Source organism: Lysinibacillus sp. CNPSo 3705, from assembly GCF_028674935.1.
Lineage (GTDB): Bacteria > Bacillota > Bacilli > Bacillales_A > Planococcaceae > Lysinibacillus.
In genome coordinates this window covers 1-57,671 of record NZ_JAQZSD010000017.1, presented here as the reverse complement: position 1 = coordinate 57,671, position 57,671 = coordinate 1, and the positions used below count along the sequence as shown (strand labels likewise).

General features: G+C 37.3%; 59 protein-coding genes and 1 riboswitch (1 of these 60 running past the window's edge). Of the genes, 18 read left to right on the top strand and 41 right to left on the bottom strand.

Annotated features, from left to right (window positions below):
* The 4 genes from PVA17_RS09745 to mutY all read right to left on the bottom strand — a co-directional run.
* A protein-coding gene (locus PVA17_RS09745; protein ID WP_132363334.1) for an ABC transporter ATP-binding protein crosses the window boundary here: on the bottom strand, nt 1-574 show its 5' end (the start). The gene continues 1,172 nt to the left of window position 1, outside the view; only the first 574 of its 1,746 coding nucleotides appear in the window; its start codon is at nt 572-574; its stop codon lies off the left edge, out of view.
* Nucleotides 575-774: 200 nt separating this feature from the next.
* A complete protein-coding gene (ntdP, locus tag PVA17_RS09740; protein ID WP_132363336.1) occupies nt 775-1,320 on the bottom strand; it encodes a nucleoside tri-diphosphate phosphatase in 546 nt (181 codons plus the stop codon).
* 332 nt (nt 1,321-1,652) lie between these two features.
* Nucleotides 1,653-1,832, bottom strand: coding sequence for a gamma-type small acid-soluble spore protein (locus PVA17_RS09735; protein WP_132363338.1), 180 nt, complete (start codon nt 1,830-1,832; stop codon nt 1,653-1,655).
* An 85-nt stretch (nt 1,833-1,917) separates the two neighbouring features.
* On the bottom strand, nt 1,918-2,952 hold the full coding sequence (mutY, locus tag PVA17_RS09730) for an A/G-specific adenine glycosylase (protein ID WP_274067573.1): 1,035 nt from the start codon (nt 2,950-2,952) through the stop codon (nt 1,918-1,920).
* Nucleotides 2,953-3,160: 208 nt separating this feature from the next.
* Between mutY and PVA17_RS09725 the strand changes: the two genes are divergently transcribed.
* On the top strand, nt 3,161-4,147 hold the full coding sequence (locus PVA17_RS09725; protein ID WP_132363342.1) for a metal-dependent hydrolase: 987 nt from the start codon (nt 3,161-3,163) through the stop codon (nt 4,145-4,147).
* A gap of 39 nt (nt 4,148-4,186) precedes the next feature.
* Here the strand turns inward: PVA17_RS09725 and PVA17_RS09720 are convergent, their stop codons facing one another.
* From PVA17_RS09720 to recX, 3 genes are read right to left on the bottom strand one after another with little or no spacing between them, the layout of a single operon-like run.
* On the bottom strand, nt 4,187-4,456 hold the full coding sequence (locus PVA17_RS09720; RefSeq protein WP_132363344.1) for a YfhJ family protein: 270 nt from the start codon (nt 4,454-4,456) through the stop codon (nt 4,187-4,189).
* On the bottom strand, nt 4,457-4,786 hold the full coding sequence (locus tag PVA17_RS09715) for a YfhH family protein (RefSeq protein ID WP_053483069.1): 330 nt from the start codon (nt 4,784-4,786) through the stop codon (nt 4,457-4,459).
* The gene (gene recX, locus PVA17_RS09710; protein WP_132363346.1) at nt 4,783-5,586 is read right to left on the bottom strand and encodes a recombination regulator RecX; all 804 of its coding nucleotides are present in this window, start codon (nt 5,584-5,586) and stop codon (nt 4,783-4,785) included. The genes PVA17_RS09715 and recX overlap by 4 nt, the downstream gene beginning before the upstream one ends.
* A gap of 169 nt (nt 5,587-5,755) precedes the next feature.
* On the opposite strand from recX, the gene PVA17_RS09705 reads away from it, so the two are divergent.
* Nucleotides 5,756-6,574 (top strand): polysaccharide deacetylase family protein, encoded by an 819-nt coding sequence (locus PVA17_RS09705; RefSeq protein WP_132363348.1) that lies wholly within the window; start codon nt 5,756-5,758, stop codon nt 6,572-6,574.
* A 44-nt stretch (nt 6,575-6,618) separates the two neighbouring features.
* Complete coding sequence (gene rlmD, locus PVA17_RS09700) at nt 6,619-7,998, top strand: 23S rRNA (uracil(1939)-C(5))-methyltransferase RlmD (protein WP_274067572.1); 1,380 nt, start codon at nt 6,619-6,621, stop codon at nt 7,996-7,998.
* Nucleotides 7,999-8,330: 332 nt separating this feature from the next.
* Here the strand turns inward: rlmD and PVA17_RS09695 are convergent, their stop codons facing one another.
* The gene (locus PVA17_RS09695; RefSeq protein ID WP_274067571.1) at nt 8,331-9,509 is read right to left on the bottom strand and encodes an MFS transporter; all 1,179 of its coding nucleotides are present in this window, start codon (nt 9,507-9,509) and stop codon (nt 8,331-8,333) included.
* Between the two features lie 369 nt (nt 9,510-9,878).
* Between PVA17_RS09695 and PVA17_RS09690 the strand changes: the two genes are divergently transcribed.
* Nucleotides 9,879-10,064, top strand: a complete 186-nt coding sequence (locus PVA17_RS09690) for an SE1561 family protein (RefSeq protein WP_049668848.1) — start codon at nt 9,879-9,881, stop codon at nt 10,062-10,064.
* Nucleotides 10,065-10,253: 189 nt separating this feature from the next.
* Here the strand turns inward: PVA17_RS09690 and PVA17_RS09685 are convergent, their stop codons facing one another.
* Nucleotides 10,254-11,045 (bottom strand): YwqG family protein, encoded by a 792-nt coding sequence (locus PVA17_RS09685; protein ID WP_274067570.1) that lies wholly within the window; start codon nt 11,043-11,045, stop codon nt 10,254-10,256.
* Between the two features lie 236 nt (nt 11,046-11,281).
* On the opposite strand from PVA17_RS09685, the gene PVA17_RS09680 reads away from it, so the two are divergent.
* Both PVA17_RS09680 and PVA17_RS09675 read left to right on the top strand, forming a co-directional pair.
* Complete coding sequence (locus PVA17_RS09680; RefSeq protein ID WP_132363354.1) at nt 11,282-12,820, top strand: fumarate hydratase; 1,539 nt, start codon at nt 11,282-11,284, stop codon at nt 12,818-12,820.
* A 508-nt stretch (nt 12,821-13,328) separates the two neighbouring features.
* Complete coding sequence (locus tag PVA17_RS09675) at nt 13,329-15,233, top strand: heavy metal translocating P-type ATPase (protein ID WP_274067569.1); 1,905 nt, start codon at nt 13,329-13,331, stop codon at nt 15,231-15,233.
* Nucleotides 15,234-15,288: 55 nt separating this feature from the next.
* Here the strand turns inward: PVA17_RS09675 and PVA17_RS09670 are convergent, their stop codons facing one another.
* Both PVA17_RS09670 and PVA17_RS09665 read right to left on the bottom strand, forming a co-directional pair.
* Nucleotides 15,289-16,227, bottom strand: a complete 939-nt coding sequence (locus PVA17_RS09670; RefSeq protein WP_132363358.1) for a YihY/virulence factor BrkB family protein — start codon at nt 16,225-16,227, stop codon at nt 15,289-15,291.
* A gap of 23 nt (nt 16,228-16,250) precedes the next feature.
* Nucleotides 16,251-16,577, bottom strand: a complete 327-nt coding sequence (locus PVA17_RS09665; RefSeq protein WP_132363360.1) for a YtxH domain-containing protein — start codon at nt 16,575-16,577, stop codon at nt 16,251-16,253.
* Between the two features lie 485 nt (nt 16,578-17,062).
* On the opposite strand from PVA17_RS09665, the gene PVA17_RS09660 reads away from it, so the two are divergent.
* Nucleotides 17,063-17,284, top strand: coding sequence for a DUF1128 domain-containing protein (locus tag PVA17_RS09660; RefSeq protein ID WP_049668842.1), 222 nt, complete (start codon nt 17,063-17,065; stop codon nt 17,282-17,284).
* A 67-nt stretch (nt 17,285-17,351) separates the two neighbouring features.
* Here the strand turns inward: PVA17_RS09660 and motB are convergent, their stop codons facing one another.
* Both motB and motA read right to left on the bottom strand, forming a co-directional pair.
* Nucleotides 17,352-18,122 (bottom strand): flagellar motor protein MotB, encoded by a 771-nt coding sequence (motB, locus tag PVA17_RS09655; protein ID WP_132363362.1) that lies wholly within the window; start codon nt 18,120-18,122, stop codon nt 17,352-17,354.
* A complete protein-coding gene (motA, locus tag PVA17_RS09650; protein WP_079562711.1) occupies nt 18,106-18,909 on the bottom strand; it encodes a flagellar motor stator protein MotA in 804 nt (267 codons plus the stop codon). Before motA ends, motB begins: the two co-directional genes overlap by 17 nt.
* 830 nt (nt 18,910-19,739) lie before the next feature.
* Between motA and PVA17_RS09645 the strand changes: the two genes are divergently transcribed.
* The gene (locus PVA17_RS09645) at nt 19,740-19,874 is read left to right on the top strand and encodes a hypothetical protein (RefSeq protein ID WP_256469474.1); all 135 of its coding nucleotides are present in this window, start codon (nt 19,740-19,742) and stop codon (nt 19,872-19,874) included.
* Between the two features lie 203 nt (nt 19,875-20,077).
* Nucleotides 20,078-20,641, top strand: coding sequence for a beta-class carbonic anhydrase (locus tag PVA17_RS09640; protein ID WP_132363364.1), 564 nt, complete (start codon nt 20,078-20,080; stop codon nt 20,639-20,641).
* A gap of 53 nt (nt 20,642-20,694) precedes the next feature.
* Here PVA17_RS09640 and PVA17_RS09635 read toward each other — a convergent pair whose 3' ends face one another.
* Nucleotides 20,695-21,279 (bottom strand): GNAT family N-acetyltransferase, encoded by a 585-nt coding sequence (locus PVA17_RS09635; RefSeq protein WP_274067568.1) that lies wholly within the window; start codon nt 21,277-21,279, stop codon nt 20,695-20,697.
* Nucleotides 21,280-21,441: 162 nt separating this feature from the next.
* Complete coding sequence (locus PVA17_RS09630) at nt 21,442-22,272, bottom strand: polyphosphate kinase 2 family protein (protein ID WP_132363368.1); 831 nt, start codon at nt 22,270-22,272, stop codon at nt 21,442-21,444.
* A gap of 200 nt (nt 22,273-22,472) precedes the next feature.
* On the opposite strand from PVA17_RS09630, the gene PVA17_RS09625 reads away from it, so the two are divergent.
* Entirely contained in the window at nt 22,473-23,186 is a 714-nt protein-coding gene (locus PVA17_RS09625; RefSeq protein WP_274067567.1) for a hypothetical protein, read from the top strand.
* A gap of 29 nt (nt 23,187-23,215) precedes the next feature.
* On the opposite strand, the gene map is transcribed toward PVA17_RS09625, so the two are convergent.
* The 3 genes from map to PVA17_RS09610 form a co-directional block, all read right to left on the bottom strand.
* A complete protein-coding gene (gene map, locus PVA17_RS09620; RefSeq protein WP_132363372.1) occupies nt 23,216-23,971 on the bottom strand; it encodes a type I methionyl aminopeptidase in 756 nt (251 codons plus the stop codon).
* 454 nt (nt 23,972-24,425) lie between these two features.
* The gene (locus tag PVA17_RS09615) at nt 24,426-24,647 is read right to left on the bottom strand and encodes a DUF6440 family protein (protein ID WP_483308015.1); all 222 of its coding nucleotides are present in this window, start codon (nt 24,645-24,647) and stop codon (nt 24,426-24,428) included.
* Between the two features lie 236 nt (nt 24,648-24,883).
* Nucleotides 24,884-25,156, bottom strand: coding sequence for an LCI fold-containing protein (locus tag PVA17_RS09610; RefSeq protein ID WP_132363376.1), 273 nt, complete (start codon nt 25,154-25,156; stop codon nt 24,884-24,886).
* A 398-nt stretch (nt 25,157-25,554) separates the two neighbouring features.
* Here PVA17_RS09610 and PVA17_RS09605 point away from each other — a divergent pair, with 398 nt between their 5' ends.
* Complete coding sequence (locus PVA17_RS09605) at nt 25,555-25,806, top strand: hypothetical protein (protein WP_132363378.1); 252 nt, start codon at nt 25,555-25,557, stop codon at nt 25,804-25,806.
* A 141-nt stretch (nt 25,807-25,947) separates the two neighbouring features.
* Here the strand turns inward: PVA17_RS09605 and PVA17_RS09600 are convergent, their stop codons facing one another.
* The 3 genes from PVA17_RS09600 to thiT all read right to left on the bottom strand — a co-directional run bounded on the left by PVA17_RS09600 (nt 25,948) and on the right by thiT (nt 27,750).
* The gene (locus PVA17_RS09600) at nt 25,948-26,310 is read right to left on the bottom strand and encodes a hypothetical protein (RefSeq protein ID WP_274067566.1); all 363 of its coding nucleotides are present in this window, start codon (nt 26,308-26,310) and stop codon (nt 25,948-25,950) included.
* A gap of 266 nt (nt 26,311-26,576) precedes the next feature.
* Entirely contained in the window at nt 26,577-26,771 is a 195-nt protein-coding gene (locus tag PVA17_RS09595; protein WP_274067565.1) for a hypothetical protein, read from the bottom strand.
* Nucleotides 26,772-27,189: 418 nt separating this feature from the next.
* Nucleotides 27,190-27,750 carry an energy-coupled thiamine transporter ThiT gene (gene thiT, locus PVA17_RS09590; RefSeq protein WP_132363384.1) on the bottom strand — a complete coding sequence of 187 codons (561 nt, stop codon included), beginning with the start codon at nt 27,748-27,750 and terminating at the stop codon, nt 27,190-27,192.
* Nucleotides 27,751-27,876: 126 nt separating this feature from the next.
* A riboswitch (TPP riboswitch) is annotated at nt 27,877-27,985 on the bottom strand.
* 122 nt (nt 27,986-28,107) lie between these two features.
* Here thiT and PVA17_RS09585 point away from each other — a divergent pair.
* On the top strand, nt 28,108-28,443 hold the full coding sequence (locus tag PVA17_RS09585; RefSeq protein WP_274067564.1) for a magnetosome magnetite crystal formation protein family: 336 nt from the start codon (nt 28,108-28,110) through the stop codon (nt 28,441-28,443).
* Nucleotides 28,444-28,657: 214 nt separating this feature from the next.
* On the opposite strand, the gene PVA17_RS09580 is transcribed toward PVA17_RS09585, so the two are convergent.
* From PVA17_RS09580 to PVA17_RS09540, 9 genes are all read right to left on the bottom strand, one after another.
* Nucleotides 28,658-31,738, bottom strand: coding sequence for an AAA family ATPase (locus PVA17_RS09580; RefSeq protein WP_274067563.1), 3,081 nt, complete (start codon nt 31,736-31,738; stop codon nt 28,658-28,660).
* A complete protein-coding gene (locus PVA17_RS09575) occupies nt 31,735-32,892 on the bottom strand; it encodes an exonuclease SbcCD subunit D (RefSeq protein ID WP_274067562.1) in 1,158 nt (385 codons plus the stop codon). The genes PVA17_RS09580 and PVA17_RS09575 overlap by 4 nt, the downstream gene beginning before the upstream one ends.
* Nucleotides 32,893-33,151: 259 nt before the next feature.
* Nucleotides 33,152-34,090: an SGNH/GDSL hydrolase family protein gene (locus tag PVA17_RS09570; RefSeq protein ID WP_274067561.1), complete on the bottom strand. Its 939-nt coding sequence runs from the start codon at nt 34,088-34,090 to the stop codon at nt 33,152-33,154.
* A 30-nt stretch (nt 34,091-34,120) separates the two neighbouring features.
* Nucleotides 34,121-35,350, bottom strand: a complete 1,230-nt coding sequence (locus PVA17_RS09565) for an aminopeptidase (protein ID WP_274067560.1) — start codon at nt 35,348-35,350, stop codon at nt 34,121-34,123.
* A gap of 1 nt (nt 35,351) precedes the next feature.
* A complete protein-coding gene (locus tag PVA17_RS09560; protein ID WP_132363398.1) occupies nt 35,352-36,500 on the bottom strand; it encodes a DEAD/DEAH box helicase in 1,149 nt (382 codons plus the stop codon).
* Nucleotides 36,501-36,749: 249 nt separating this feature from the next.
* Nucleotides 36,750-37,451, bottom strand: coding sequence for a cysteate racemase (gene cuyB / locus PVA17_RS09555; RefSeq protein WP_274067559.1), 702 nt, complete (start codon nt 37,449-37,451; stop codon nt 36,750-36,752).
* A complete protein-coding gene (locus PVA17_RS09550) occupies nt 37,451-38,680 on the bottom strand; it encodes a carboxylate--amine ligase (RefSeq protein WP_274067558.1) in 1,230 nt (409 codons plus the stop codon). The genes cuyB and PVA17_RS09550 overlap by 1 nt, the downstream gene beginning before the upstream one ends.
* Before the next feature lie 120 nt (nt 38,681-38,800).
* Complete coding sequence (locus tag PVA17_RS09545) at nt 38,801-39,790, bottom strand: C39 family peptidase (protein ID WP_274067557.1); 990 nt, start codon at nt 39,788-39,790, stop codon at nt 38,801-38,803.
* Nucleotides 39,791-40,187: 397 nt separating this feature from the next.
* The gene (locus PVA17_RS09540) at nt 40,188-41,684 is read right to left on the bottom strand and encodes a class I adenylate-forming enzyme family protein (protein WP_274067577.1); all 1,497 of its coding nucleotides are present in this window, start codon (nt 41,682-41,684) and stop codon (nt 40,188-40,190) included.
* A gap of 560 nt (nt 41,685-42,244) precedes the next feature.
* On the opposite strand from PVA17_RS09540, the gene PVA17_RS09535 reads away from it, so the two are divergent.
* A complete protein-coding gene (locus tag PVA17_RS09535; protein ID WP_132363406.1) occupies nt 42,245-42,841 on the top strand; it encodes a metallophosphoesterase family protein in 597 nt (198 codons plus the stop codon).
* A gap of 110 nt (nt 42,842-42,951) precedes the next feature.
* Here the strand turns inward: PVA17_RS09535 and PVA17_RS09530 are convergent, their stop codons facing one another.
* The 5 genes from PVA17_RS09530 to PVA17_RS09510 form a co-directional block, all read right to left on the bottom strand.
* Nucleotides 42,952-43,533 (bottom strand): DUF305 domain-containing protein, encoded by a 582-nt coding sequence (locus tag PVA17_RS09530; RefSeq protein WP_132363408.1) that lies wholly within the window; start codon nt 43,531-43,533, stop codon nt 42,952-42,954.
* A 295-nt stretch (nt 43,534-43,828) separates the two neighbouring features.
* Nucleotides 43,829-43,999: a cysteine-rich CWC family protein gene (locus PVA17_RS09525; RefSeq protein ID WP_274067556.1), complete on the bottom strand. Its 171-nt coding sequence runs from the start codon at nt 43,997-43,999 to the stop codon at nt 43,829-43,831.
* Between the two features lie 120 nt (nt 44,000-44,119).
* Complete coding sequence (locus PVA17_RS09520) at nt 44,120-44,317, bottom strand: gamma-type small acid-soluble spore protein (RefSeq protein ID WP_132363412.1); 198 nt, start codon at nt 44,315-44,317, stop codon at nt 44,120-44,122.
* Nucleotides 44,318-44,332: 15 nt separating this feature from the next.
* Nucleotides 44,333-44,545: a hypothetical protein gene (locus tag PVA17_RS09515; RefSeq protein WP_132363508.1), complete on the bottom strand. Its 213-nt coding sequence runs from the start codon at nt 44,543-44,545 to the stop codon at nt 44,333-44,335.
* A gap of 44 nt (nt 44,546-44,589) precedes the next feature.
* On the bottom strand, nt 44,590-44,823 hold the full coding sequence (locus PVA17_RS09510; RefSeq protein WP_274067555.1) for a hypothetical protein: 234 nt from the start codon (nt 44,821-44,823) through the stop codon (nt 44,590-44,592).
* A 148-nt stretch (nt 44,824-44,971) separates the two neighbouring features.
* Here PVA17_RS09510 and PVA17_RS09505 point away from each other — a divergent pair, with 148 nt between their 5' ends.
* A complete protein-coding gene (locus tag PVA17_RS09505) occupies nt 44,972-45,466 on the top strand; it encodes a L,D-transpeptidase family protein (RefSeq protein WP_132363416.1) in 495 nt (164 codons plus the stop codon).
* A 238-nt stretch (nt 45,467-45,704) separates the two neighbouring features.
* Here PVA17_RS09505 and PVA17_RS09500 read toward each other — a convergent pair whose 3' ends face one another.
* Nucleotides 45,705-46,469, bottom strand: a complete 765-nt coding sequence (locus tag PVA17_RS09500) for a DUF2935 domain-containing protein (protein ID WP_132363418.1) — start codon at nt 46,467-46,469, stop codon at nt 45,705-45,707.
* 170 nt (nt 46,470-46,639) lie between these two features.
* Here PVA17_RS09500 and PVA17_RS09495 point away from each other — a divergent pair, with 170 nt between their 5' ends.
* Nucleotides 46,640-48,313, top strand: coding sequence for a ribonuclease J (locus tag PVA17_RS09495; protein WP_274067554.1), 1,674 nt, complete (start codon nt 46,640-46,642; stop codon nt 48,311-48,313).
* Between the two features lie 171 nt (nt 48,314-48,484).
* On the opposite strand, the gene PVA17_RS09490 is transcribed toward PVA17_RS09495, so the two are convergent.
* Nucleotides 48,485-49,117, bottom strand: coding sequence for a restriction endonuclease subunit S (locus PVA17_RS09490; RefSeq protein WP_274067553.1), 633 nt, complete (start codon nt 49,115-49,117; stop codon nt 48,485-48,487).
* Between the two features lie 193 nt (nt 49,118-49,310).
* Between PVA17_RS09490 and PVA17_RS09485 the strand changes: the two genes are divergently transcribed.
* Nucleotides 49,311-49,700, top strand: a complete 390-nt coding sequence (locus PVA17_RS09485) for a helix-turn-helix domain-containing protein (RefSeq protein WP_132363424.1) — start codon at nt 49,311-49,313, stop codon at nt 49,698-49,700.
* Nucleotides 49,701-49,818: 118 nt separating this feature from the next.
* Here PVA17_RS09485 and PVA17_RS09480 read toward each other — a convergent pair whose 3' ends face one another.
* Nucleotides 49,819-50,694 (bottom strand): radical SAM/SPASM domain-containing protein, encoded by an 876-nt coding sequence (locus tag PVA17_RS09480; protein WP_132363425.1) that lies wholly within the window; start codon nt 50,692-50,694, stop codon nt 49,819-49,821.
* A 186-nt stretch (nt 50,695-50,880) separates the two neighbouring features.
* Here PVA17_RS09480 and PVA17_RS09475 point away from each other — a divergent pair, with 186 nt between their 5' ends.
* The gene (locus tag PVA17_RS09475) at nt 50,881-51,045 is read left to right on the top strand and encodes a hypothetical protein (RefSeq protein WP_274067552.1); all 165 of its coding nucleotides are present in this window, start codon (nt 50,881-50,883) and stop codon (nt 51,043-51,045) included.
* Between the two features lie 302 nt (nt 51,046-51,347).
* Here PVA17_RS09475 and PVA17_RS09470 read toward each other — a convergent pair whose 3' ends face one another.
* From PVA17_RS09470 to PVA17_RS09460, 3 genes are all read right to left on the bottom strand, one after another.
* Nucleotides 51,348-52,745, bottom strand: a complete 1,398-nt coding sequence (locus PVA17_RS09470) for a SpoVR family protein (protein WP_132363510.1) — start codon at nt 52,743-52,745, stop codon at nt 51,348-51,350.
* Nucleotides 52,746-52,776: 31 nt separating this feature from the next.
* Nucleotides 52,777-53,934, bottom strand: a complete 1,158-nt coding sequence (yhbH, locus tag PVA17_RS09465; RefSeq protein WP_274067550.1) for a sporulation protein YhbH — start codon at nt 53,932-53,934, stop codon at nt 52,777-52,779.
* 157 nt (nt 53,935-54,091) lie between these two features.
* On the bottom strand, nt 54,092-55,987 hold the full coding sequence (locus tag PVA17_RS09460) for a PrkA family serine protein kinase (protein WP_132363512.1): 1,896 nt from the start codon (nt 55,985-55,987) through the stop codon (nt 54,092-54,094).
* A 501-nt stretch (nt 55,988-56,488) separates the two neighbouring features.
* On the opposite strand from PVA17_RS09460, the gene PVA17_RS09455 reads away from it, so the two are divergent.
* Nucleotides 56,489-57,487 (top strand): M23 family metallopeptidase, encoded by a 999-nt coding sequence (locus PVA17_RS09455; RefSeq protein WP_274067548.1) that lies wholly within the window; start codon nt 56,489-56,491, stop codon nt 57,485-57,487.
* Nucleotides 57,488-57,671 lie beyond the last annotated feature (184 nt).

Genomic DNA, 57,671 nt, shown 5'->3' with positions numbered 1-57,671 from the left:
GTGTTAAAGATCGAAGTTTACCAAAGAAGTACTTCACACTAAATGCATAAAATGGGAACGCAACTAATGCTACTAGCGTAAGCTTAACATCCATGGCAAACATAATACCGATAGCAATAACAATTGTCGCAAGGTCTAGCCAAACATTCATCAAGCCTGTCATGATAAAGTTTTTTGTTTGCTCCACATCATTAATCACTCTTGAAATAACATCGCCAGCTCTTGTATTAGCATAGTATCTTAAACTTAATCGCTGTAAATGTGCATATATTTGTTTTCGAATATCGAAAAGCACTTTGTTACTGACATTTTGAGCGAAATATTGACGGTAATACTCAATCGGTGGTCGAATAATAAAGAATACAATGATAGTACCACCTAACCAATAAAACAATTCCTTTGTCTTCTCTGCATCCGTTAGACTTTTTGCATCGATAATATCATCTAACACAATTTTTATAAGTAATGGAATAAATAACGGAATCGCAAATTTCACTATACCAATTAGAATCGTTAAAATAATTTCCCATGTATACGGTTTTACAAATTTCATATAACGCTTAATACTACCCAATTTATTATCACATCCTTATTAATAACCCTCTTATGTAAATAGCACATAAAAAGAAACAGACATCCACAAATTGAATGTCCAAACGTATTATAGCAATATTTTGCTTTAAGTACATTTAATTTAGCTTTAGCACTAACTATTTTGCAATCCGATTGTTTAAGGCATAAAAAAACACCCATTAGTAAAACTAATAGGTGCAACTAATCATCTGCTTGCATATCGAGCTGAAACTTATAACGACTTGTCCAGGCATCGATGAAATCAGGTGCAAAGGGTCCTCTTTTTTGTTGAATCCAGCTAATTAATTTATCGACATTGCGCTTTAAAATTTTATCTATGACATCTGGATAAGACATTTCCTTACGATGTAGCTCATATTCATCCTCATCTAAGAGTGAATAAGACATATCAGGGAAAACTTTAATATCTAAATCATAGTCAATATATTTAATGGCATTATTATCGAAAACAAATGGTGAGCTTAGATTACAATAATAATACACACCGTCCTCACGTAGCATGCAAATGATATTAAACCAGTGCTCCGCATGGAAATAACAAATAGAAGGCTCTCTCGTTAGCCAAGTACGACCATCGGATTCTGTCACAAGTGTCCGTTCATTCGCACCGATAATTATATTTTTCGTCCCTTTTAAAACCGTTGTTTCTTGCCAAACACGGTGGATACGGCCATTGTGCTTATAACTATGTATTTGTATCGTTTCTCCTTCTACCGGTATTGCCATTTTTGAAGCCCACCTTTTCGTCTATATGCTACCTAAATCTAGCAGTCTCTAGTATATTATAGCAATGTGTACGCGAAAGGTGTAGTTAGAAAACCACAAATTTCCCTGCGCTCTTTTAAATTTGTACGAAATTCCGTTAATTTGAAGCGAATTTTATCATAACAACAATCCAATTGAAGTTTTTTGCTTGTGTTTATATACAAATTGGATTTTTTTCTGAATCAAAGCCTTTCTTCCTCGCTTCCGAAAAATTAAAAAGGAGCTGCCTTTATTAATCTTTTCGATTTTAGACAGCTCCTAAGAGGTAAATGCAATTATGCAATTACAAAGTTTTATTCACCAAGATCTTGGTTAGTTTTATTGAAGTTACCTGAAGCTTGAGCTTTTTTTTGCTCTGCTTTAGCATTTTGCTTTTGCACTTCATTAACGTCTGTTTCATAACCAAATTCTTGACTTTGACGTTGCATGTTTTTATTCGGTTGTAAATTTTGGTTGTTATTTTGCTTTTTCATTATTCATTCACCTCCACGCTCATTATTGTGTACCGAGGTGAATGCTTTTATGCTCATTAATTTTTATAAAATTTTATTTTCTTGATTAACCCTTAATTTCTTGCCAAATTTTCAGCATTGGAACGGGCATTGGTAATAATTCAATTTGCTCTCGAGTCAGCCATTCGCCCTTAACTGCTGAATTGCATTTCATAAAATAGCTATTTATATGCCATGTTAAATGTGAAAAAACATGTTTAAATGCTAATAAATCTTCTTGCGATTGAACATTCATAGCATAATCATTTATAAATGTCTCTATTGAATCTTTACCGTGCTCAAGCATTGGAAACTGCCATAGGTTAGCAAGTAAACCTTCTGCTGCTCGCTGTTCTAATAAAAATCGACCTTCGTCATCTTGGCATACAAGCACATCGTATGAGATATGCTTCATCTTTACTTTTTTAGATTTGATCGGTAATTTTTCTGGCTCACCTTCATTATAAGCGGTACAGTATTCGCGAACTGGACACAATAAACACTTTGGTGAGGTTGGCGTACAAATAAGTGCACCCAGCTCCATTAAGCCTTGATTGAAGGACGATGCATTTTCGGGATCTATCAATTCTTCAACAGCCGCTTCAAAAACCTTTTTAGTCTTTGGAACTGCTATATCATCATGAATAGAAAGCACACGACTTAAAACGCGCATAACATTGCCATCTACTGCATGTTCGGGCTTATTATAGGCAATACTTAAAATAGCGCCAGCTGTATATGGGCCTACGCCTTTTAATGTTGAAATCTCGTGGCGATTATCGGGTACTATCCCACCGTAATTTTCTAATACCTCACGGACCCCCGCTTGTAAGTTACGTGCACGGGAGTAATAGCCAAGGCCTTCCCAATGCTTCAATAAGTATTCTTGCGGAGCTTCCGCGAGTAATTCTAATGTTGGAAAACTTTCCATGAAACGATTGTAATAAGGAATAACTGTGTCGACACGTGTTTGCTGGAGCATCACTTCCGATACCCAGATTTTATAAGGGTCCGTAGTATGTCTCCAAGGTAAATCACGTTTCTCAACATTAAACCATTCAACTAAAGATTGTCGAAATTCTGTTACATATGGATAATTCACAGTGACCTCCTGCGTCTTTACGATTTTATTTATGGTAAAAAGAGTATACAATTAAGAAAAGATTATCTGTCAAAAACGACAAAAAACGTCATAATTCTTCATGCTTTAAAACAACTTTCTTAATTGTAAATATCACGTATTACGGATGATTGAAATATACATGTATGTAATTGTACTCTTTTTTGTTGCATACAAGGAGTGGATATTTTTGGATTCAGGCACACATTTCGTTATGGGTATTGCCCTCGGAGGTCTTGCATTAGTCGACCCCGTTGTAGCAGATCATTCAATGACCTTTACCGCAGTAATGGCAGGTACAATTATTGGCTCACAGGCACCTGATGTCGATACAGTGTTAAAACTACGCAACAATGCCGTTTATATTCGACATCATCGAGGAATTACACATTCACTACCAGCAGTAGCTCTTTGGCCCATATTAATTACAGCGGTTTTAGCACTTATTATTCAAGACGCAAATGTGTTTCATTTATGGCTTTGGACATTTTTAGCTGTAGCACTTCATGTCTTTGTTGATATTTTCAACGCTTATGGTACACAAGCACTTCGACCATTCTCTAGAAGATGGGTTGCACTTGGTGTTATTAATACGTTTGATCCAATTATTTTTACACTACATTGCCTTGGCATTTTACTTTGGGCATTTGGTGCAAATCCGGTTTGGACATTTAGTATTATGTATCTCATTATTATCGTTTACTATCTTTTACGCTTTACAGTCCAAAAAGCTGTAAAGAACGCTGTGCATAAAACCATACAGGATGAAGAGTATGTCATTGTAGCCCCTACAATGCGATTCTTCCACTGGCGAATTGCAGCAAAATCCAAAACGCATTATTACGTTGGGCGCGCTTATGGGCGAACTGTTAATATTTATGATAAATTCGAAATAAAACCTTTACCGAAAACGCCTCTTATCGAAATAGCATTGAAAGATCGCAATCTCGCTGCTTTCGTGTCATTCTCACCATTGTATCGCTGGGAAATTTCAGAACTCGATAATGGCTTAACCGAAGTAAGATTAATTGATCTGCGTTACCGTAGTGATAATCGCTATCCGTTCGTTGCTGTCGCTCATTTAAACGATGACAATGAGATTATCACTTCATACACAGGCTGGATTTTTACCGAAGATAAACTTCAAAAAAAATTACAGGTTGGTGCAAGTAATTAAACATCAGCAAACCCTGACCAAATATTGGTCAGGGTTTTGTTATTGTACTATATCATCACTAGCATCGAGTAAATGTGCGTATTTAGGATTGCGTCCTGCAAATGCATGAAGTTTATCGCCGTAGCTATTAATTAATTGCCGCACTAAATTTTCAGTGTAATCAGCACCACGATAGGAGTAGCCTGCTTTTGCAGAAGTCGATTCAAAATCACTCCATAAAAGCTCAATCCATACTCGTGCACGTCCTACTGACATTTGCGGGTTTTTTGTAAGTAATTCAGCAGTTAGTTTTTCAATTTTTTCTTCCATTTATTTGCCCACCTTTACAGGAGATAGCATGGAAACAGGTAAAGCCTCTTGATATTTTTCGCCCCCTAAGCGATGTCCCCAAGCAAAGCGACCTTTTAAATAATCCACTTGAAAAAATTCATTTTCAGAGCCGTCAATACGATACATTTCTCCAGGAATTATTGTATCCAAATCTACTAAATAAGCAGCCGCCATTAATGCCTTACGCTCATATACTGCGAATTCATTAATGATACCTAGCTGTTCCGCCTTACGTGCCTTTTCCTTTATCATTGCTATTTCCTCACGTAATTCGTGCTCTGACATTGCAGCATAATTTTTTTCGTTCATTCCTCATTCTCCTTCTCTTCTATAAAACGATCTATTACCTCTATAGGAAACCCCTTTTGATAGAGAGCCTGCTTTATTTTCATTTTTAATTCATAGCCAGTATACTTCGATGAATACTTTTTCCAAACTTTTTCGCCTTGTCCATCAAGTAGCTGTTGCCATTCATCTTCATCTTGCTCAATCTCTATTTGACTGAGCACATCATCTACAACACTAAAAGAATAACCTTTTCGCATTAAAAAATCTTGAATTTTAGCTTTTATTTGTGTTGGTGTTTTCTTTTTTTCCGATCGAATGACCTTCTCAGCCAATTGTGTGGCAAGCTTTACCTGTTCCGCATGACTGTACGTAGCAAGAACCTCATCCTGTAAGCTTTTATCAATTCCTTTTTTCATAAGGTCTTGCCTAATTGCCTTAGGACCCTTTTTCATCGTAGCTTTTTTCGTATCGAGTAACGCCTTCGAGTAAGTTTCATCATTTAAAAAGCCGTATGATTTAAGCTTTTGAATAGCTTCTAAAATAACCGCTTCCCCAAATTCTAACGAGAGAAGCTTTTTCTTGACCTCATGCTCACTACGCATTTGATAAGACAAAAAATTTAACCCTTTATTAAAGGCTTTTCGAATCTCATCCTCATAGGCAATTTCCTGAATATCAAATTCCTCAAGTACTTTTCCCTTCGTTAATCCAAATTGAATGAGAATTGCCTCATCTACAGGAAAAGCGTATTCTTCGTTCAAATATATATTATAACGTTCTGGGTTGTTTTTTTGACGTGCAATTTTCGTAATAATACGCATTTCAAACACCTCACTACTGACCATTATAACATTTTTCGAAGGTATTGCTCTGTGGGTATGCTCCAGTTTTGCATCGGTATTTCCTCTTCAATATTTATCGCATTAAATAAAATAGGATAATTTTTTTAAAAATACGCATTCTAATGAAAAAGAAAGGATGCGTTTTTATATGTGGAAACAGCATATTGTAGGTGCGGTCATCGCTACTTTTATTATTGCCGCAGCGATTAGCTTTAATCCATTTTCAGCTTCTGGCTCCGATGAATACCATTGGGGATTAAAGAAAGCAAAAAACGGTGAACCAGCTGAGGCTGGCGCACAGCTTGATCAGCTACTTGAGAAATATGGTGCTATTTATAAAGGTAAGCCTGATAAAAAAGTTGCGTATTTAACCTTTGATAACGGATATGAAAATGGGTTTACAGAAAGCATTTTGGATACATTGAAGAAGGAAAAAGCACCAGCCACCTTCTTTTTAACTGGTCATTATTTAGAAAGTGCCCCCGATATAGTGAAACGCATGATTAAAGATGGCCACACAATCGGCAACCATTCATATGGACATCCAAATATGGCGAGATTAACGCCAGATGCTATGCGTACAGAATGGAAAAAATTTGACGATAAACTCCGGGGATTGACTGGTATAAAGCGTACAACATACTTCCGACCACCTGAAGGTACATTTAATGCGAAATTATTAGAGGTAGCAAATACTGAGGGCTACCGTCATATTTTCTGGTCTGTTGCCTTTAAGGATTGGGAAAGGGATGTCCGTCGTGGTGCAGATTATGCGTATAATGCATTAATGGAACAGCTTCACCCTGGCGCTGTTATTTTAATGCATACAGTTGCACAAGATAATGCAGAAGCTCTCCCAAGGTTTATTGCCGATGCAAAAAAACAAGGCTATACATTTTTATCCATTGACGATTTAGTTTTAGAATATGAAGATTCCCCTGTCGCTTTGCAATCGTCTACTCCTTAGTTATAATGGGGAGATGATATTAAAAGAACAGGGACGTGGATCGCTTGACGCAGCAAACAACAATGGAAGTAGGACAAAAATTTCCGCTAACAATAAAAAGACTTGGTATTAACGGTGAAGGAGTAGGCTTTTATAAGCGTAATGTTGTATTCGTAAAAGGCGCTATTCCTGGTGAAGAAATTACAGCACAAGTAACTAAAACACAGCGAAACTTTGCCGAAGCAGAAATAGTTACTATTCGCAAAGCTTCAAAACATCGCCAGGAAGCACCATGCCCAGTTTATAACGAATGTGGCGGCTGCCAGCTTCAGCATATGACATATAAAAAACAGCTAATCGAAAAGCGGGATATCGTTATTCAAGCATTAGAACGTTACGCTAAACCTTTAGCCAATACAGTTGAAGTTCGCAAAACTTTAGGGATGGATAATCCATGGAATTATCGTAACAAAAGTCAGTATCAAGTACGTAAAGAGGGTAAACGTGTCTATGCGGGGTTATTTGCAGAAGGTAGTAACAAGTTATTGAACATCAATGATTGCCTTGTTCAGCATCCGATTACATCTAAAATCACAGTGGCAACGCGTAAAATTTTACAAAAACTAAATATTACTATTTATGATGGTCGTACACTCGATGGCTTAGTACGTACGATTGTTGTACGTACAGGAATTCGTACTGGTGAAACACAAGTCGTGCTCGTTACAACGCGCAAGGAAATTCCACATCAAGCTGAACTCATTGCACGTATTAAAAAAATCGACCCAAGTATTGTTTCGATTGCCCAAAATATTAACCGTGAGAAAACATCGTTAATTTTTGGCGATGAAACAATTGTCCTTGACGGCAAGGAAACAATTCATGAGGAGCTTGGAGAATTAGCCTTTGATTTATCAGCTCGCGCCTTTTTCCAACTGAATCCAACACAAACGGTTCATCTTTATGATGAAATAAAAAAAGCAGCCGCATTAACAGGCAAAGAAACAGTTGTTGATGCTTACTGCGGTGTCGGAACAATCGGCTTATGGCTGGCTGACAAAGCAAAAGAAGTTCGCGGGATGGATGTTATTCCAGAAAGCATTCAGGATGCACGTAAAAATGCCCGAAACCATGGCTTCAAGCATACAAAATACGCAGTCGGCACAGCAGAAAGTGTCCTAGCAAAATGGCGCAGAGAAGGGTTTACACCAGACGTTATTACAGTTGACCCACCTCGCACAGGTCTAGCACCAGAATTCATCCGCACGGTGTTGAAGATAAAACCGAAACGCTTCGTCTATACATCGTGTAATCCATCAACTTTAGCGAAGGATTTAAACGAATTATCGAAGTTTTATGATGTGGAGTATATTCAGCCAGTGGATATGTTTGCACAAACTGCACAGGTGGAGTGCGTGGCGAAGCTTGTGTTGAAAAATAAGTAATGAAAACGGGCGTCCTCAAAAAATGAGTGACGCCCTTTAACATACAGCTGCACGGTGGATCGATAACTTTTATATTGAGTTAGTGTTATCTACAAATATTATTTGATTTTATGTTAACTTGTCTGTATAATATCATTCTAGGTGCCAAACCTATGTGACTTGGACGGAACATCCTTGTCACGCAAAGAACGCCATAACAGCACGGATTTGCTGGGCGTTTTTTTGTTTTATGAGCGGGAAGATGAGCCCCGCTCTTTTATTTTGTCTAAATTATACTACTCAAAAGTCTCCGGGCTGCTTACTTTTTTCCGCTTCAAGGAAAAACGATCCCCCTACATTGACACTGGTCGCTTATTTTTATTTCGCCCAAATACTAATAAAACAATGGCTATAGCTAGCAAAAGCATCGCCACTAATAAAAGGAAGCTGTAATTTACATATTCTAAATAAATGCCTCCTAAAAATGGTCCTGTTAAACTACCGATACTTAGAGCAATACCGCAAAACAGATTTCCTGTTGGTAGTAACTCCTTTGGTGTTAAGTCAGCCATAAAAGTAATACCTAATGAAAACATCGAACCGACTAATGTACCTGTAAAGAAAAATGCTACAGCTACTGCGATTTGTGAATGCTCTACAAAACTTGCAATGCCAAAAATAACAGCCCCTCCAAATGAACCTATCAGCAAGACATTGCGTCGTCCTACTTTATCCCCTATAGCTCCAAGTGGTACTTGTGTCAAAATCCCACCAAATGTAAAGACTGATAAAATAATAGGAATCATATCCACGTCGAAACCTTTTCGTAACGCATAAACTGGGAACAAGGCATTTAAAGAAGATTCTAAAAACCCATAAACAAATGGCCCTAAAAATGCAAGCCACGCGAATGCAATAGCCATTTTATAACGATGCCACCCCCTTGCATGCAAGTCTCCCGTTAATCTCTCTGGTTTTTCATTTTGTAAAAGGAAGACAAAAGCCCATGCTAATAAGCACATAATCGAGGACACAATAAACGGTAATGCTTCTGAAACTTGTATAAGCTTCACCATCAAAGGACCAACCGCAAAACCTGTACTAAAGGACAAGCCGTAAATGGCCATACCTTTTCCTAAGCTTTTATGATCTGTAGTGCTTGTAATCCACGTCTGTGTTGCAAAATGTAATGCATGATCCCCAATCCCAATGAGTAAGCGGAGGGTAAACCAAAAAGTCACACTCTTCCATAAGGGAAATGCGAGCAGTGAAGTGAAGACAAGTGCACCGCCTATTAAAATAATGGTTTTGTAGCCCCATTTTCGTAATGGCTGCTCGATAAACGGTGAGATTAATAAAGTTCCTATGTATAGACCTGTTGCGTTCAATCCATTCAACGCAGAGGATACTCCATCACGTTCAAAAATAATTGAAATTAGCGGTAATAGCATCCCTTGTGAAAAGCCAGAAATAGATACAATTAACACTAGAATGGCAAACCTTTTTTTGCTGTAATCTGAGAAGTATGTCATCGTTTCCTCCAACATCAAGTCATTTTTCCAAATAACGGCATAGCAAAAAGCCTTAGCGCTCACCACATGTGATTTTACGCTAAGGCCTAACTAACACGTATCTCCATTTAATTGTATAAACACGAATTTCGGCTTTTACATCGGCCGAGTACTTGTTTAAACTCCCTCCTTTTCGAGTTAGAGTTTTTTTGATTTTTGAAATCAGCTCCTTTACTTTTTCTTAATATTAATTTAACACACGCCTTCAGTATTGTAAATATTCAGTCTATTGGTTTTCGCAAAATAATCGCTAAGTCCTAGGTGTTTACCTAAACATTGAAATTTAGTCCCAAATCAGCTAAGATGAAGGGGATGAAATGAGGTGTATGTATGTCAAATCCAATCACTGATAAAAAACAGCAAATGAACTACTTAAAAGAGCGTCTTGAAATGTTTTTAGAAGTTTTAGATGCAATAGATCCTGAAACAACTGAATTAGAGGATATCGATCGTTTAATTCAAATGATGGATGATTTAGAAGACAAAATGGAGCAATTTAATGCTCGTGAACAATAACAACTAATCAATTTCAACTTGGCGTAATTGCGTCCGATTATCAAAATCCGTGACATCCGCCGATAGCTTAACATCAGAAAGTCTTTTATAACTAACTCTTCACTTTCATACAGAAAAAGAATTGCAAAAAAGACAATAAAAGCAAGCGGATGTGCTATATCCACTTGCTTTTTTCTGTTCCATTTCCGGTTAATAGCAATCCCAATTATATAGAACTTTACTAAAATCCTTTCGTTTAAGGTCATCTTCAGTGATGAAGAAATTTCCAACCCCGTCATCCCCCCACACAATATGTTCGCCTACACTATCAATCTGAAGCAACAAAATTGTTGAATCTTTATAGTCGCCATATGCTCTTGGATCTTCTTGGGTAAAGAATGGGTATCCACCAATTTTATGACCCGTACTATTCAATGTGTCAAAAAATGAGTCTACTAAATTATCATTGTCTTCTATATTAGTAAGTATCTTTGCATAGAGTTTTTCACTTCTAAAATCGTTTGCCGATAATGGTTCATAGCCCGCTTTAAAGGACAATGCCATTTCTTTTTCCACTGGAAAGTATAATTCTTCCTCTTTCACTTCAACAAATGAGAAGTCTTGTACTAACTGTGACTCATCACTGACAATATGTTCGTGGAAAATGACACGGAAGCCCTCCTGATTTTGGCCATTGTCAAAGTCCATCCCTAATACATCATCATAGCCATCAATAAAAAACTGTAAAATCCCCTCTTCAGGGAAATTCGGTAAATGCTTAGATACATTTGCAAAATTAATTTGTGCTAGTAATTTTAATGGTTGCCCCTCAGGACTTTTCGGATATTCCATTGAAAGAGGAAAATACGGATCCCCCGCGAACTTACTTTCAAATAAAGATGTTTTTCGTTCTTCCGTGTCAATAAATACAGTAGGCTGTAGTGTTTCTTCTATTATTGTCCGATATTGTTCAAATACTTCAGGTAAATTAAGTAACTTCATAATATTACCTCCTAAAGGAAATTTTAAATTCATTATAGAACGAACGTTCTTTATTAACAATCTTTATGGGGATTTGATCAGCACAGCATAGATACATAATTTCACATTTAAATTACCTCTTTTTGAGAATAGACCTTTAATTCCGACCACAATGAGTTGAACTCTTTTTTTCATTAGTTGAAAAGAGTATAATGTATCGTGGAAATAATCAAATTTTCTATGGGGGGCAACACTAAATGAATATCCAAAATTTGGAGAAAAGTCTTTACGATTTAATTACTGAAACATCTACTAATCTACCAAAAGACGTACGTCGTGCAATTAAGAAAGCTAAAGAAGCTGAGAATGCTGGTACTCGTGCTGCAATGAGCTTAGACACAATCTCAAATAATATTATTATGGCAGAAGATAATGTATCACCAATCTGTCAAGATACTGGTCTACCAACATTCAAAATTTATACGCCTGTTGGTGTAAACCAATTAGAAATTAAAGAAGCTATTAAAAAAGCTATTAATGATACTACTGCAGATGCAAAATTACGTCCAAATGCGGTTGATTCATTAACAGGCGCAAACAGCGGTAATAACCTTGGTGATGGTCTTCCTGTTATGAAATTTGAACAATGGGAAAAAGACTATATTACAATTAAGTTAATCCTTAAAGGTGGCGGCTGTGAAAACAAAAACATTCAATACAGCCTACCATGTGAGCTTGAAGGTCTTGGCCGCGCTGGTCGTGATTTAGATGGTATCCGTAAATGTATTATTCACTCAGTATACCAAGCACAAGGACAAGGCTGTTCAGCTGGCTTCATCGGTGTAGGTATCGGCGGCGACCGCTCTTCTGGCTACGACTTAGCAAAAGAACAGTTATTCCGTCATGTAGAAGATACAAATCCAAATCCTGATCTTGCTAAATTAGAAGAATATGTAGTGAAAACTGCGAACACATTCGGTATCGGTACAATGGGCTTCGGTGGTGAAGCAACATTACTTGGCTGTAAAATTGGTGTCATGCACCGTATCCCTGCATCATTCTACGTATCTGTAGCTTATAACTGCTGGGCATACCGTCGTATGGCTGTGGACATCAATCCTCAAACTGGTGAAATTATTAACTGGCATTACCAAGAAGGCGAAAAAATTACTTTTAAAGAAGATGAAGTTGCAGCAACAACAGAAGATACTACTACAGATGTAGTAGAACTTACTGCACCAATTACTGAAGAACAAATTCGAGCTCTAAAAGTTGGTGACGTTGTTTCAATTACGGGTCGTATGTATACTGGCCGTGACGCAATTCACCATCACTTAATGAGCCATGATGCTCCAGTTGATCTAAATGGACAAGTTATTTATCACTGTGGCCCTGTAATGGCAAAAGACGAAGAAGGCAACTGGACAGTTAAAGCAGCTGGTCCAACTACTTCTATTCGTGAGGAGCCATACCAAGGTGACATCATGAAAAAATTCGGTATCCGCGCTGTAATTGGTAAAGGCGGTATGGGACCAAAAACACTTGCTGCCTTAGAAGAGCACGGTGGCGTTTACTTAAATGCAATCGGTGGTGCTGCACAATACTACGCAGACTGCATTAAAGGTGTTGAAGGCGTTGACCTAATGGAATTCGGTATCCCAGAAGCAATGTGGCATTTAAACGTTGAGAAGTTCACGGCTGTTGTAACAATGGACTCTCACGGTAACTCATTACACGCAGATGTAGACAAATCATCCCTAGAAAAACTTGCCCTACACGCAGAACGAGTATTCTAATTGCGTTGAATAGTAACCATAGTTTTTAAGCTGTGGTGTACACATAGCATCAGCTATACTGCAAAAACGATTTATAACTTAATAATTTATGGCTCATCACCAAAAGTTAGGTATGACATTGATTAAAACGTATGTCAGTTGATTGAAGTGAAGACTAGACGCTCTTAGGAAAGCGCATAGCCAGACCGGAAATCTGCCCCACTTTATAGTGATAAGCCTGCACAAGTTTGAGAAGCACAGAATATTCCTATGAATAACTGTGCTTTTCTTATGTTCAAAAATTATTTTAAAAACCCTCAAAGTGTCTCCATCTCAATCCCGGCCTGCTTTTTTCCCTACTCTTTAAAAGTCCCTTCAAATTTCTTACTTTCTTTTTCCAAATACCTTTGTTATAATAATTCTAAATTAAGAAGGAGCTAATCGAAAGCGATTTTCAATTAGATATTGTTTATATACATTGATTTATATGGGTTTTGATATTGATTTTCATTATCAAGGGGGAATAAAAGTGGAACACTCTAAACGAGAAAATTATAATTTAATTGAGAAAACAAAAGAGCATGCGGAATTAATTGCAGCCCTTATAGCAGGTCTCTTTATTTTACTTGCATGGCGTTTAGATACTAGCGGGCAAACGACAGCTTCTATTATTTTATATATAGTTGCATTTTGTGTCGGCGGATTTGCTAAAGCAAAAGAAGGCATCGAGGAAACCATTGAAAATAAAGAGCTTAATGTTGAGCTATTAATGGTATTAGCTGCAATTGGCTCAGCTGCAATCGGTTATTGGACAGAGGGCGCTATTCTAATTTTCATTTTTGCCGTAAGTGGCGCTCTGGAAACATACGCAATGAATAAAAGTCATCGTGAAATTTCTGCACTCATGAACTTACAACCCGAAGAAGCTTGGCTCGTACGAGGGAACTTCGAACCAATGAAAGTTTCTATCTCTACATTACAAATTGGAGATCACCTACTCGTAAAACCTGGTGAACGTATTCCAGCAGACGGCATGATCTTCAAAGGACAGTCTTCTATCGATGAATCCGCAATAAGCGGTGAACCACTCCCAGTGGCAAAACGTGAAGGCGACGAGGTATTCGCAGGTACCGTAAACTTAAATGGCGCCATTACGATGGAAATGACAAAACCAAATTCAGAAACACTTTTCCAAAAAATTATCCAACTTGTACAAAATGCTCAGAGTGAAAAATCTCCATCTCAACAGTTTATAGAAAAATTCGAAGGTACTTATGTGAAAATTGCGTTACTCGCCGTCGCCATTATGATGTTTCTACCTCACTTCGTTCTCGGTTGGGACTGGACAACAACTTTCTATCGTGCAATGGTACTCCTAGTAGTTGCTTCTCCATGCGCACTTGTGGCATCCATTATGCCGGCAACACTTGCAGCAATTTCAAATGGTGCTAAACACGGTGTATTATTCAAGGGTGGCTTACATTTAGAGCATTTAGGTGTATTACGTGCATTAGCAGTAGATAAAACAGGTACTTTAACACAAGGTAAACCAACCGTTACTGATTTTATCGTTCGAGAAGGATTAGACCGTGAGCATGCAATAACAATCCTTGCAGGTATTGAAGCACAATCGAACCACCCACTCGCACAAGCAATTACTTTATTCGCAAGAAAAGAAGGTATCACACAGTTTCCTCAAGCGACGATTGAAGATATTCCAGGTTGGGGTATCAAAGGTAACGTTAATGAGGTCGAATATCTTGTTGGGAAACCAGACTTTGTGGGTCTAGATGAGGCAATCGAATTTGCAAATGGCGCGGCAGAAAGCCTTGCCTCAGAAGGAAAAAGTGTTATTTTCATTCGTGACAAAGATGGCATTGTCGCATTAGCAGCCCTAAAAGATACAGTTCGTAGTGAAGCAAAAAAAGCAATAGCATTACTAAAAGAGCTAGGCATTGATGTTGTCATGCTAACGGGCGACAACGAGAAGACTGCAAAGGTAATCGCCAAAGAAGCAGGCGTGACAGAATACGTTGCAGAATGTCTCCCTGAAACAAAAGTGACTGAGATGAAACGACTCCTTTCTGAACATAAATTTGTAGGGATGGTCGGTGACGGTATTAATGATGCACCTGCATTAGCAACTGCAACTACCGGAATTGCGATGGGCGAAGGAACAGATGTTGCTTTAGAAACAGCAGATGTCGTTTTAATGAAAAATGACTTATCAAAAATTGCCTATGCTGTACGTTTATCACGTAAAATGCAACGCATCATCAAACAAAACATTTTCTTCTCTATAGGCGTTATCGTTTTATTAATTGCTTCAAACTTTTTACAGGTCGTCGATTTACCTCTTGGCGTAATCGGACATGAAGGAAGCACTATTTTAGTTATTTTAAACGGCTTACGTATGCTTAATAAAAACGCCTAAAACACAAACAGCCTCGTATCACAAAGCGTGATACGAGGCTGTTCTTGTCATATTCCTACCTATTTGCTAGTGTCTTCTGCTTCATACGTTCTTTTTGCAATACTTTTTTCTGCATCGTCGCATTTAAAATGCCACCAAAAATTAAAATAATTCCCGTGAAATATAACCAAAGCATTAAAATAATAACGCCACCAATACTGCCATATGTAGCGGAATAATTCGCGAAATTATTAATATAAAAGGAGAAAGCATATGTTACTGCCACCCAGGAAATAGTTGAAAATAATGCACCTGGCCAAACTCCCTTTAACTTCAAACGAGGAATTGTATTTGGAATAAATCTATATATCCCCATTAAAACTATAAAAATAAGTAGAGGTGGTATTGACCAGCGCGTTCTATGCCAGATTATTTCAAACTGCTCCTCAATGCCAACGATCGAAAATAAGAAATGCCCCACCTGTTGCCCAAAAACCGGTAACAGTAGAACGACAGCAATAACAACGACAAATACTAAGGTGAAAACAAGGGATAACCCTCGATCTAATAGACTCGCCCTAGTTTCTGTATCATAAGCCTTATTCAAGGCTCTAATCAATGCATTAATTCCTTTAGAGGCAGACCAAATTGTACCGAGTACCCCGACAGATAATAAACTACTATTTCGGCTTGTTAAAATTTCATCTAATGTACTTTCAATAAGCCTATATACTTCGTCCGGCATTATATTCACTAGAAATGAATACACTTGCGTCGACTTTAAATTCAAATATGGTAGTAATGTAACTAGAAAAATTAGTAACGGGAAAAAAGACAGTAAAAAGAAATAAGCCAATTGCGCTGCAAGAGCTGATATTTCTGCTCGTCGTAAGCGTAGTATTAAATCTTGCATAAAGCCTCTTGATGTCATCACATCTACAGTATCTTCGTCTGGTGAGACAAATGATTTCACCACACCGACAGCTGAATGTATCGAAGCTTTTTTCTTCTCCATACAAATTCCCTCCTGTACGACAACTATTCTTTATTAGGTAAAGAAAAGGCTGATTTCGTGTCTTTAATCATGCCTTCGATCGTGGAAGGTAATTCTTTAAACTCATCAACTTTATCAATAATTGAGTTGACATTTTCTGAAACACTTTCACATAGCACTTTAGTGGCCAATACTTTTTCCTCAACTAGAACTTGTAATTCCTCTCGGTTGGTTGCATAATACGATATTGCTTCTTTCATCTTTTTCGTTGAAGCTATTGTTTTTTCACGCGTTGTACGGTCCAACATACTTAACGCAGCACCAACTGTGGCACCAACTACGATAGATGCTAATAATTTACTTTGTCCCATATTAAATACCCCCTGCTTTAGTAATTGTATTTGTTTTTTAGAATAATAAATCAATTATGCCTCGGCATAATTACGTCCAAAGGCTTTTGGCCAGCAGATGTTTTTTTGCGCGAAAGCGTAGCCGCAGCGCAGATGTTTTTTTGCAAAAGCGTTACGGCAGCAGCAGATGTTTTTTTGCCCGAAAGCGTAGCGGCAGAGCGTAGCGACAACTATAGTATGATGTTGGTCACTCGGTCGCGTGTTTTGTTGTTGTTGCGGTCGCTTCACTTTCGCACAGATAAATTGTCACTGGACGCGGCGTTCTTAGACTGAGCTCCTCTATTTAAGCGGATGTTTGAACACCTGCCGACAGAAGTTAAACTACTCACTGCCCTTATTCTACCCAATAACAGTCTATTTTTAAAGCAATGACGAAATACAGTGTTGACATTTTTTTTATTCAATGAAATGATATTTTCGAGGATTACGAAAGGTAGGTTTAAATAATGGATTTATCAGTACCGTCAAAAGAAAACGTTATTTATATGATTGATCAAATGAAAGACAAGCTTCGCATGGTTAATGTTGATGCGATGAAATCGGAAAATTTCGATGAAGCTAATTACGAAGACCTAGTCTATTTATACGAAATGATCATGAAGCGTGATACATTTAGTCCGAGCGAGATGCAAGCTATCGTTGCTGAATTAGGCGCTTTACGCAAATAAGTAGAGGTTTGTAAACAAAAAGCTATTAGCAATAAAGGCACCAAAGCCGTTTGCTAATAGCTTTTTTCTATTTTGTACTTTTTACGGCAGAACCATCCTCAGTTACAAGTGGTTGTATTAACACTTCTACACGACGATTTTTCGCACGTCCTTCTTTAGTATCATTTGGTGCAACGGCACGGTTCTCACCGAAACCTTGTGTACTAAAGTTTCGACCATCTAACTTCGAGTTACTCTGCAATAAAATTTCTGCGAAGTTCACTGCACGTAACGCCGAGAGCTGTAAGTTAGAAGAGAAGTTTGGTCCAGCTGGAACATTATCCGTATGACCAGTAATAACAATACTACGTGGTGGATTAGATACCAACACATTTGCAAGCTCTTTTGCTATTGTCTTATACTCTGGTTTAATGTCCGCTTTTCCAGAATCAAACAGGATACTATCACGAATTGTAACAAGTAACCCTTCATCAGTCATCGCTGTTGCGAATTGACCTTCCATCTCATGAACAGCAATGAAATTATCAACACTATCTTTAATTTGAGCTAACTCCTGCTGATCCTTCAAGTAAGCTGAATTTTGTTGCGTTTGTGGTGTTTGGTCACTATCCGCATTTGGACTTTGTATCGGTGAAGGCTGATCTAAAAAGCTTGTTCCACCATCAAATACTTGATTAAACACCGCTGACATTCTCTCTAGCTTTTCTTGGTCTACTGAACTGGATGCAAACAATATGATAAATACAGCTAAGAGCAGCGTTAAAATATCTGCATATGGAACTAGCCAAGACTCATCGATATGTTCATCATGCTTTTTTTTCTTAGCTTTCTTTGCCAAGGCCGCCCGCCCCGCTTTCATCAGAAATTTGACGACGTTCTTCCATTGTTAAGTAAGAAGATAATTTTTGTTCAATAACACGTGGAGCCTCCCCCTCTAAGACAGAAAGGATGCCTTCAATCATCATTCTTTTTTGCTTAACTTCGATAGCTGATTTACGTTTTAATTTATTCGCAAACGGATGCCATAAAACATAACCTGTAAAAATACCTAATAATGTAGCCATGAAAGCAGCTGAAATAGCATGTCCTAGCTTTTCTATGTCATTCATATCTGCTAATGCGGCGATTAACCCTACTACCGCACCAAGTACCCCTAAAGTCGGGGCATATGTACCAGCTTGTGTAAAGATTGCAGAACCACTAGCATGACGTTCTTCCATCGCTTCGACTTCTTCCGTTAGGACATCACGAATATAGTCAGCATTCTGACCATCAATTGCTAATGTAAGTCCATTTTTCAAAAATGGGTCTTCAATCTCAGAAGCTTTACTTTCAAGCGCTAATAGACCTTCACGGCGAGCTAAATCAGCCCATTGTGAGAACATCTTAATAATCTCAATATCATCCGCTAATTTTGTTTCTTTAAATAGAATTTTAAATAGCTTTGGTACACGCTTTAACTCCTTCATGGGGAAGGCAATTGTTACCGCGGAAATTGTACCGAAGATGATAATTAAAATGGCAGCCGGGTTATAAAACGCACTTAAACTTACACCCTTTAGCACCATTCCTGTTAATAGCGCTACTAGCGCAAGTATTAACCCTACAATCGACGATATATCCATTCTAGAACCTCCAAATCTCCTATTAAGCTTTATTTCGTCCTTTTTTCCATAATTTTAATATAGTATAAATGTATTTCACATTTTTTTCGATGAAATAAATACTTTTTATTCACCTTTCGACCATATTTGATTATATCGAATTAAGAATAATACACTAAATTGTCTTTATTTGAAAAAAGTTAAGAATTTGTTATTATTCTTCGACACAAAATTACTAAAAAACGCTTGATTAGTCATAAAATCAGGATTAAATATCCAAAAAAATCTACACATTCATATAAGTAATTCGACTGAACATGAAAAACCACCTCAAATAATTACTAAAATATAACATAAAAATGGTATAAAACAATTTAACGTTGATTTATCCGACAAAATTCTTTTTTCGCACCCGCTATGAAAACGCTCCGAAAGACTCATTTGATTTCTTCCCATATGCAATCAATTATGCCTTGGCATAATTGCATCACTCGGCTTTGTGCTGGCACAAAGAACTTCTTTCACCAACTGAAGATGGAGACTTCTATACCTGCCGCTACGCTTTCGGTACAAAAAACGTCGTGGCTAAGCACGGACAAGGTAATTTTAAATTAATTATTTCAGCAGACGATATGCACAAAGCTCAGTACATCACACCACTACTATTAGGTAAAAATAATCACTTTTCCATATTACCAACTGGACAATTCAAGTAATTTATCCCTACTAATATTAGTCTTAACTAGGTATGTTGTGGATGTCATAAATTCTCCTTAGATTTTCCTAGTAACCTATTGTATAATTACTTTAGATAATATTGTAGATTATTTTAGTAGAGAGGGGCTTTTATTATGTTCGTAACGACTGTACTAGGCTTTAGTGCCGTTTTATTAATCTCTTTGGCATTCTTCATCCACTACCTACAAGTTGGTTTAGATTCTAAGTCTTCAGTAACTGTAGATCCAAAACCAAACGAAAAATTTTAATTTTGTTGAAAAACAGCTACAGTAAGTAGCTGTTTTTTATTATTTTCCGGCGGATTTTACGGATATTTAATTATTTCGATTCGCTAAATAAATTACTAAACTTCTTTTTTTTTCGCAAAAAATTGCGTGAATATTGTCATTATTATTTGCATATTTATAGTTTTGCTCTAAAATAATTCCTGTAAGGGAGGGAGCAATCTTTCATGACAATGTTACAAGATATTCTTAAGTTTAATGAAGATTTCGTTCAAGAAAAGAAATATGAGCCTTTTATTACAACAAAGTATCCTGATAAGCGCATCGTTGTGTTATCTTGTATGGATACACGACTTGTAGAGCTGTTACCTAAAGCTATGAATTTGCGTAATGGCGACGTAAAGATCGTTAAAAGTGCTGGGGCATTAGTTAGTCACCCTTTTGGTGCAATTATGCGTAGTTTACTTGTAGCTGTTTATGAACTACAAGCAGATGAGGTGTATGTTGTTGGACATTACGACTGTGGTATGAGTGCAGTTGACCCAGAAGCCATGTTAAATAAAATGGTTGCTAGAGGGATTACCCCTGAAACTATCGACACGATCGAATATTCAGGTTTTGATTTAAAAGAGTTTTTACGTGGCTTTGGTGACGTAGCAACAAGTGTAAAGAAAAGCGTGGATACAATTCGCAATCACCCGTTAATGGTTAAAGACGTACCTGTTCATGGATTAGTGATTGATCCAAATACAGGCCGCCTTGATTTAATCATGGACGGTAGCAAACAATAATAAAAAAAGAAGCGTCTATCCTTCAAACACTAAAAGATAGACGCTTCTTTTTATTAACCCTCTAAACGTGCATACATATAATGATCCACCCATTTTCCATTAATATACAGCAGCTTTCTCAAAAGACCCTCACGCTGGAATCCAGCCTTTTCTAAGACTCGGATAGAAGGATTATTTTGTGTTGAAACATAAGCCTCTACTCGATGTAACCCTACTTGCTCGAACGCAAATTGCACGACCATATTAACTGCTTCGGTAACGATCCCTTTTCCAATATAAATTTCATCCATCGCATAACCAACAAACGCACTAGAATACGGTAAACGTTTTACTGCATAAAGAGCAATATGTCCTATTAAATTATTTGTACCCGGCTCAAAAATACCAAAGGAAAATTCCCTCTTTGAGTCCATTAAGTATAAGCATTCTTGAATTTTTTTATATTGAGCATTAATAGTATAATATTCAGGTCGTTGTAACGGCTCATGTGTAGACCAAAAGTATTTATTGCGACTTACGAGATCGGTTAAACTTTGTGCATCTTTTTCATAAAATGTGCGAATGTAGCATTTCCCTCCTTGAATTGATACCACATTTTCACCCTTTTTCCTTAATAATCTCCAAATTTTAAGCACCATTTCTCCACACTAACCTTCCGATAATTGTCAATACGTTTTAATGCCTGCGTTCATTTACCAATGGAAGAAACACCCACTAATTGCAGTTTTACTTTATTGTATGTAAAAAAAGATGCTGCTACAACTAAAACATCTCGTCTTGTTGTTACAGCATCTATAACATTATTTCACTTTTTGCTTTTGTTTTTTAGGCTTCTCCTCTAGCAGTTCAAGGCTAGACGATTCCGTATCTTCTAACTGTGCTGTGTCTAATACATTCGTTAAATGTAAGCCACGTTTTTTTGCTTCACTTTCGATATGTGCTAGTGTTTCTTGTAGCACTTGTACACGAGCATATTTTTTATCATCTCCTGGTATTAGAACCCACGGAGCACTTTTCTTATCGGTCTTCGCAAACATGTCATTTGCAGCTTCTATATATTGAGGTGTTTTTTCGCGATTTCGCCAGTCTTCATCAGTTAGCTTCCAAGACTTATATGGATCCTCTTCACGTTCTCTAAAACGGTTAAGCTGCTCCTCATCAGATACATGAAGCCAAAACTTAATAACAATATAATCTCCTGCTGTTAAAATTTTTTCAAAGTTATTAATTTCTTCGTATGCACGAGACCACTCTTCATTTGTTGCAAATCCTTCAATACGCTCAACTAATACACGACCATACCATGAGCGATCAAAAATAGCGATTTGTCCATGTTGTGGCAGCTTTCGCCAAAAACGTTGTAAATAATTGTAGCGCAGTTCATGAGGCTGAGGTGCTGCAATTGGGTGCACGACATAGCCACGCGGATCAGCACGTTCAATGAGACGCTTAATAGCGCCACCCTTACCAGCAGCATCCATACCTTCAAACACTAGAATTAAGCCAATTTTATTTTTTAATAAAAACTGTTGGGCATTTAACATTTCATATTGGAGTACTTTTAATTTCTTTTTATACATTTTCTTATCCAGTTTAACTGATAAATCTAGATCATTTAAATTTTGAGTCATTAAAACTTCACTCCTTACATTCGAATATTTTCATTGTACTAAAGAAGTATATGAATAACTACGCAAATGGTAAATTGTAGATATTTTTAACGAAACACGCGATACATTGTTGGAAATTTCCGTTATAATGAAAATATAATGTTCAGTCCTATACTTATTTGTCTTTTCCCTATACAATTTAACACGAAGGGAGAGAAACCATGCCTCGATTTTTTTTGATGACAATCACTTTTATTGTCTCACTCATCCTAACCTTTTCATCCTATTTTATGAAAATAAACGATCATTCTTTTTTAGAGATCTTAAATCGTTTTCCAGTAATATTTGCACCATTTAATGTTAGTTATATCATTTGGATTGTGGTTTACATGTTACTTGGTTATTGGTTAGTCATGAACCTAAAAAAGACATCTTTTAAACAGACTGTTCTCTTTAGTAGCATATGTATCATGCAGACGTTAGCAATTGTTGTTTGGCATCACGAACTATTTATCATGTCAATTATCAGTACGTTTGTTTTAGTACTGTATTTATTTAAGTTGTACAAAACGTACCCTCTTAGCAATAATTCACTAACCGGGCGTATACCCTTCTCGATTTATTTAGCATGGATTACATTTAGCCTAATGACAAATATAAGCTTCATGCTAACATCTTATCAATGGAATGGTCTTGGCCTTAGTGATCCACTTTGGGCAGTTATTTTACTGACCATTGGAGCAGCAATAGCGCTACATATTCGATTCCATTATTTTGATATTATCTACCCAAGTGTATTTATCTGGTCCTATATCGGGGTCGCATTACATAATGGTTTCGATGAGCTACTTGTGACAACTGCAGCCTTGTTTTTATGCGGAGTGCTACTTGTCGGTATATTATTTATTAAAAAAAATCCTGCCTACCAAAAATAAATTGGTTAGCAGGATTTTTAGCTTTTTTATTATTGTTCGTCTAGAGAAGTTAAAATAATTGGTTTGTCTTTAGTAACGATAATTGAATGCTCAATTTGAGCGACTAATGATTTGTCTGGCGTAATGAATGTCCAGCCATCACCAGATTCTACAATATGCTCCGCTTTCGCTGAGATAAATGGCTCGACTGCGAGCACCATGCCTTCTTTCATAATTGTTGAATCCCAAGCATCATAGTAGTTTAAAATATGATTTGGCTCATCATGTAAAGAACGACCTAAACCATGACCTGTTAAGTTCATAATCACTGTTAAATCATTGGCATATGCTTCACGCTCAACAGCTTTACCGATTTGGTTTAATTTTGATCCAGCTTTTACTTTTGTCATTGCACGATCGAAAGCACTTTTAGCTACGCGACATAGCTTTTCTTTATCCTCATAGCCTTCGCCAACTACAAATGAAATGCCCGTATCAGCAAAGTAGCCATTTAGTGAACCAGATACGTCTATATTTACGATATCTCCCTCGTTAATCACTCGTTTACCAGGAATACCATGTGCGACTTCCTCATTCACACTAATACATGTGTAGCCTGGGAAATCATACTCCCCTTTAGGTCCAGAAATTGCACCTGCTTCAGCAAACATACGACCTGCAATTTCATCTAATTCAAGTGTTGTTACACCTGGTTTTGTAGCAGCCTTCATTGCCTCACGAATTTCAGCACAAATACGGCCGATTTTTTTAAATGCTTCAATCTCTTCTTGCGTTTTTACAATCATTTTTAACGTCCCTTTCATCTAATGTCTACAACTTAATATAACATAACTTTCTTTGCATAAAACGCTAAACGCTTTAAATATTATATGTCATCATAAATTGTAAAGTGCCGACATCTCCATAACGTGAAGTTGATTTCCGTTCCGGCTGAGCGCTTTGTTGCTGCCGCTCCGCTTTCGCACAGATTAAAACATTTGCCGCTGACGCTTCGCTTTCGCGCAGAGCTTCCTGGGGGGCGTCCGATGAGCCGCTTCACTCGCGATGCTCGCTGCATGGTCTCATCTGTGACGCTAATCCCCGAGGAGTCCACTCCAATCAACAATGTATACTTTTCAAAAAATTCATCCCTTGCTAGCTAGATTGTTGCTGTTAAAATATAAAAACAGAAATAATCTACAAAATGTGTAGAATCAACTCTGTTTTTATGTTTAAATCGGATATTTAACTAAAGCCCTGTTATTCATTATTTGATTCTATTATTGGTTTTCCGTCCTTATCCAACAACGGGGTGATTCCCCCTGCATATCCACCCCAACTAAATAAATAATGAACTCCTGTTTCATTATCTACTATATATTCTGTTCCCGTTAGCCACACCAGTTTCTGAAAGGATTTCTTCAAATCTCTTCTTTGATCCTTTATTCTTATCTGAGTTAGTAACCATTTTTTCGCCCCCATATTGGTTTATATGTTAATGCTATTAATGAAATTCAAAATAACATTTTTTATACTACGTTCTTGCCTAGTGATTATTACAAAAATAGTAATAAGGCAACAATGTTAATAGCAACAATCTTTTCGAAAACAGCCAAAATTAAAAAGCCCTATCATTAAGGTAACGGGGCAAAGTTAAATAAAAAAAAGAGCGACGTCTATCATCGCTCTTAAAACATTTCAAAATGTACTTTTTTATGTTAAACGTTAGCTTCATAGTGGCCGATGTACCAGCCACCTGAATAGGTGATACCTTTTAAATACCAAGTAACGCCGTTTTCAGTAAAAGAGTTTGCAAAAGTATTTTCTTTTTTAGGGATATCCCTAGTAATGATCCCTCGAGTTGAGGCATCAGATTGAGTTGAAGAACTTACAGTGTTTTCTGTACTTGCAAAAGCTGGAGAAGCAGACACAACAGGCACCAATAAGGACAGAGAGAGAGCAGAACTGATTAGAATTTTTTTACCATTCATTTAACAACACTCCTTCAAATATAATTTTTTTATGGTACATCTATATTAATTCGACATAAGGGATAATTTCCCTTTTATTTTACATATATTTTTAATTTTTATTTTATTTACCATTTTATAGTACTGGTATAGATTAACCCATATAACAAATACACCTGTAAAAAGCATAGCAGAACAAATGTGCATACACGGAATTAACAATAAGGATATCCTCAAAAATTTATCACCAAATTTTCGCCGGGGTGTTGGAATTTACAGTACTTTTACCGTGGAAATATAAAAAACACACCAGTGATTAAACGAACACAAGCTGGAGAATGTGAGCGAATTTCTTTAACTTGTATATGAAGTAATCGTTACATTGGCCTATGCATTATAGCAAAGCGAGAGCTTGCGCTTTGATTTTAGAGGAATGTTTGTATGAAGCTACATTTGTTAACCAGTATGTAGAAAATTATTTGGAGGAAAGTGTGGATCCGCAAAAAATGCGTGAATTGCGGAAGTTCATGCAGCAGATAAATAAAAATTCTGTTGAAAAACACTCTTGGACTGAACTGCTTTCGTACATTGTAGATGAAATCAAGACTCCCCTTGTTTCTACACAGGAAATGGTATCTGACTTCGTTATAAATTTTTGGGAACTTTCATAAAAGAATGTTATTCAATAATATTGCCCGATTGTTGAACAACAAGTTAAACAACACTCTTCAACTAAACTGCTCCGTTAGCAAAAGAAGCGATTGCTCTAATCGAACAATCACCTCTAATCTTACATATATGTATTGACAAAATTAAACACCATAATGAATCAACCAACTATCTCCTTTTATTGCTTCAGCTATTTTTCTCATCAATTCTTCAAGTTCCTCTGATTTGTACTCATCGTTTACTTCACTAACCATATTTAAAAATTGTTTATGAGAACTCGGCGGTATCAATGTTATTCCAAAATAGGCGAGGCTTTTATAAGGTCTATTTGTGTTATGTGCGAATGTTTCCAGATGATTCATTTTTTCACCAAAATCCTTAGACATAAGTTCATCAAAAAGGTCCCCATCTACACCTATGCAATGATATTTTTCAGGTTCATAACTAGCATACTCTTTATTTTTTTCAATACATTCAACTATTCCAAACTCGTGAATATAAGCCAAATTAACACATCTCCTAAGTCTTCAGTATCTCACTTTATTTTACAACATATTGGTGATAGATGAATGTGTGAGCTTATAAAGCAAGTTATAATGAGATTGCGGTAGCACATCTTTTTGTTTGATTGGTGCTACAGAGCCATGTGTATACCTATAGGAGTGATAGAGAAAGCATAACAAAAGGACTTGCAGTAGTATTACGCACAAGTCCCTAAGATTTAAGCGTGGTGGCTATTGGTTTGATTGTTAAAAGGAGATTATAGTCCTTGTTAACGTTTTAATTTTTCATTGATTTCTTCCAATAATAAAGATTGCCTTTTTAATTGCTTAGTTGTACTGATAGCAAACCAAAGGAAAATAATAAATGGAATAAGAGAAAATAATAACCCGAAAATCGAGAAAGCACTAAATAAAATATCTCCTGAATTAAAACCGTTCATATCTTCTGTATAATAACTATTCAAAACTCAAATCCTCCCATTTTTTTCACTAACTTTAAATTTTTTCTATATCGAAATTGTAACATAGCAGAGTTTGGGTTGGTAGAGGAATGGTAAATGTGCAAAAAATGAAATTGACAGCTACTAGAACTGAGTAACAAGTACCTAAGCTGAGTTAAACGAGCCTTTAACGAACCTGTGAGTGTAGTTAGTGGAGCAGTGGGAAACAGTACCATCTACAATTATCTCTTTAGTTCTTTTGTAGAATACCTTCCCCATTAGCCCCTCCTGAATACGGCATTTTTTCAAGCATGACGAGTCATACTATTACTTTAAATGTATAGCACACATTGGAAGTAAACTGCTCCGTTCGTTGAATAGCAACAATCTTTTCGAAAACAGCCAAAACAAAAACCCTTCACTCATGTGAAGGGCATAATAGTTATGATTTTCGCTGCATTAATTGAGGTGCTGCCGTAAATAGCAGAACACCGGCAATTGCTGTTAAAATCGTTGCTGGTAGCATATATGTTCCATTATAGATGATTGAATAAATCCACGCATTTTGATCGCCTGCATACTCTGCGAAAAATACAGCGCCACCAATGGTATGTGCTGCATAGCGTAAAAAACCTGCTAATACAGTTCCTACAATAATATAAAGCGCCATTTTCTTTTTGTTTAAATTTTTTGCAGCCTCAAGCACCGGTCGACGTACAACGGCCGCTAAGCCCACTACTGTAAAGGCAACACCATAATCAAGTGTTCCTTGTAGCCAATGCACAATTGTAGCACCAAACATTGTTTGCATTACACCAATGAGTAAACCAGTTGTCATGCCTGGAATAAGGCCCCAGCGGAATGCTATTAAAATTATTGGTACCATCACTAGACTAACAGAGCCACCTTGTGCCCATACTTTAAAGGAAACCTGATCGAGCACAAGGCCAATCGCTGCGAATATCGCAATCTCCACAAGCATTAACAATTTTTTATTGTCCATAATATTCTCTCCTTTGTTCCGATGTAGGATACAAGAGCAGGAATAGAAATCAGTTGGCAAATATGTCCCTATCCGGCATCAAAAGATAAAAAACGATGCCAGGACAGAGCCTCACATCGTAAAAGTGTCGGTTTCTATCCACAATCCCTACGCAAGTGTTAACTTACAGGTTCGAAGAGTCAAGGCATTACGTGCCCAGTCTCAGCTGACATCATCAGCTCCCCTTGTGGTCGTACATCTTAATTTAATTGAACAACCTCATTGTACGCAAACACTGTTATGATTACAACCTCTTCCACATTTTTTTTGAAACTTTATCGTTTTTCATGCGTAAATATTAAAAAAGGAGGTACTACTATGGAGAACCAAAAAATATTATCTGCCTTTAGTTATCTCAGTATTTTATTTGCACCCTTTATTGTGCCATTAGTTGTTTACTTTGTGACAAAAGATAGCGACGTAAAGAGGCACTCTATTCGAGCACTAATATCACATTTAATCCCAGTCGCATTCGGTATAATTCTCTTTGCAGTCTTTATTTTCTCAACTTTATCATTCAACACCAATTTTGATCTAAATTCAGATAGTAATAATTTTCTTATCATTTGGTTTGTTTCATTCGCAATTTATATTCTCGTTTCATTAGGAGTCGTTATTTGGAATATTATTCAAGCTGTTCGGGTGGTCCGATAAGGTTTCATCTTAACTTCTCCTTGAACACATAGTACTTAAGGAGCTGTTATTTTGTGAAAGTATCTAAAGTTGTTAAAACCGCTGTAAAATTAGCACCTATCGTCATCCCCATTGTCAAAAAAGTAATCGCTGCAAAAAAAGGAACAAATCCTAACGTAACTAAAAAAAAATAACAACAAGGCGTATTTCCAACAAACGGAGATACGCCTCTTTGTTATTTTACTTCAAAATATGTTTGACTATGACCGTTCATTGCTTTTTCAACATGCAACACAGCAGGCATTGTAGCTTTTAACTCCGCAACGTGAGAAATGACGCCAATCATACGTCCGGAATCTTGTAAATCAATAAGCGTATCAATCGCCTTATTTAATGCTTCTTCATCGAGAGAACCGAAGCCCTCATCAATAAACATCGTTTCAATACGGATATTACCTTGAAAGCTTTGAATGACATCTGCCATCCCAAGGGCAAGACTTAAAGACGCATTAAACTTTTCTCCCCCTGATAATGTTTTGACATCTCGTAATTGATCTGTATAAGCATCATACACATCGAGTCCTAGCCCACTTTGCTTGGCATGCTTTTCTAAACGATCTGAACGTCGTAGCTCAAATTGACCGTTGGATAAATGATAAAGTCGAACATTTGCCGCCTCTGTAATTTTATCTAAATAATTGATTTGAATATAACGCTCAAAAGACAGCTTTTTCACATTCTGTCCATTTAACATTGCATAGAGCTCCTTTACTCGCCCCGCTTCTTTCTCAAGTAAATGAATCTCCTGTTCGGTCTCCTCAACCTTTTTGATAAAGTTTGCACACGCCTTCGCAAATCCTTCCATTTGTTGCAATACTTTAAAAGCTTCCTCATATGTGACACGAAGCATCTCTAACTTTTCTTCCATGGTCGTTAAATCTTGCTTCTCTTGCCCTTTAAGATGCTTCTCTCCCTCAGTAATTTGCACCTGTAATGTGTGGATTTGTAGTGCATATTCATGGCAAGATTTCCGTAATGCTTCTATTTGCAACGTGCTACGCTTCCCAGCAGCAAATTCATCATAGCTTTCAAAGCCTGCTTCCTTCATACTCACTGAAAATTGCTCGCGCTTTTCATCCATTTTCAGCTTTAATTCCTCAAAAGCCTGTTTCGCTATTTCTGCAGTCATTCTAGCATTATGTGCGGCTTCCTTGGCAGATTGCAAACTTTGCTGACTACTATTCCACGCAGTTTGTAATGCAAGCTTTTGTGATCCTATATGAGCGATGGCCTGTTGCAATGCTTGTAGCGTCGTAAGATTTTCCGGAATATGCTTTTGCTGCTCTTCCACAATTGCTTGTTGTTTCGTCAATTCCTTTGTCTTCTCAACTAAATATTGCTCAAGTTTTATTTGCTTTTCTTGTAGCTGCTCCATTCGCGCACGATGATCCTTTTGTTGCATACGTACATCAGATAATTGATGGCTCACTACTTTTAAGATTGTTATTTGTTGCTCTACGTTTTGCAACGAAGCTACAATTTGTGCTTGATTCGATTGATTAATCGCATTCGTCTCTAACTGTTCTAGCGCCTCTTGTAGAAGATGCTTTGTAGAATTCAATAAAGCTTCTTTCTCTAAAAACTTGCGCTCATCAGTACTAGCCTTTCCTCGTAAAGCCTCCACCTCTGCTAATTCAATCATCTCTAATCGCTCACGATGTGTTTCAAGATGTGTTGTACTACCACACACTGGACAAGGCTCTCCGTCCTTAAGTTGCTGTGCTAAAATACTTGCTTGACTCGCAATCCATTGTTGTTCCAGTTTTTGAAGAGCCTGCTTACTTTCTTGATAATGGTCATTAGCAGTGGCTACATCCTGCTCCGCCGTTGCAACAGCTCTTGTGTATTTTTCAACTTGCGCTAGTAATGATACATGCTCTTTTAACTTAGGTAGCTGTTCTAAATAACTTTCATACGGCTCCAGTTGTTTTTCATATTGTTCAATTGTTTTTGTTAACTGCTGAACTTGCATTTGTTCTGTTTCTACAATTTTACTATTATCGTCTACTGCTAGCTTGGCTGTTGCAACATATTGTTCAGCTATTTGCAGTTGCTGCAGATTATTCTCATACGTCTCGAACGTCGGTAATAATGCCTGTAGCTGTAATTCCTGTTGTAAAACGAGTTGACGCTCAGGTTCTTTCGCCTCTTCAACGTTAAACTTTTCCTGCGCTATTTTTAACTGAGCTTCTGTATTTTTCTGCTCTGTCATTGCTTGCTGATAGGATTGTTCTTTACGATTTTGCTCAGCACGTAAATCGATACATTGTTGCTCAAGTATGACTAGACGCTCAGCTTTTTCTGCTAATGCAATTTCGCGTTCTTTTGCGCTATATATATCTTGTTCTTGTAGCAATGCTTGTAGGCGATTTTGACGATTAGATTGCTCATCAAATTGCTCATTCAATGTTTTCGCTCTGCTGTAAAATTCCTGCTCTTTTTGATGATGCGCATAAGCCTCTTTATAGCGTTGCAGTTCCAATTGTATACATTCCGTATAATAGGTTTGCTCCTCTTCCAGAGCCTTCTTCAGCTGATGCATATTGTCAGTATTAGTAGTAATGCAAGTAAATAAAGATGACGAACGCTGTGGTAAAGCACCTGCAATTTGGCCAAGAAGATGCTCCTTTAATTGTTGAGCATGCAGTAAATCACTTTCCGCCTCTTTTCGTTTCGCATCAAGTCTTTTTGTCATCGCACCAAAGCGATCTGTTTTAAAAATTTTACGTAAAATAACTTCTTTATTCGTAGAATCTGAGGTTAACAGCTTGCGAAATTCACCTTGTGGTAGCATAACAATTTGACTAAACTGATCCTTTGTGAGGCCGATTATATCCTGTAGCTTTTTATCTACCTCAAGCGTTTGCTGCTTTTCTACAATATTATAATCAAGCGTGTTTCCTTTGATTTCAGCCAGTTCAATTTTCCTGCCAGTGACACTTTTGTTCGTTGCTTTAATATGACCAGGCTGACGTAAAATTTGATAGACTCTATCATGCATTTCAAAAACGAGCTCCACGGCAGTATACACATCATCATCCGCAAACCCACTTCGAAGCATAGCAGTATCCTGACGATCTTCACCGCTACCCGATCCGTAAAGTGCATAGCATATCGCATCAAAAATCGTCGTTTTCCCTGCGCCTGTTTTTCCGGAAATCGCAAATAGACGATGTTCACCAAGCTGTTGAAAATCAATAACCTCTGTATTTTTATATGGACCGAATGCAGTAATCGTTAACTTTAAAGGCTTCATTTTACTGTCTCCCGCTCCTCATCTAATAATTCTTGTAGCATCTCTGTAAATAGACGTTCTGTATCTTGATCTGGCTGTACGCCAATTATATCTGTAAAAAATGATCGGAATAAATCGATGTCTTCTATTTTCTCTGTCTCGATCGTCTGAATTTCATGTGATACGTCTTGACGTGCTACTTTGCGCTCAACATGCATCGCATGAGGAAACACCGTACGGATACGTTCCATCGGCGAAGTTACTGACGTAGCATCTGTTAAACGTACAAATACATAATCATCACTAGGTGGTAATTGTAATAAATCATCCATTAAGCCCTCTACCACACGTAAATCCCGTCTCGCTATAAACTTACGTTTTGTGACAGTGACTTCCCCTTGTGCATCTAGCTCCACTATTAAAAAGCCCTTCTCATGTAAGTGCTCAGATAATGAATACTTCAAAGGAGAACCGGCATAGCGAATCGTTTCATTCAACACAAAATGTGCTTTATGCAAATGGCCAAGTGCTGTGTAATGAAAAGGCTTAAACAACGCTGCATTTATGCAATCCGAGCCTCCTATTGATAAAGGACGCTCAGAATCACTCGTGTTCGCTTCCTCTTCCCCATACTTCGTCACAAAGGCATGTCCTACAAAAACATTACGTTTTGTTGGATCTAAACTTTGCCCAATATGGTCGATAATTTTTTCCATCGCCTCTTGATGAGATCGAATGGAATCATCCTCTAAAATAGTCCGTACTGAAGCCGGCTCTGCATATGGTACGAGGTGAAAATGTACTTCACCATACTCATCATGGAGAACGATCGGCGCATGATCTTTCGTAAATTGGCCTTTAATATGTAATCCACTATCACTCATTAAACTACTGCCAAAGTTCAATCGACCTGCACTATCATGGTTCCCCGCAACCGCTAACACAGGGATTTTTTTATCAAGTACAATTTCCGCCAAAATATCATTTAGTAAATTCACTGCCTCAATAGGAGGCATCGAACGGTCATATAAATCACCTGCTATAACGATAACATCCGGTTTTTCCTCATCAATCGCTAGCATAAATTGCTGTAAAATATAATGTTGATCCTCCGTCATATAGACGCCTTGTACAAGCTTTCCTAAATGCCAATCTGCTGTATGAAATATTTTCATTCTTTGCGCCTCCTGTTTTTTTATTTTATCACGGCTGATGGATTGATTGTTTTTCCTTTTATTAGTTTGATATAGGTTCCTCATCATAACGTGGGGAACTAAGGGAGCTGGTTATCCGTCGCCCTGAGGGTTTCTTCCATCGATTCAGTGATTCTTTCCGTCACTACGACAATTCTTTCCGTCGCTCCGACTGTTCTTTCCGTCACTTATAATTTTATAAATATTTAACATAAAAAAGAGCATCACTGTCGATGCCCTGTTACAAATAGTTATGATTAAAACGTGTTGCTCTTACCTTCTCCATAAAAGCAGCGTATCCTGTAAAACCTTGAATGGCACGCGCAGTAGGTTTTGGCTTTTCATTTTCTTGCTCTTTTGCTTTTTGTTTCTGCTCTGCCTTTGCTAGTTGTTCTAATATGTGCTCAAATGACATAGGGTTCGGCTTTGGCAGTTCTCTTGAAGCAATGGCTAGTGCTTTATTTCCGCTATATTCATGTAAAAAAGCATTTGCCATTTGGCGATAGCCTTCAAAATTTGGATGGACGTCAGAGATATTGGGTAAAAAGTTTCTAGCGTTTATCCCAAAAGCATTATAGACGTCTACATAAACTGCTCCAGCATGCTCTGCCTGTTGCTGTAAAATCTTATTTAGCTTTACAAGCTGTGCATTTGTGCCTTCTTTTTGCGTAGCATGAGCGTTTGGATAAGCAAAATAATAGCCCATTACATAGACCTTTGCTTTAGGTGCTCGTACTTTTAACTCTTCTAAAATCTCCGCCATGTTTTTTCTGGCAATGTTTAATGCATAATCCGTTTGTAGCTGTGCAAAAGCTAACGTACCTGCTGTTGGATTGACCTGCACTAGACGCAGTAAATCGTTGGCACCTGCCGAAACAGTAATAAGTGTTGCATTAGCTAGTAAATCACTTGCTTCTTCTGATTGTACTCGTTTCAAGACATCAGTTGTTGTAAAGCCTGGGAAAGCGAGCTCCTTCGTATAGAAATGTAATTGCCCAGTCATTCCTAACTTCATGGCGATTAAATCACTGTAGCCTGTATCAATTTGTTGGTAAGGCGTTTGACCAGCCGCCAAGGAATCTCCAATTGATAGGTAGTTTTCAGTCTGAGCAAAAGCAGATGAAACACCTAATGCCATTATGAGTATAGCTGCACCAATTATGCTTAGTAATCGTTTCATCTGCTCAGCTCCTTTCTTCAAATGAAGAACTTAAAATGCCCAGCTACCTTTACGGAAAATCGGCTCTACAGTTCCATCTGGTAAAATACCGTCAATGTCCATCTCACCGCTGCCAATCATAAAGTCCTCATGTGTTACTGAAATATTGGCACCTAACGCTTCAAGCTGTCCTTTTTCTAAATCTCTTCCACCTTCTAAGCAAGTTGGATAAGCTTCGCCAATCGCTAAATGGTTCGATGCATTTTCGTCAAACAATGTATTAAAATATAAAATCTCCGATGCTGAAATTGGTGATTCATGCGGTACAAGTGCTACCTCACCTAAATAGCAAGAGCCTTCATCTACATTCATAAGCTCTTGTAATAAATCATGGCCTTCCTGTGCTTCAGCCTTAACAATTTTTCCTTCTTCAAATGTAAGTTTAAAGCCATCGATAATATTCCCTTGATAAACTAATGGTTTCGTATTGCTGACATAGCCATTTACACCTTGTTTCATTGGTAAAGTATAAACCTCTTCTGTTGGCATATTAGCAATAAAGATAGTATCATCCGGCGTTTTACTACCTCCAGTAAGCCATTTATGCTGTGGCGCTAAGGCAATTGTTAAGTCAGTACCTGGTGCTGTATAGTGAAGTTTCGCATATTTTTTATTGTTCAGTAGGGCCGCGCGAGATTCTAAATTTGTTACATGTTCACGCCATTTTTCCACAGCATTGCCTTCACCGATACGAACAGTTTTAAAAATAGCTTCCCATAATGCTGGTACTTGTTCCTTAGCCGCTAAGTTTGGGAATACCTTCGATGCCCACTTTGGTGAAGGGACAGCAACGATCGACCAAGCTATTAAATCCTTCATTACGGCGTTACGATAGTTTTTCAGAGCAGCTCCCGATACCTTTTGATGAGTGGCTAGGCGATCTGCTGAAATACCTGCTAATTTATCAGGGTCTGCAGCATCAATCAATAAGAATGCCCCTTTACGTTCGATTACTTCATCACGCATTTTAACTACCCATTCTGGGAAACGATTAAATTCTTCTTCTGAAGCATGCTCAAAGTAAGCACGATCCATTTCATCATCTGAAAAATTAACATGAACACGTCCTGCACCAGCTTTATAAGCCTCTTTTACGACTAAACGAGCGAAATCTAATGCTTCCACGGAAGTATTAACTAATAAGTATTGCCCAGGTTGAATATTGACACCGACTTTTACCGCAAGTTCTGCATATGCTTGTAATTTTTCTTCAAACGTCATATTATTTACCTCGCTTCTGTCCAATTGTTTTTGAATTACCCTCCACTAGCTTGCCTTCATGCCATATTTTCTGTACAGGTTTCGCAGAAATTTCTCTTGTCCATTTTTTGTACGTTTTCTCATCACGATAAGATAATAACGTTAATACTTCACCATCTGCTCCAGCACGACCTGTACGTCCAGAACGATGCAAATACTGCTCAATTGTTCTCGGTACATCAACATGAATAACATGTGTTAAACCTTCAATATCTAAACCGCGTGCAGCAATATCTGTAGCGATTAAAATACGCGCGTCACCTTTACGGAATGCATCTAACGCCTTTTTACGTTCTTCTTTCTTCATGTCAGAATGTAATGTCACAATCGGTGCCGAACGATATTGTAATTTCGTTTCTTTCATTAGCAATTGATCGATATTGTTGACGAAAGCAAGTGCACGTAATCCTTCTGTATGTGATAGTCGACGTAGGAAATCAGTTTTATCTCGTTCCTCTACTTTCACGAAAGAGTGTACAACTTTACCAACCTTTAACATATCCTCAGGTTTAATTTTAAAGCGTACTGGCTCAAACATCATACGACTAGCCACTAATTCAATTTCCTCCGTAATTGTTGCTGAAACAACAACTATTTGTCGCCCATATGCTGACCCTTCGATAAAGGATTTTACGACAACACGATATTCACGACTTAGTAACTGATCGCACTCGTCTAAAATAACTGTTTCAATTTCTTTTAACTTTAGTTTTCCAGCACGCGCTAATTCATTTAATCGGCCAGGTGTACCTACAACGATCGTCGGTTTTTTCTTTAACTTTTCTATTTGACGTGCAGAGTTCGCACCACCAATTAGTTGTTGAACCGTAATATCAGAACCTGCTGTCCATTCACGGATAACCTCTACAATTTGCATTGCTAGCTCCTGTGATGGCGCTACGATAAGTCCTTGTGTTTGTTTTTTTGAACCGTTTACTTTATTTAATAAAGGAAGTACATAAGCTAAAGTCTTCCCCGACCCTGTCGGTGACTCGGCTACAATATCTTTGCCCTCAAGCATTGCTGGAATCATTTCCTCTTGAATTTTCATCGGCTCTTCAAACTTCCATTTTGCTTGTAAATCTTCATTTAATAAATTTATTACTGACATGTAATTTCCCACCTTCTATCTGCTTGACACTAGTTTAACACACTAATCATTTTCCTACTTCATATGTACGTAAACCTTTATATAATCGTTTCAAAAATGGGGCATTCTTAATCTCCCTACAGATAAAAAAATCTGCACGACTCATCACGGGGTTTGCCAGCCTTCAAGCACTTTATATACTTGAGATTTTTTGAAGGTTTACAACTTACCTGCGAAAAGCGTGCAGATTTTATTTGGTTAATACGCTTGTTAATCTACAATTTCATAGCCACATGCTAATATAGCACGTTCTGCTAAAACAATTAATGAGTCGATATATTTGTCACTTAGTTTTAAATCTCGATTGACGATGGATAATTCAGTACATCCCAATACAATACGATCACAGTTAAGGGCAAGCATTGCTTCTTCTATCTGCTGCCAATCCTCCCAAGAGACATCTTTTCCAGCCTTTACATAATCGTAAATAATAGACATGACTTTCTCTTTCATCACATCATCTGGAACAACAGGTGTTATACCAAATTCCTCTAACGCATCTTGATACATGCGTGAGGTTAATGTACCCGTTGTCGCTAAAATCCCTACACGCTCTGCCCCTAAGTCAGAAGCGCGCTTTGCTGTTTCCCTTATCATATGTAAGACGGGAACTGGAGAACCTTCAACTATCTCATCATAAAAGGTATGTGCCGTATTACATGGAATAGCAATCACATTTGCTCCAACAGAAGCAAGCTTTTTAGCATCTGCGACTATTACTGGTACGGGATTTTCTTTCGTACTATCTAAAATAAAGGCTGTACGATCAGGAATATTCGTATCATTATCAATGATTGTATGTAAATGCTCCTGATCTTTCGTTGCCTTCGTACGTCTTACAATCATTTCACCGATAAACATCGTTGCTAGTGGACCAACGCCACCAATTATACCTAAAGTTTGTTTTTTCATTAGTTCGACAGACCTTTGTTGTTAAAATATTTCTTATATTGGCGATAAAAGCTTAAATTATCTAGCGTTATATTTAACCAACGCTTCGCATTCATATCCTTATAATTAAAGATGGAATCCGTAGCCATCCCTTGGCGAATAAGACTTTTTGCTTCAATTACAAGCTGTTCATTTTGTACATATTTAAAGAGAACACCGTTCGGCACAATTGTCCAAAGATGCTTGTTCTGAACATATGTTAGCTGTTTTTTACTTCCGCGGATAAAATCATCCGCAACATATTGCATTAAATTATAGCCACTTGCTGTCACATAATAATTTGAAAGTTCATTATGTAATTCAATACTTAATAACTTATATTGACCGTCACGTTCATCGTACTTCATATCAAATGTGGCAAAGCCTTGGAATTGTATTTCCTCTAGAAACAATTTTACGCGGTCCATTAAGTCTTTATCGTATGCTGTCATGATGGCTACATAGCGACCAATCCCCTCTGGGGAGTGCTCCTCTAAAATTGGGTTACCTACAGATAATAGCTGTACCTTACTATCTTGCCCAACATAAGCATTTACGACGTACATATGAGCATCTTCGCCAGGAATATATTGCTGTACCATTAAATCATCTCGGTATGCCGATTCCTTATAAATGGCATGGAAAATAGCATCCTTTTCGTCGTTATCTTTGGCAATATACACTTTTTTCTTGCCTGGAAAAATACATGTAGCATACTTTGTCATATTCAAAGGTTTAATGACCACTGGATATTCAAAAGGGATAACAAACTCCTCGTAATCATTGACGGTGCAAACATGCATTGCCGGATAGTGGAAGCCGAACTTCGCACAAAGTTCATACATGCTCTCACGCGTTAATAGCTCGTTAGCAAGATTTGCATCCACATAAGGAATTACAAAATACTCTGCTAGCTCCGCTTTATGTTGTACGATTTTTTTTACGTAAAATTCATCGCAGGCTAATAACAGCAATTTTTTACCTGCAAATTCCTCTGCAATTGCCTTTAACGCAATGACAAAACGTTCTTCAACATGGAGTCTTGGAACTTCACGAAATATTAATAAATCACTCTGCTGTATTTTCTCCATATTCGTATGATTTAATGCAAGTGGTTTAACGCCATAGGACTCGTAAAATGCTCTTGCCATGCCGTAAGCATTCATTTCATCTCCTAATAAAACCGGTAAAAAAGCGTGCTCAATGGCCATTCTACTCAACTCACTTTAGCTTTTATTAGGCTCTCACATAACGTGGGGGCATCCCCAGTAACAAGCCTTTTTTACAAGTGTAACATACTTTCCTTGTACGCCTTATAACTCTTCTTTGAATCATTTATGAACGGCTACAGCTTGTTCACCTAACTCTTTATAGCTTTTAAAAAACTGATCCACATTATAAGTGACAAAGCCTTTTAATGGGTCCATAACAACTACTTTATCACCTAAATGCCCAGTTAAAACAACAGCATGCAAGTTCATATACGCGGCATGCGGCACTTTTTCACCTTCATAGATCCAGCCCTTAGCTAGATTTCTTTTTGGCTCTGATAAATCCAATGTCACCCATGTCACAACAGGGACTCCCTCTCGAACAAGCTGTAAAATTTCGTCCTGCGTGGCACCACTCTTATTTGTCACTCGTAAATCTGCTTGTTTATCTGCTATTACTGCCTCTGCGGCTTTGACAATCGGAGCTGCAAAGACATACATACCATGTGCTTTATCACGAGGATTCCCTGCAAAAGCCTGTGTGGGATTTGGACCAAATCGTTGTCCGTCTATAGTTCTAATTTTTTGCTTTGGTAAATAGTTATCAGCCATTTCCAGCTTCGTAACGTCTAGCCCATAATAATTTAATACAGCCGTTAATGATGTTATTTCACAGCCATGTGGTAGTTCAGGTTTTTGCATAACAACTGGTACATCCAGCTCTTGCTCGTCCCTTGAAAAATGTGTCTCCAATCGATAATACGGCTTTGTCGCATCATATGTTAAATTTTCAATTGTCGTATAGCCATCATTTTTCGTACTATTTTCAAGCGTAGTTGCAGCTATAGCATATTTCCGCCCCGCTATTAGCTTCGAAAATAGTGCTTCACCCTCTTCAGAGCCAACTGCATCCTCTACTACCTCACCTGACTCTACATCTGTAGCAGTTATATAAAGGTTAGGTATGGGTGCACCACTATTAAACTCTACCGTTAACACCGTTAATCCTTTGTTTTGTCTTTCCTGCTGCGAAAACGAATGGCAACCCGAAAGCAGTAGCATGATTATCATTAAACCTATTAGTAAAAGGCGTTTATCCCCCGTCCACAAGACAAATTCCGCTCCTATCTTGTTTGAAGACAATTACTTCAATTCTATTATTTCAATTTGTCGCAGACTCTATTATACGCTAATTTCATAGACGTTCCTATTTTTAACTTCTATTAGCGGTTGTCCAAACAATCTAAGAACGTCACGTCCTGTAGTAATTTATCTGTGCGAATGCAAAGCGACAGCAACAACAACGAATGAGTAACCAATTTCATGCAGCCGCCGCTACGATAGCACTACGCTTTGTGCCATAAACATCTGTTGACCTAAAGCCTTGAACACAATTGTGCACCAGGCCTAACCTATTTCCTCTACACAAAAGCATCTCTATATTGTGTGTCTGATTAAGGTATTACTTCGTTTGTTATTTTCATATTTTATCAAACTGTTTTACACGTTATGGCGTACTTACTCTTGGTCGTAATGTATGCTTCAAAACTTTCCCAGAAGCATTACGTGGTAATTCAGTTAAAAATTCAATTTCATGTGGCACTTTATACTTCGCGAGCTGAGTCCGACAATAGGCCAATATCGCCTCTTCATCGGAAGACTTTCCTTCTTTCAATACGACAAATGCTTTCGGAACTTCGCCATATACTTCATGTGGAAAACCGACAACGGCTGCTTCTAAAATTTCTGGCAGTTGATATAAAACCTCTTCAACCTCGATAGGATAAATATTTTCGCCACCTCGAATGATCATATCTTTTTTACGATCAACAATATAGAGATAACCGTCTTCATCAAAACGCCCTAAATCTCCTGAATAGAGCCAACCATCTTTAATGGCTCTAGCTGTTTCTTCAGGATTACGTAAATAACCTTTCATAACTTGTGGTCCTTTGACACAAATTTCTCCTACCTCACCCGCTGGCACCGTTTCACCAAAGCTATCAACAACACGGACGTCCGTTTGGGCTAATGGTTTTCCCACTGATCCAATCTTTGTCAATGCATCAGCATCTAAAAGAGAAGTGGTGGCAGGAGTATTTTCAGTTTGTCCGTACAGGTTTTGTACTTTCACATTAGGAAATGCCTCCTTCACTTGCTTAACAAGCTCATAAGGCATCGGTGCCGCTCCGTAACATAATAAACGTAAATTTTTAAATGTATGTTCCTTAAAGTTAGGTGTATTTAAAATAATTGTATACATTGACGGAACACCAAAGAAAATTGTTGAATCTGTAACGACTAACTGTTCTAATGTGTTAGTCGAAGAAAAAGCCTCTTCTATAACTATTGTACCGCCTTTATAAAACATCGGCATCGCAAATACATGAAGACCTGCACAATGAAATAAAGGCGTACAAATAAACATTCTATCCTCATTGGTCATATCCATTGAGGACGACCATATGTCCGCAGTTGATACAATATTTTGATGAGTTAGCATTACTCCTTTCGGTTTACCCGTCGTCCCAGAAGTATACATAACAACACTAGTATCATGAGGCTCCAATTTGATAGCTTTTCTTTGACCGGGATAGTTTGTAATGACGTCTTTCATTACATCGAGCCCTACAATATGTTGAAACGGATAGCCGATAGTTGCAAGTACATCCTCTAACCTTTCATCATAAATAAGTCCTTTAGCTTCTGAATAATTAAAAATAAATTCGACCTCTGGAGCTGCTAGTTTTGTATTAATGGGCATGACAACATAGCCTGCTAACTGAACACCTATATAAGCGATTAAAAATAAATCTGAGTTGAGCGTATATAATGCAATTACATCATCTTTTTTAAAACCTTGCTCTTGTAAGTATGCAGCGAATGTTTCGGCACTTTTATAAAACTCACTATAGGATAGCTTTGTCCCATCGTAAACTGTTGCAATCCCATTTGGTTGCTGCATAGCATATTTTTGTAGCATATCTGTCATTAACATCGTCATCATAAGCCCCCCATTCATGTCCTTCATAACATGTATAACCGTCTTGAAGATTCAGAAAATTACAATTATATTTTATCAATCTATGAAATTGTTGGCAATTTTTCTACACTTATTAAGGCTCATTTTGTTAAATGCGGAAAAGTTGAATCGAGGGAGACAAATGACTCTTTGAGATTAGCAATTGAGGAATGCAGGCTAAATACATCGCGTCCTATGATAACGCCTTTGTGACCAATAGCTATTGCCCTAAGCGGCTCATCGGACATTCTAGGAAAGCATACAGCTTAGAACGGGAAATCAACTCAACGTTATGGTCATGTACCACATATAATCCATATGTAACTAAATATATTTATACATTTTACTTTTCTATCAATTTCTGTTAGGTGTATGATATTTGTATAATGATTAACTTCTTTCAACAAGTGTCTTTTGAGCGAAAGTGTAGCTTCGAGAGATTACTTGTCAGTAGGTGTCCACATATTTGCTGAAAGAAGTTAAAGCCCGGCAGATGTCACACAATTATGCCGAGGCATAATTAATGAAAGGCATGATTTAAAATGCTGTACGCACTTTTAGGAGATTTACATTCTAATATAGAAGATACTAAGGCGGTTTTAGCCCATATTCAGCAAACTGCGGAAGATGCAAAGGTATTGGGATTAGGTGATTTATACGAATGTACTGTAAGTAAGAAAAAGGCTCAAACAATGTCGGGACTACCCCTACAAAAAGCTGCAATAGTAGAAAATGATTTTGAAAATTTACTAACATTCCCCTCTATTCGTGGCAATCAGGAAGAGCGTATTACACGTGTAACTGGCATTGAACGATTTACACAGTTACCTGAAACTATGGAGATTGATGGTGCAACACTTATGCATGGACATCAATTTAAATGGAGTGTTACTTGGCAACCAACATTTCCGCCATTTACAAAATCGCTTCTTTTCTTCGGGCATAGTCATGAATCAGGTCTTTATCATCGCAATAAAAAGCTACCTATTCGTATTCGCTATGGCCAACCAATCGCATTACAAGAAAAACAATACGGTATCAATGTTGGATCGGTTGTTGATCATCGAGAGTGGTGTCTTTACGATAGTAACAAACGAACAGTAACATTTATGCGCGCACCTTCTGTTGAGAATGCTTGATTATTTTTCATCAAGCGTTTGAGTTTTACTAAAAATACATCGTAGTCATAAAAAAACGCTAAAATCCTTCGACTCTAGCGTTTTTTCACTTTGTAAATGTTCCGTTCAAACTAGCAATTCTCGCAATCCTTTAAAGCATCTAGTAATTTTTCCATTTCGCAAATACGATCGCACATAGTTTGAATCATATTTCGAAGGATTGGTATTAATTCTTGGCAAATACAGAACCTTAAAACATTTTGCGCTAGTCGAACGCCCGCCTGATGGTGAACAATCATTGCTCGCAGGAAGTTTATATTAATATTATTGGAAACTGGCGGTAAACTCATTGCTTGGAACATAGCCGCAGTAATTTCCTTAAAAGCACACATATAATCGTACAATTCACATTCCGAATTTTGTACGATACAGCATCTATTTTGTATCGCTTCGAGGCATTCAACAGTCTCCGTACTTGTTGCTATTATTTCTAACGCGAGATTTTGTACAAGTATATTTGTCGTGTATCGCAAAACATTTTCCGACAATCTAATAGCAGCTACTTGATGCGGTAATATTTGCTTAATAAAATTATCTGAAATACTACATGTAATTGTCACATAGGTCATGCCCTGCATCATTTTATCGAGGATCCTTTGGTTTTCCTCTAAATAAACCTTTGTTACATTACTGAGTAAAACTGTTTTAGTCATTAGACACACTCCTTTCAGAGTAATATATGTCCGATAGGTTGTTGTGCGGTAGACAATTGTACCAACTGATCTCTATTGTTTTGTAACAGCATTAAAATATTTTTAACTTCTTTCTGCGAGTGTTTTCTGTAGTGACAGCAGCATTGTTTATCTTCTGCGCGATAGCGAAGCGGTAGCGGCATTGTTTACCTGCGCGATAGCGAAGCGGCAGCGCAATTATGTCGAGGCGAGGCATAATTGCTTGCACGAAGAACCAACAGAATCGTGGATAGAACTAATAAAATCGTGGATATGTTTAATCTTTTTTGTATGTATCCAAGCACTTTTGACAAATACATTGCTCTTTAGGTACTGCTTGAAGGATTTCTTTAGGGAAACTCTTTGTCATACACCAGCAATCCTTTTGCCCATTTACTACTCCACAATGATTATCTTGTCCACATAACGGGCAACGTTTTTCCTCCATTCGGACACCTCCATACATTTACTTTTCATTGTAAAGTAAAGTGAAGTTTTAATCAGCGATTTTTTCATCCTTACAAAATAAAAAAAGAAGAGTACTTTTTCATACTCCTCCTCAATTAGCTTATTGTTTTTTCCCATGAATCTGTTGCTTTACTTCTTCGACATCTGTATCACTATATATTTCCGTACCAGTCCCACCTCTTTGGGCTAGCAGCTTTTTCACTTCATTATAAGATAATCCACCTTCTGCATTCTTTCTTTTTACTTCATTAATATTTGTTCCAGCAGAAGTAAACTGAGCTTCATTATGATCAGCCATACAAATCCCTACCTTCTATAATTCATCCGGCTGCAATTCAATTAATTCATCGCCTTCTCGTTCTACTCTTTTATTGAGCTCTCTAACCGGTATAGGATCAACCGTTTGCATATCTTCGTGTAAATCGAAAAGACTTATATTATCAGAATCTACCATGTCTGGCTTATCCTTACTCGATAAGTTCATAAACATCTTTTTTTCATGTGGTATGTTTTTTTCTATGTCCATCATTACTCACTCCTTTACTTATAGCATGTGCAGTGTTGGACAAATTATGTGTCTTGCGTTTTCGAGCTTTTATCGATGCGATGATATTCAGATATTTGAATGACCCGAACATGTCTTGTATGCAGCTCATGATACATCCCTCTACTATCTGTAAAGGATATATATTGATCTCGTTCACTGCGAACTAATGCCTCTGCCTTTTCCTGTGATTCTATATGAATAAATCTCCTTACATAATGCAGTTCATCAAAAAAATAAGTAATTTTAAATTCTTTCATCTAAATCTCCTCGATTACTGGATATGGTTTGTTACTGCTTATCATATCCAACTAACTGTAGTTGCTATCCTTATAAAAATATAAAGGTATTTTCTATTTCTTCGGCATAACCTGTATTAAAGCAACCACTTTATAGGAGGTGATGATTTTGATCCATACAGTTAGAGCAGGCGAAACCTTGTCCCAAATAGCGAGAAATTATCGTACGCCATTAGCGTCCATAATGGCTGCTAACCCAGGGCTAGATCCGAATGTACTTTATATAGGACAACAAATTGTTATACCTGGATTTCCTAATCCAAATACTATCCCTTATAGAATAGATATTTCTACTGAAAATCGATGGCTACGGTTATATAAGGATAATGTTCTTCAAAAGCAATACCCTATAGCAGTCGGTAGGATGTTACATGATACACCTACTGGCCATTTTATAATCATTAATAAGGATCCAAATCCTGGTGGTCCGTTTGGGACAATGTGGATGAGTTTATCTAAAGAACATTACGGAATTCACGGAACTAATAATCCTAGCTCAATCGGTCATGCCGTTTCACGTGGCTGTATCCGCATGCATAATAAGGATGTCGAAGAGCTCGCCAGCATCGTTCCAATCGGTACTGGAGTTTTTATTCATCCATAAAAATCTGCCAGACTAAAAACATTCCTAGATTTATCGGAATGTTTTTTAGTTTTATCGGTACATTATGCTGATTTATCGGAATAAAAAAAGCAACCTGAAACCTTCAGATTGCCATCATTTTATCAGCGATTTTTTGATGTTTATCAGCGATTTACCCGGTTTTATCAGCGATTCTTTGGTGTTTATCAGCGATTTACTTAGTTTTATCAGCGATTCATCTGGCATCATTTTGTGCAAATTAACCTTCACCTCTAGATTGTGCAAGCTTCGATAAATAGTATTGCTCCTCTCTTAGCATATGATCTGCCATTAGAGCTGTAAATGTACCTAATACTTCTGCACTTAACTCCATCTCCTCTAACTCCCGTAAAAAAGTTTTGAATAATCCCATTTCAATATCCACATCATGATTAAAGCGAGTTAATGCGGGGAATGAGTCTATATTTGAACGCAAATATCCTGTAAGCTCCACTGCCTTCAAATAAAATTGTTCAAAATGTTGAGCAAAGGTAGTACTTTTTTGCCTCAACCTTCTTTCTACACCATCCAGATCGTCATGAATGATACCTGCATGTCCTGATGCATCTAACAGCCAGAGTAAATGATGATGTAGCTCATGAAAGATTGGCGGGACTTCCCCCTTCTTCAGATAGCTAAGGACATTTTGATACTCCTCTAATTCATTCACCATATGATTAATAAAAGTAGGTGGTAGATGGATATTAATATTTCCCGTTAATTGCTTTCTAAGCAAATAAAATTTAAATTGCTTTAGTTGTTCTACAGCTTCATCGACTGTAAGTGAGAAGGACACCGCATTATTGGCATCTATCGAATTAACATAAGCAAGAAGCTGAGAAAATTTGAGAATAAATGCGCTCGCTCTTTTAATATCCTCTGTTTCCGATGGATACAAGGAATCATGAATAAATTGAGAATGATCTTTCAATATCCTTAACCAAAACCTATGTTCAAACACCGCATGTTGTAAGTAGTTCGACAACCAGTCATCCCCTTTATTCTTTACGTTCTTCTATTCTATTCTTCATGAAAATCTAATATTAATGCTAAACCTAAAATGGTCTTTTCGTATAGGATGAAACGCTTAAAGCTATACTACTAATGCTGAATTTTCATTAAAGGAACATACTGAAAAATTAGGAGGGGATATGCTTGTCCACAAAAGACAATACATTATCGATTTTCGCCTTAGGAGGCATTAATGAGATTGGCAAAAATATGTATGTAGTACAGTACGGGAATGATATGTTAATTATCGACTGCGGCGCTAAATTTCCAGACGAAAGCCTACTAGGTATCGATTTAATAATTCCTGATATTACGTACTTACTGGAAAATAAAGAGAAAATCAAAGCATTAATTGTAACTCATGGACATGAGGATCATATCGGCGGTATCCCTTATCTGTTAAAAAAAATAAATGTCCCTATTTATGCAACACGTTTTACTCTTGGTTTAATCGAGCTAAAGCTGAAAGAACATAAGCTTTTAAGAGAGACTGAATTAATAGAAATTAACTCCGATTCATCATTAAATTTCGGACAAGTTGGTGTTGATTTCTTTAGAACAAACCATAGTATACCTGATTGCTTAGGTATCGTTATAAATACACCTGAAGGAAATGTCGTACACACTGGAGATTTTAAATTTGATTTAACGCCTGTCAACAATCAGTTTGCAGATATTCATAAAATGTCCGAGATAGGATCAGAAGGCGTGCTAGTACTTATTTCTGAAAGTACGAATGCTGAACGACCTGGTTTAACTCCTTCAGAGAAGCTTGTCGGTGGTCATATAGAAGATGCATTTTTACATGCCGAGCGTAAAATTGTTATCTCTACTTTCGCTTCTAATGTTAATCGCATACAGCAAATTGTAGATGCAACGATTACGACAAATAGAAAGCTTGCATTACTTGGTCGGAGTATGGTGAATGTTGTAGATGTTGCGCTTGAGCGAGGCTATTTAAACATTCCAGAGGATATGCTAATAGATGCTCGTGAGGTGAAATATCTTCCACCCGAAGAAGTTGTTGTATTATGTACGGGTAGTCAAGGTGAACCATTAGCTGCACTCTCTCGCTTAGCAAATGGAAATCATCGTGAAGTGAAAATTTTACCTGATGACACAGTTATTTTAGCTTCATCCCCTATTCCAGGGAATGAAAAGGGTGTTTCACGAATTGTTGATAATTTGTTCCAGCTAGGTGCGAAAGTTATTTATGGTTCGGCTAGTCATACAGGTATGCACGTTTCAGGTCATGGCTACCAGGAAGATTTAAAACTAATGCTGACGCTAATGAAGCCCAAATTTTTTATTCCGATTCATGGTGAATTCCGTATGTTACATCAGCACCGCTTGTTAGCTGAGTCCGTTGGTGTCAAAAGAGGGCATACGTTTATTATGAAAAACGGGGATGTTGTGGATATTGAACATGCAATGGCTAGGCAAACACGTAAAATCCCTTCAGGTGATACGTATGTCGACGGTATCGGTATTGGTGAAGTCGAAGGAATTGTTTTACGAGATCGCAAACAGCTATCAGAAGACGGCATGCTCGTTATCGTTATAACACTTAATAAAATAGATGGCACCTTCATTTCAGAACCAGATACAATTTCACGAGGCTTTGTTTATGCCAAAGACTTTGAGGAGCTGTTAATGAAAGTAAATGTTCTCGTCAAAGAAACGGTCAATGAGCTGCAGGAAGAAACTAAGCAGCCAATCCATGTCTTAAAAAGAGAAATGAAAAGAGCTGTCGGTCAATATCTATTTACACAAACAAAAAGAAAACCAATGATTTTACCAATAATTATCGAAATTTAACTCAGGCATATGTTTTATGATGTCTTTTGTATTAAAAGCATAGACAGGTACAATTATGCCCCGACATAATTATTGATGAAAGTCGGTGTGAAAGATGTTGTCCTTTACACCGACTAAATTTATTTTATCTAATTCTAGTGGAGATAAAGAACTGATTATTGTGCAATTTTATTAAAGCTCACCCTTAAAAATTTTATGTAGCATAACATCATAATGATGCTGAGCCTGATTAAACCCATGATGTAAACTTTTTGAGTGATTTTCTATTTGCATCGAGAAATTGTGAAAATTCTGTGGTAACACTTCTACAGCTGTCATTAAAGACTCTTTATTTTTTAATAAAAACTGAATCTTATTTAAAATTTGCACCATTTTTTGTTGGACAGCTAACATCGGGATATCTATAGGTATATCATACAAATGATGCCATTCTTTATGAATTTGATACCATTTGAGAAAGTGTAATAAATAATCACTTAAAATAATTGTTTCATTTGGAATAATAGCGACGATATCATTTGCAATACACATTTCAGTTTCGCATTGATAAATATATTTATTTGCTTCCTTCAAATTAGCTTTCGTAAAAATGATGGTTTTAGCTGGTACTAGTGTACACTTTAAATGTTCTTTCAATGTAATATTAACTTTTGGTAATTGTTCAATATTACCATTTAGCATTAACTTTTTTAAATTTTCTGCTGTAATTAGGGGGACTCCGACGTTTGTAAAATACTTGTTCGTCGGTACTATTTTCCCCTCTTCTATTTTAGCAACTTCATCTAATCGATAACGCTTTACCATGCATGAATCCTCCAATCTCTAAAACAAGCTTCTAAGAATAAATCAACACCGTTTTACACATGGCTTTTCTCCCAATAAAAACTTACCATCAATAATTGTACCATTTTATTAGAACATTATCTCTATTATACCACTATAATGGTATAGGCATTTTTAATGTTTTTCACTAGCTTTTTACATAGAGGTGAATCATATGTCAGACTTTTTAAAGCTAGTAGGCGAACAACTCCGTATTATTAGGGTATCTAAAGGGCTTAGTCAGGAAGAAGTAGCAGAAAAAACGGGGAAACTAGGTTTTAGTAAAGGACGAATCTCAAACATTGAACACGGACAGTCTAATATCACATTAAGCACTTTAGAAACGCTAATGAAAGCATTAGATATTGCCCCTGAGGAGCTTTTTAATTTTCAAAAATTATCCGGTGTTACTGATATTGAAGAAAAAAATCTTATGCTTGATATACATCGATCAGTATTAAGGGAGCGCAATTTAGACGAAGTGAAATACGTAGTACGCATTACGAAGGATTTTTTAGATACTATTGATTCACAATCAAAGAAAAACAGCTCCAATAATCAATAACGTTGGAGCTGTTTGACGGTTAGCCAAAAATTATTTTTAACCAATATCATCCATTGGTGATGAGCCTGTTTTAACCATATAAAAGATCCATTTAGTCTACAACCAAATGGATCTTTTTTTACATTCCAAACTTTTGACGATAGCCACATTTTCTGCATAGCTCTTCTACAGCTTCTCTACGTGAAAATCCGTCGACAATATTATTTGCCCGTTGTCCTTGAACAATGTCTGTAAAGGATTGCTCATTCACATTTCCCAAATTTATAACGCCCTCACCATCAAGACAGCAAGGCACTACTGTACCGTCCACTAAAATAGCGGCTTGGCTTCGTAGTGCATGGCAAAAGCCTTTGCCTTCATCCTCCGCTTCCAGTAAGCTTGGCCACTTGAATTCATGATCCTGATTTAAATAAATATTATTAGCAATCTTTACCCCTTTACCAGGCTGCACTTTTTCTTCGATGCGATAATCAAGATTATATTCATTTTCTAGAATTTCAAGCGTTTCACGATTTCTCCGTGCCGCAATATCTGTTACATGATCCTTTTGTAAATTCCATAATCGATATGAAATAATCGTATTATAGTCTTTCGAAGCACGCACAAAATCTAATATATCCCCTAAATATTTCTCACGATTTTCCGATCCCTCATGACCGTCGAAACTATGCAAAGAAAAATTGATTTGGCGTAAGGCTGGTTTCCCTAGTATCTTTTCACGATTCTTTTTAATCAGTGTACCGTTCGTTGTAATGTTAACTTTAAAACCTTTCTCATGTGCTGCGTCAAGTAGCTGATCAATACGTGGGTGTAATAGTGGCTCTCCTTTTACATGCAAATAAATATATTTCGTATGAGGCCGTATTTCATCCAATATTTTATTAAATTGTTCTACTTTAATAAGTCCTTTTGCACGAGCAGTTGGTGGACAAAAGCTACATGCTAAATTACAGACACTCGTTATTTCTATATAAACCTTTTTAAATGTTCTCAACGTTATTTCACCGTTCCAGTTCTTCTTATATTCAAATCCTATTCATTTTATCAAATTTTACGATAAGGAACAGTTTTTCAGTCTCCATCCCCTCACATTATTTATACTTTTTAGGGCTACATGAACAAGTAAGCTAGAGAAAGATTAATAACATAATAGTAATGCTAAAATAAGGAGGTGAAAATTATGCCTAATAATGAACAATCAAAAGATCCATCTAAAAATCATATTACCATCCATCTTACTATTAATATTGGCAATAAAGAAATCCATTTTGAAAGAGCTGAAGGTGGAGGACAAATAAATAAGGATGTCGGTACTAAGGCCAACGAAGGCGGTCAAAATGCATAAATGGCAGTACTAGAAATACAAACCCCAAATTTGCTGATGGCTTCAGCTAAAGCGTTATTGCTGGTGACAATAACGATGAAGCTGGCGTACAACAAGGCATAAAAGTAAGAGACAGTAGAGTGCATCATAGTGAAAGTAGTGAAGATGAAAATAAACAACGGAATAAAGTTTACCGCGCTCATCGAACGCCCCTAGGAAAACGCCCTGGCGGAACATAGGCGATGAACCTTGATTCTGGACTGGAAAAAACTTCTATCTGCAGGGATATTTCATACCACAGATAGAAGTTTTTTCGTAATACCTCACACATTGCGTTTATAATTTTTTGTCCCATCATATGAATAAAGCATTGGCTTTCCATCCACATTTGTTTCTAGATGTACAGGACGACCCCATAGCTGATAAATATATGGCAAAACGTTTTCTAAATAGTGTGGATCGAGCTCCATCCCTTCATAACCATGTACTAAATAGAGCTCTCCGTTTCGAAGGTAATCTCCATTTTTAACGACGATATATGGGAATCCCCCGTTTACACGCATCGATACAAGCTGATCTCGTACCATTTCATGCTCTTTATCTGTAATACGGTATTCACTGCCCTTTTTCTGGAACAAATATAGATCTTCTCGTTTCGCTAAATCCTTCGTTAAATAGTTACGGATAAAAGAGATATCCGATTCTATCTCTCTAACCTCAAACATTTTCTCTCGACCAGAGTTTGGCTGAACACCTCGCTTTCTCATCTCTTCCGTTGGATGATTATAGCGATTCTCAATATCCTCGAAAATTTTCACACCAAGGTAATAAGGATTAATGGATGTTTTTGAAGGCTGCACAACACCTGCATTTAATTTCGCATATTCAATCGTTTCCGCTGTTGTTAGCTTAAGCTCACGCATGATGCGTTGATGCCAAAAGGAAGCCCAGCCCTCATTCATTATTTTTGTCTCTAATTGTGGCCAAAAATAAAGCATTTCCTCACGCATCATCGTTAATATATCTCGCTGCCAGTCCTCGAGCTCTCGACTATGCTCCTCTAAAAATAGCAATATATCTTTTTCTGGCTTCGGCGGGAAGTGCTTTATTTTTCGCCTTACCGATCTATACTCACTTTCCTTATCGTCTAAACGCCAAAGATCATCATACGGTGATTTTGCTTGAGGATTTTCCTCTTCAAGGTCATCTTCGGTATTCCAAGACAATTTTGGTCGTAAAAGGGAAGGATCGATATGCTCCTGAATCGCTAAAACCGCATCTAAAAACTGTTCGACCTCTTCCTTTCCATATTCTCTTTCATAGCCAGCTATCCGTTCGGCTGTTGCAGTCATACTCTCCACCATATCTCTTCTAGTATTGGAGAAGCGTACATTATTTTTAAAGAAATCGCAGTGCGCCAATACATGCGCAATAATCAATTTATTTTGTGTTAACGTATTGGTATCAAGTAAAAATGCATAACAAGGGTTAGAGTTAATCACTAGCTCATAGATTTGACTTAGCCCTAAATCATATTGAAGCTTCATTTTGTGGAATTGTTTACCGAAGCTCCAATGTGAAAATCGAGTAGGCATACCATATGCGCCAAATGTATAAATAATATCTGCTGGACAAATTTCATAGCGCATCGGAAAGAAATCTAAGCCAAAGCTTGAGGCAATTTCTGTGATTTCATCAATTGCTCGTTCAAGCTCGTTCATCTCCACTTTTCCGCCTCCTCCTTAACATGATTTAAGATTCATCTTTTTTGAAAAAGCTCTTTAAGGCATCATATACATCGCCTTTTTTTCTCAAAATATGATATCTAAATTTAGGATCATCTATTTTTTTGTAAGTGTACATAAGTGTAGAAAAGCGGTTATGCTGATTGACTTCACCATATCCAAACATGCTCGATACATCCATTAACTCTCCTACTAGCTTCAAACACTTTTCATTATCCATTGATATATTTTCACCATCTGAAAAATGTACTGGATAAATATTATAGCGAGCAGGATTATACTTATCCCGAATTAGTTCCAATGCCTTTATATAAGCAGATGAACAAATCGTTCCACCGCTTTCTCCCTTCGTAAAAAACTCCTCTTCTGTTACTACTTTCGCCTCAGTATGATGCGCAATAAACTCAATTTCCACTGTTTCATACTTGGAGCGCAAAAATTTGGTCATCCAAAAGAAGAAGCTCCTTGCGCAATATTTTTCGAAGGAGCCCATGGAGCCACTTGTATCCATCATAGCAAGGACCACTGCCTTCGATTCAGGTTTTTCCACTTCATCCCACGTTTTAAAACGGAGATCATCATTATGAATCGGCGTAATGTCCGGTTTTCCTTGCATAGCATTACGCTTTAGCGCATTAAGGATTGTGCGCTTTTTATCGACATTTCCCATTAAACCTTTTTTCCGAATATCGTTAAACTCAATTTTTTCCGTCTTAATATCCGCTTTTTCTTTTTGCTGTAGGTTTGGTAGCTCAAGCTCATTAAATAACACATTTTGAACCTCTTCAATGCTTACTTCAGCTTCATAATAATCCTGACCTGGCTTGTCACCAGCTTCTTTTCCTTTACCATTAGCCTGATTACCTTTGCTGGGATCACGCGCAACCACATCACCTACATTACTGTCTCCTTGACCTTGCCCAACATGTTTGGAGTTATCATAGTTATATCGAATTTTATATTCATCAAGTGAACGTATAGGTATTTTAATTACTTCACGACCATTGGACATGACAATACTTTCTTCACTAATTAAATCAGGTAAATTATTCTTAATAGCATCTTTTACTTTTTCCATATGCCGTTGCTGGTCCTGGTGCCCTTTACGATGGAGGGACCAATTTTCCTGAGAAATGGCAAAACGTTTATGATCGTTTTCAGTCATTTTTATCCTCACCCATCTATCAAATTCGCTTTTTCTATACTATGCTAGTCATTCGCTTTCTTGAACTTATATGAAGATAAAAGGAGTGCCCTAAAATGGGACACTCCTATTCATTCCTATCAATAGTCTTATAGTTTCCACTGAATAGGTCAAAGCACTAACGATTTAACAGACTACCAACATACTGCAATAATTCATTAGCAGACGTTGTATTATAGCCATGCTCATCAACAAGTCTTGCCACAACCTCATTAATCTTTTTCAGCTGTGATTCATCCGGCATTTTTGAAGATGTTGTAATTTTTACGACATCCTTAAGATCCGCAAATAATTTTTTCTGTATTGCTTCCCGTAATCTTTCATGAGAATTATAGTCAAAACGCTTACCTTTTCGAGCATAAGCAGAAATACGGATTAATATCTCCTCACGGAATGCTTTTTTTGCATTTTCCGAAATGCCTATTTGCTCTTCAATAGAGCGCATTAACTTTTCATCAGGATTCATTTCCTCACCAGTCAGTGGATCGAAAATTTTATTTTTATTACAAAACGCCTCTACATTATCGAGGTAATTATTCATCAGTGTTTTCGCAGACTCTTCATACGAATAAACGAATGCTTTTTGCACTTCATTCTTGGCAATTTCATCGTACTCTCTTCGAGCAACTGCAATATAATTCATATATTTTTCTCGATCTTCCTGAGAAATGGAAGCATGCTGGTCAAGCCCATCCTTTAGTGCACGTAGAACATCTAACGCATTAATAGATGGTATCTCTTTTCGGATAATAGCAGAAGAAATACGATTAATAATATACCGTGGATCAATACCGTTCATGCCTTCGTTCGGAAACTCTTTTTTAAGCTCCTCTAAGTCAACGGAATTAAATCCCTCCACATTTTCTCCGTCGTACAGTCGCATTTTTTTAATAAGATCCACACCTTGTTTTTTCGGTACTTCCAGCCTTGTTAGAACCGAAAAGATCGCTGCGGCCTTCAATGCATGCGGCGCAATATGCACATGTGACATATCGCTTTCTTTAATCATTTTTTCGTAAATCAATTCTTCCTGACTAACTTTTAAGTTATACGGAATCGGCATGACAATAATACGTGAATGTAACGCCTCATTCTTTTTATTTGAAATAAATGAACGATACTCCGTTTCGTTTGTATGCGCAACAATTAACTCATCTGCACTAATTAATGCAAATCGACCTGCTTTAAAATTACCTTCCTGTGTTAAAGACAATAAATTCCATAAGAATTTTTCATCAAGCTTTAGCATTTCTTGGAACTCCATCATACCTCTGTTTGCCTTATTTAACTCACCGTCAAAGCGATAAGCACGAGGGTCAGATTCTGAACCGAATTCTCCAATTGTTGAGAAATCAATACTACCTGTTAAATCTGCAATATCTTGTGATTTTGGATCTGACGGCGTAAATGTTCCTATGCCCACACGTTTGTCTTCAGAAAAAGTAATACGTTCAATCATCACATTTTCAATACGTCCATCGTACTCTTTTTCAAGACGCATCGTATTTAAAGGCGATAAGCTTCCTTCAATTCGTATTCCATACTCCTCATAAAAATCATTACGCAAATGATGTGGAATTAAATGTAGAGGATCCTCATGCATTGGGCACCCCTTAATTGCGAAAACTGCACCTTCATCTGTTCTCGAAAAATGCTCGAGTCCACGTTTCAACAAGGTTACTATTGTTGATTTACCACCACTTACTGGTCCCATTAATAACAAAATACGTTTTCTAACATCCAATCTTCGCGCTGCTGGATGGAAATATTCCTCCACCAGTCTTTCAATTGCTGTTTCAAGCCCAAAAATTTCTTGCCCAAAAAATTCATACATTTTTTGCCCATCGCGTTCCTCTACACCAGCACTTTTTATCATATTGTAGACGCGTGAATGGGCCGTTTGAGCAACTTCAGGTCTTTCCTTGATGATGTTTAAGTAATCTGCAAATGTACCTTCCCACTTTAGCCGATTTTCTTCTTCGCGATAGCTTTTCACTTTATCTAAAATGTTGATAGCCTTCCCTCCATTCAGGGCTTGATTTATAACATAGTATGAAGGAAATGACATTATGATACCCATTACTTTTTCTTTGTCGAAATTTCTTCTTATTGCCTTTAATTTTTTCCTCTGAAAAACAGAAATTTAAACGCTAACGATAAAAAGAATGAAAACTTTAAACGTATCGCCTTTCGTTTTTCGGCTTATTAGTTGATTGGAGTGGAGTGTGTGACTTTTTGGGGATCAGCATAACGGAATGAAGGCTTACATCCTGTTGCTGCCGCTACGTTTCACTTCGCTTTCGCACAAAAAACATTGCGGCTCATGGACGCCCCCAGCTTTGCTCTGTGCGAAAGCTAAGCGTCAGCTAAAGTGCCCTGCCGGAACGGAAATCAACCTTACGTGCGTCATCTTTCACAAAAATTGCTCATTTTCTACCGCTTCATTTTCCCACAAAAAGTGCTGAATGAAGATTAAAAATTCGGTTATTCTAACGTTAGAAAGGAGGTCCACTATTTGAATCGCCATTTTATATTCCTTTTATTATGGATGTTATTATGGAGTTTTACTCTCCCCCCTGTTGCTTTAGCAAAAGAAGAACCCACCCAAGAAGAAATTGTGCAACAACGTATGGCCTATTACGTACAATTTGATGAATTACTTATCCCATGGCATTTCTTAGCAGCCATTGATCAATATGAACGAAATTTACAATCCGTTCGCAAAGATATTCCGAAACGGGATGGTATCATTGCCATTCAATTTTCTGATGAATATTGGTCAGGTGCTTTAAATCCTGTACGAGATGATACTCGCCCAGAAACAATTAGTTACTTTGGCGGGATGGGACTAGATGGCAATGGTGACGGAGTTGCCAGCCCAAAAGATGATGCCGATATAATTTTTTCCATGGCTACATTTTTAAGTAAATTCGGAACAACTGATGAGGACTTTAAATTAGCTTTATGGGAATATTACGGAAGTGAACAGGCCGTAAATCAAATCTTCACCATTTCCAAAATGTATAGTCATTTCAAATCAACTGAGCTCGATGACCACACATTCCCAATCCCTACTAATTATGATTACAGTTATCGAAGTACATGGGGAGACAATAGGGGCTGGGGTGGACGCCGTATTCATGAAGGAACGGATATTTTCGCTGGCTATGGTACTCCCGTACTTTCTACCTCTTATGGAGTAGTGGAAATAAAGGGCTGGAACCAATTCGGTGGTTGGCGCATAGGAGTTCGTGATAATCATAACTCCTATCATTATTATGCCCATCTCGGTAGTTATAATAAGAAGATTAATGTAGGCGACTTTGTCGAGCCTGGAACTGTTCTCGGTTATGTTGGTAGTTCTGGCTACGGTAAAGAAGGAACGTCCGGAAAATTCCCGCCTCATCTTCACTATGGCATATATAAGTTCAATGGACGTACAGAATGGGCATTTGATCCATATCCTTCATTACTACAATGGGAACGACTAGCTAAAAAAGCAAAACAACAATAATGGCGAGATGAAGATGTGTTTTCTATTCAGATTTAGAGCGCTTGGTGCACTTGTGCAGCAAGTGCTTTTTCTTAAATAGGAAAAAATACATAAAAATATAAAAAAAACTTCATAATTGCACATAAGACACTATATTTTTAACTACCTACCCCATTAACACCAAAATATTATTGTACTAAAAAAC

What these genes read in the sequence shown, in the direction of transcription:
- PVA17_RS09570 (WP_274067561.1), bottom strand. Translation starts at nt 34,090, where the DNA reads ATGAAACGATTACTAAGCATAATTGGTGCAGCTATACTCATAATGGCA.
- PVA17_RS09680 (WP_132363354.1), top strand. Translation starts at nt 11,282, where the DNA reads ATGAATATCCAAAATTTGGAGAAAAGTCTTTACGATTTAATTACTGAA.
- PVA17_RS09575 (WP_274067562.1), bottom strand. Translation starts at nt 32,892, where the DNA reads ATGAAAATATTTCATACAGCAGATTGGCATTTAGGAAAGCTTGTACAA.
- PVA17_RS09715 (WP_053483069.1), bottom strand. Translation starts at nt 4,786, where the DNA reads ATGAACGAAAAAAATTATGCTGCAATGTCAGAGCACGAATTACGTGAG.
- PVA17_RS09515 (WP_132363508.1), bottom strand. Translation starts at nt 44,545, where the DNA reads ATGGACATAGAAAAAAACATACCACATGAAAAAAAGATGTTTATGAAC.
- PVA17_RS09490 (WP_274067553.1), bottom strand. Translation starts at nt 49,117, where the DNA reads ATGGTAAAGCGTTATCGATTAGATGAAGTTGCTAAAATAGAAGAGGGG.
- PVA17_RS09670 (WP_132363358.1), bottom strand. Translation starts at nt 16,227, where the DNA reads ATGGAGAAGAAAAAAGCTTCGATACATTCAGCTGTCGGTGTGGTGAAA.
- PVA17_RS09485 (WP_132363424.1), top strand. Translation starts at nt 49,311, where the DNA reads ATGTCAGACTTTTTAAAGCTAGTAGGCGAACAACTCCGTATTATTAGG.
- PVA17_RS09690 (WP_049668848.1), top strand. Translation starts at nt 9,879, where the DNA reads ATGTCAAATCCAATCACTGATAAAAAACAGCAAATGAACTACTTAAAA.
- PVA17_RS09610 (WP_132363376.1), bottom strand. Translation starts at nt 25,156, where the DNA reads ATGAATGGTAAAAAAATTCTAATCAGTTCTGCTCTCTCTCTGTCCTTA.
- PVA17_RS09470 (WP_132363510.1), bottom strand. Translation starts at nt 52,745, where the DNA reads ATGAACGAGCTTGAACGAGCAATTGATGAAATCACAGAAATTGCCTCA.
- PVA17_RS09475 (WP_274067552.1), top strand. Translation starts at nt 50,881, where the DNA reads ATGCCTAATAATGAACAATCAAAAGATCCATCTAAAAATCATATTACC.
- PVA17_RS09660 (WP_049668842.1), top strand. Translation starts at nt 17,063, where the DNA reads ATGGATTTATCAGTACCGTCAAAAGAAAACGTTATTTATATGATTGAT.
- PVA17_RS09625 (WP_274067567.1), top strand. Translation starts at nt 22,473, where the DNA reads ATGCCTCGATTTTTTTTGATGACAATCACTTTTATTGTCTCACTCATC.
- PVA17_RS09615 (WP_483308015.1), bottom strand. Translation starts at nt 24,647, where the DNA reads ATGGGGGCGAAAAAATGGTTACTAACTCAGATAAGAATAAAGGATCAA.
- PVA17_RS09565 (WP_274067560.1), bottom strand. Translation starts at nt 35,350, where the DNA reads ATGACGTTTGAAGAAAAATTACAAGCATATGCAGAACTTGCGGTAAAA.
- PVA17_RS09585 (WP_274067564.1), top strand. Translation starts at nt 28,108, where the DNA reads ATGGAGAACCAAAAAATATTATCTGCCTTTAGTTATCTCAGTATTTTA.
- PVA17_RS09685 (WP_274067570.1), bottom strand. Translation starts at nt 11,045, where the DNA reads ATGAAGTTACTTAATTTACCTGAAGTATTTGAACAATATCGGACAATA.
- PVA17_RS09525 (WP_274067556.1), bottom strand. Translation starts at nt 43,999, where the DNA reads ATGGAGGAAAAACGTTGCCCGTTATGTGGACAAGATAATCATTGTGGA.
- PVA17_RS09540 (WP_274067577.1), bottom strand. Translation starts at nt 41,684, where the DNA reads ATGACGATGTTAATGACAGATATGCTACAAAAATATGCTATGCAGCAA.
- PVA17_RS09550 (WP_274067558.1), bottom strand. Translation starts at nt 38,680, where the DNA reads ATGGCCATTGAGCACGCTTTTTTACCGGTTTTATTAGGAGATGAAATG.
- PVA17_RS09580 (WP_274067563.1), bottom strand. Translation starts at nt 31,738, where the DNA reads ATGAAGCCTTTAAAGTTAACGATTACTGCATTCGGTCCATATAAAAAT.
- PVA17_RS09720 (WP_132363344.1), bottom strand. Translation starts at nt 4,456, where the DNA reads ATGGAAGAAAAAATTGAAAAACTAACTGCTGAATTACTTACAAAAAAC.
- thiT (WP_132363384.1), bottom strand. Translation starts at nt 27,750, where the DNA reads ATGGACAATAAAAAATTGTTAATGCTTGTGGAGATTGCGATATTCGCA.
- PVA17_RS09635 (WP_274067568.1), bottom strand. Translation starts at nt 21,279, where the DNA reads ATGGTGCTTAAAATTTGGAGATTATTAAGGAAAAAGGGTGAAAATGTG.
- PVA17_RS09510 (WP_274067555.1), bottom strand. Translation starts at nt 44,823, where the DNA reads ATGAAAGAATTTAAAATTACTTATTTTTTTGATGAACTGCATTATGTA.
- PVA17_RS09645 (WP_256469474.1), top strand. Translation starts at nt 19,740, where the DNA reads ATGTTCGTAACGACTGTACTAGGCTTTAGTGCCGTTTTATTAATCTCT.
- PVA17_RS09695 (WP_274067571.1), bottom strand. Translation starts at nt 9,509, where the DNA reads ATGACATACTTCTCAGATTACAGCAAAAAAAGGTTTGCCATTCTAGTG.
- recX (WP_132363346.1), bottom strand. Translation starts at nt 5,586, where the DNA reads ATGCGTATTATTACGAAAATTGCACGTCAAAAAAACAACCCAGAACGT.
- motA (WP_079562711.1), bottom strand. Translation starts at nt 18,909, where the DNA reads ATGGATATATCGTCGATTGTAGGGTTAATACTTGCGCTAGTAGCGCTA.
- cuyB (WP_274067559.1), bottom strand. Translation starts at nt 37,451, where the DNA reads ATGAAAAAACAAACTTTAGGTATAATTGGTGGCGTTGGTCCACTAGCA.
- PVA17_RS09735 (WP_132363338.1), bottom strand. Translation starts at nt 1,832, where the DNA reads ATGAAAAAGCAAAATAACAACCAAAATTTACAACCGAATAAAAACATG.
- PVA17_RS09705 (WP_132363348.1), top strand. Translation starts at nt 5,756, where the DNA reads ATGTGGAAACAGCATATTGTAGGTGCGGTCATCGCTACTTTTATTATT.
- map (WP_132363372.1), bottom strand. Translation starts at nt 23,971, where the DNA reads ATGATTGTAAAAACGCAAGAAGAGATTGAAGCATTTAAAAAAATCGGC.
- PVA17_RS09665 (WP_132363360.1), bottom strand. Translation starts at nt 16,577, where the DNA reads ATGGGACAAAGTAAATTATTAGCATCTATCGTAGTTGGTGCCACAGTT.
- ntdP (WP_132363336.1), bottom strand. Translation starts at nt 1,320, where the DNA reads ATGGCAATACCGGTAGAAGGAGAAACGATACAAATACATAGTTATAAG.
- PVA17_RS09520 (WP_132363412.1), bottom strand. Translation starts at nt 44,317, where the DNA reads ATGGCTGATCATAATGAAGCTCAGTTTACTTCTGCTGGAACAAATATT.
- PVA17_RS09560 (WP_132363398.1), bottom strand. Translation starts at nt 36,500, where the DNA reads ATGTCAGTAATAAATTTATTAAATGAAGATTTACAAGCAAAATGGAAG.
- yhbH (WP_274067550.1), bottom strand. Translation starts at nt 53,934, where the DNA reads ATGACTGAAAACGATCATAAACGTTTTGCCATTTCTCAGGAAAATTGG.
- PVA17_RS09535 (WP_132363406.1), top strand. Translation starts at nt 42,245, where the DNA reads ATGCTGTACGCACTTTTAGGAGATTTACATTCTAATATAGAAGATACT.
- PVA17_RS09630 (WP_132363368.1), bottom strand. Translation starts at nt 22,272, where the DNA reads ATGACTCAAAATTTAAATGATCTAGATTTATCAGTTAAACTGGATAAG.
- PVA17_RS09640 (WP_132363364.1), top strand. Translation starts at nt 20,078, where the DNA reads ATGACAATGTTACAAGATATTCTTAAGTTTAATGAAGATTTCGTTCAA.
- PVA17_RS09530 (WP_132363408.1), bottom strand. Translation starts at nt 43,533, where the DNA reads ATGACTAAAACAGTTTTACTCAGTAATGTAACAAAGGTTTATTTAGAG.